We start from the raw sequence: 56,885 nt of genomic DNA, 5'->3' as shown, positions 1-56,885 counted from the left end.
TGCCGGTGTGCGAAAAAGAAGAGGCGCTGGCATGGCGATGCGTGCTGCTGCATGCGCTTCGACTGCCAACTGCCCACTGGGAGGTTGAATGCATCACCGAACGGCAGCGGCTGACGGCCGCCACCGCCGCTGCAGACCCGTTTCTGCAGCGACTGCGCGACGCGCTTTATCGCCCGATGCACGTCACACCCGGGCAGTGGCAGGCACTGCTGCTTGAACGTCGCCAGCAGGACGGGCAGGCAGACGCGCGCGCGGTGGCGCTGGATGTTCAGAAGGACCTTCTCGGTGGAAAGAATGACCACCTCCGCTGGGCCTGGGCCCTGACCCAGCTTCAGACGCTGGCACCGGAAGCTTCGCAGCGAACGCTGCAGCGGGCACTACGGCATGTGCGGCAGCAGCGCGATGCCGGACTGGTCGAGCCGCGCGCCGGCCTGCCCAAGGTGTTCGACTCGCTGGATGCGTCCGCGATCAAGGCTATTTACGCGCGCCTGGCGGCGCTTCATGGGGGTGCAACCGATGCAGGCCACGCATCGTCCGCTGGTGTCACACCCCACGCGCTGGCCCTCGAGCTCCTGGCGGTATCCCATCAATCCAGCCTCGACTGCCAGGCACAGGTAATGCCGCTGGGCCGCTATGACAGCGTCGCCCGCGCGTTGGTCAGCCTGTTGAGCGCGCCGTTGCAGTTGCCGCAGATGCTGGGCACCGGCGCCGGCGTGGCGTATGCCGTTGCGGTGGGTGCGCGCCTGCTGGGTCACACCGCGCGGGCAGCGGATGCGGTTGTCGATGCCGCGCGGACGCTGGACCTCGATGCCGCCTGGATGCTTCCGTTGCAGACCGTTGCCTGTACACCGGCGGCTGGCGCCGCCACGCCTGCATCGAACAGCGATGCGCTGCTCGGTCGGCAGCGCCCCGGCACCGCGCTCGCGCAACCGGGCCAGTGCTGGGAAGAGCGGCGCACCGTGCCGGGCCTGCTGCGCGCGCAGGCGGCGGCGATGGGTGCGCTGCTGGCACGCCAAGCACAACCTGCTGCAACTTCACAGCGGACGCCGATGCAGGCGATGGTACCCACTGCAGAGGCGCGCTCTGTGCATCATCCCGCTGTGCTGCCACTGGCACTGTCCGGTGCACTCACCGACATGGGCGTGCCGGCGTTCGTCCCGACTGGCACGCCGTCGCTGCTCGGCAGCGCAGTCGCCCAAGCCATGGTGCCGATGCAAGGTGCGCTGCCACTGGCGGTACTGGTCCCGCTGATGGACCGCATTCCGCCGCGCGACTGGTGGGGGGCGCTGGACTGGCAGGTGCCGCGCACGCCCGCTGGGCTGCATGACGCCGTGACCGATGCCTTCGCCGTGGCCGGGCTCGACCTGCAGCAGCGCACGCCGACGCCGGCGGCGTTGGCAGCCTTCTTCGATGCTGCTCCCGCGCGCGCATGGTACGCCGCGCTGCAGGATTTCGCGCTGCTGCCCGAAGGCGCCAAGCGCACGCTTGCAGGCGGCGACAGTGCTGCCGCCCGCGCCTATGCCTTTACCCGCATGCTGGACGTGCTGACCCACGGCCCGCACGAGGACGCTGATGCTGCCGCGCTGCACCGGCTGGCCCGCATCGGCAGCGCTGCCGTCGGCCATCTGCAGGCGCAGGAGGATGTCCCACTGGCGGCAGCGCACGCGTATTTCGATGCACTGGCCTGGCAGACCGATACCGTCGCCGGACGCCTGGCGATGCCGATGACCGCGCCCCAGCTGGACGCCCACCATGCTCGCATGCGCCAGGCGTACGGCATGCCGGTCCCGCATCCTGGGGATCCGGCGCAGACCCGGCGCTGGCTGGTCGAGGCAGAGCCTGCGCTGTTGGATGCCACCGGCTTCGAGGTGCTGGACGCCGCCGACGCGCTCCTGGCCGACCTGCTGGTCAGCCTGCGCGGGATGGTCGATCCGTTGCGGTTCGGCGAAGGATGGGAGTGGCGCGGCAGTGCCCCCGCGGTTGCCGACTGGCGGGATCATCTGGAACGCCGCGCGGCGATGGCGGGCACGCACTGGGCGACCGAACTGGGCGCGCTGTTCCATCACATTGCCGCGTCGTTGGCGCGCTACGACGACCTGGAACCGGCGCTGCAGTCGGTCATCGATCCGCGCCGCAGCGATCTGCGCGTGCTGACCCGTGAGCTGATCGCACCGGTGGTGCAGCTGTATGCCGGACTGGACATGCCGATGGATCGTGCCGATCCCTGGTACCCGGTGGCGTACGCCACCTGCGCAGCGTTCTTTGCATGGGTGGGCGATACCCGTTCGTCGCCGGCACTGGACCTGCTCGAACGCATGGATCTGCGCGGCAACCCAGTGCCGCTGCGCCGGCTGCTGCCGCCGATCAGCATCGGGCGGCCGCTGCCTGGTGCGGTGATCCGCCATCTACTGGGCAGCGAGCGCTACCCGGCCACGGCAGCGGAGCAGGAGCCCGCCCTGCTGCGGCTGATGCGTGGCGATGAAAGCCGCGAGCTGATCGCCTCGACGCTGGGCATTGCCAGGGAAGCGGTCACGCCGGAGCTTGCACATGGCTTCTTCCGCACCCTGGCGGCGTTGCCCGGTGGTGAAACGCTGGGCGGCTGGCGAACGGCATTCGAGCGCGGTTCGATCTGGCACCTGTCACCCGCCGAATGGCTGACGCTGCAACCGGCCAGTGCGCTGGCCGCGTTATGGCGCGCCCCGGACGGCTACGACAACCGGCGCGGCCTGGTGAACGTGGTGAACCGCGCCAGCGCCTCGCGCGTGCAGACGCGCCAGGCGCAGGGCGTGCCGGAATTGTGGACGCGGATCATGGAAGGACCCGCTGCGCTCGATGACTGGTGCGGCAGCGACGACGCGCGCCACACGGTGTGGCGCCATCTGCTGCGCCCGCTGCCGGGCGGCACCGCGCCGTCGCGACTGGACCATGCCGCTCCGCTGACGGCCGCCACCTGTACCGCGCTGCTGTCGGCCTCGGCGCAGGCCCAGCTCGCAGTGCCTCCGGAACCGGGCGGATGGGGCGAGCGCACGGCTGCCGACGACGGCGCACCGGTATTGTCGTTGGCGATCGCGCTGCGTGCACGTTACCCGGCATTGACCACCGACGAGGCCATAGCCTTCAGTACCGTGCTGCTGCCGCCCGGTGCGCGTGCAGCAAGCGGGCCGGACGCACCCCTGCAGTTCCCGCTGCTGGCGACGCGCCGCGACCTTCCCGCACCCGCCGATGCCACCGAGCGGGCGCTGCCGGAATACGCACTGCGCGAAATGCCAACGCCCGCACCGGCCAGGTCCGGCCTTGACCCATCCCGCCTGCCCGAACTGGATACCCTGCTCGACCGTTTCGGGCTTTCGCTGCTGCACCCACGCAGTGAGCGCGACAGCGATGCGGCGCCATTGGCGGCCGTGGACGCGTGGGCGCTGATGAGCCGCACCCGCCAGTTCGCCGACTTCTGCCGGCCGCTGCTGGCCGAGGCCGGCTGGCACGGCGGCAGCGCGGGAGAGACAACGTCGCCGCGCGGCGCGCAGTCGCTGCTGGCAACGTTGATGCTGGAACGCTATGTGGGCCTTGACCGGATCGACGCCCTGCGTGATCGATTCGCCTCGCCCAGCGTCGTCGATGCGCGCTTTACCGAGCTAGCCCGGGAACTGCGCGATGCGGTGCTGCAGACCAACCCCGGCGCATCGCCGGCGGCTCTGGAGATCGTGTACTGGATGCTCGCCAGCGAGCTGGAGCAGCCTGCGCTGCTGGTCAGCGGCATTCCGGAGTGGCTGGGCTACGCAGGCTCGCCCCTGAGCGTGTCGCTGCTGCATGCCGCGACGTTCGTGAATGCCATGCAGCCCGGTGCCTGCGGTCGACTCGACTTCGACACGGTCACCGCCCTGCCCGCGCAGCTGGCGAAGCCCGTGGATGCCGCAGGCGAGCACGATGCACTGCATGAGGCGTGGGCACGCACGCTGGTGCCGGCGGCGGTGGCCTGTGCGAGCGCGCACGGCGTGATTCCCCCCAACACCCGGCTCGATGCGGTAAGCGGGCAGCAGATCAGCGACGCACTCGCCTTTCTGCAGGCGCAGCAGGGCCAGCACGCGTTGCATGTGGAGCAGCTGGGCAGCCCCGCACCGCGACGCATGGACGTTGCGGCACAAACGCTGCGCGAGGCCGGCGTGCCGCCAGCGCTGTGGTCGCAGCGCCCGGCGGATATCGGCGAGGACTACCTGGCGCAGCATGGCATCGTGCCGTCGCGCCTGGTGGCATTCGAATCGCATCTCTACGCGTTGGGCAAACCCTCGGCCGCGGGCGGTGATCCGCCCGACGATCCGCAGCAGCGGATCCTGGTCACCAACGATGATTCGCTGCAGGCACTGCTGGTGGCGGATGCCTATCTGTCCACCTCCGGACCCACCACCGCAGACCGCTACGCTGCCGAATTCGATACCTACCAGCGGCGCGTGGAGTCTGGCCTGGCCGGCCTGATCACCACGACACTGGAGGGCCTGCCCGCGGAGGACCGCCAGCTGCTGCAGGAGGCGACGTGCAGCACGCTGCGGGTCAGCTGCGATGGCCGCCAGGCCGACCAGGGCCTGCTGTTACGCTGCGATCCGGCCGGTAGCGATGACGCACCGGTGTATTACGAAATCGTGCCGCAGGCCGGCATGGCACGCCGGGCATGGGCGGACCCGGTGCTCGGGCCGCTGATCGATTTTGAAGGACTGATCAGCGGCGCGGTGCGGCGCACCCGCGATGGCAACGGCCTCAACCCGCTGCCGGGTCTGTCGCTGGCGTCTTCCGGCGTGGCCATCCGCGGCAGCGATGCGCAGAAGCTGAGCGGCATCGCCAAACTGGCCGCCACGCATCTGTGGCAGCCGGTGCTGGACCGCGTCCGCAACGAGGAGCTGGCCCGCCTGACCGGGCTGGAACAACGGCGGAAGCGCGAGCTGCATGTACTGAACGAGCTGGCCGAATTCGCGGTGCCGGGGTACGGCTGCGCCGAGCAGCTGCAGGCCGGTGACCTGTCATTGGGCACGCTCGCCAAGTGTGCGATGGACGCACCCGTGCTGGAGGTGGGCAGGTTCGTCGCCTGCACCGTGCGCATCGCGGAAGCGGCCGGCGAGCGCACCATCCAGTCGATTGCCGCCGAGGCCGGCAGCGCGCTGGTGACGCTGGGCAAGGACGTCGCGCGCAAGGGCGGCCTGGGCACGATCGAAACGGTTGGCAAGGGCGCCTTGTGGGCAGGCAGCCATGCCTGGAACAGTGCGCTGGAGGGCGCAGGTTGGCTGCGCCGGGCGCTGCGCAGCGGCACCGCGCTGGACGGATCAGCGCTGGCCGTGGAGCGCGCTGTCTCGCAAGGTGCTGCGCCGGCAGGCGCGGTGCAGGCCCTGAAGACACGAACGCCATTGCTGGCCGAGGCGCGGCTGGCCGACGGCAGCGTGGCGCTGGTTGTCGCGCAGCGCACGTCCTGGCACCGCTTCGACCTGATCACAGGTCACGCCTATGGGCCGCCACTGGAGGAATTCACCTTCGAACACGAGCTGCCGTCCATGATTCCGGCACGACGCACGGAACAGGGCCTGCAGGTATCGGTGGGCGATACGCCCGTGCAGTTCCTCGCACACGGGGATGACGAGTGGGACGTGCTGCTGCAAGGCCAACGCTACCGCCTCAACGCCGATGGCGACGCACTGGAAGCCCTGCCTGCCAACGCGCGGCCCACCGGGCCCGGTTACTGGCAACCGCTGCCGGCCAGCTGCCGCCCGCGGCGTTCGCTGGAGATGCTGCCGTGTGCGCGGCAGTCGCGACTGCGCTTCGTCCCGGATGCGGCCAGCGACCTGGACGTCGGCACCCTTCCACCGGAGCGTATGGACGCCCTTGCCGCTGCCACCCGCGAGTTCACCCTGGACCTGGCCCACGTCTCCCCCGACACCGGTGAAACGCTGCGCCTGATGGTGCACAAGGGCGAGTTCTGCGCGTGGCCCCCGTCGGCGAAGGGCGCACCTCCGACGTTGCCCCCGCTGCCGGCGGCGCTGCGCGACGCGCTCGGCCTGCCCGCCAGCGTGAGCTATCCCGACACGCTGCGCGGCACGCTGGTGGATGCGCCGGACTTCGGCCTGGGTGCGTCGGTGCAGGCGGCAGATCTGACGCGCCTGCGGCAGACGCTGCCGGTGGTGGACCTCGGCGCACTGGTTCCCGGTATCGCCGATGCGCGCCGCCTGCGTGCGATCCGGGTGGAAACACCGTTCCTGCGCGGGTTGTGCATCGAGCCCGATGATGGGGTGTTCTACCAGGCCGCGCTGCCGGATGCCCTCGAGGCCGGCGCCGAAGTGCAGTTCACCCGCCTGCAGGACGAGCGCGACGCGGCAGCCATCCATGCCTACCTGCGCACGTCAGAAGGCTACCGGATGAACCTGCTGCGCCCGTACCTGGAACAGGACCGGGAGAACATCGCGCGACTGGCGTACAGCTTCATCCGCCCCGGCCTGAGCGAGGACCAGCTGGCACAGTTCCCCACCTACGACGCGTACGTCGACTACTTCGCCGCGCACGGGCGCCCGGATGTGCTCAAGCGCTACGCCGACAGTGTGTTGACCGGCGAGCGCGAACAGCTCGGCTTCGTCCAGATCGCGCGTCGCCGCATCCCGGACTGGAAGGCGATGGGCAGCGCCACGGAGGAAGAACGCGGCCAGGTTGCCGACGTCCTCAATGCGCTGCTGCCGGCGACCGGTGGCAAGGGCACCTGGCAGCCGGTGGACGCGGCCGCGCTGGCCCTGCCGGATACCGGCCGGTTGATCCAGGCGCACCTGAAGGGCGCCAACCTGGCGTTCGCCGAGATCATCGACGATGACGGCAAGCGGACCATCGAGTACGCGCTCTCCGGTGGAAAGCGGGGGCGCAACGTTCAATTGCGGCAAGACGCATCGCTGGGTGACGGCACCCGCTTCGTCGATGCCCGCAAGGCGATGCAGGGCGTAGCACCCTTGAAGACGATCACCAGCCTGCCGGTGGTGCGCAACCTCGACAATCTCGAAGGGCGCCCGTTCGGCCGCGAGGTGGATTCGGAGCGGCTGATCGCCAGCGCCATGCAGGGCCACCCGCGCGCGATCTCGTTCAGGCTGTGGACGCTGCAGGACACCTGCCGCTCATGCGGCGGGGTGGTGATGCAACAGCTCCGCAACCGGTTCCCGGACGCCGAACCCTTCTCGGTGCGTTACATGGTGGACTACGGAGCCCCCGCGCGCGTGCCCGAGCCACTGCCGCCCGCTGCGGAGCGGCTGGAGCCCGACGCAGGGCTGGTCACCTATTTCGACCAGTGGCGTCAGGACGCTGGCATGAGCTAGCGCCATGGGCCATGCTGGTACCGGCGGCGGCGCCTCCTGCGGCGTCGCGCCCTGCCCCGCGCCCGAGGCCTGCATGGATTTCCTCAAGCTGCTGCGTTCGCTCGAAGAGTTCCTGTACGAGCTCTGCACCTGGTTCCTGTTCTTCCCGCGCACGCTGTACCGGGTGGTGATGCATCCGCGGCGGATGGCGCAGTACGTGAACACCGAACTGACCCAGAAGCTGGAGCGCCAGTTCGACGATGCGATCAGCCCGCCGATGTTCCTGATGCTGGCGGTGCTGGTCGCGCACGGGGTGGAGCTGCTGATGCACCAGACCGTGGCCGGCACCAGCGAGCTGTCGCGCACGGTGATGGGCAACGAGGAAAGCCTGCTGCTGTACCGCTCCATCACCTTCGCGATCTGGCCGCTGATCGCCACCGTGCACCTGCTGCGCCGCAAGCGCGTGCCGATGACCCGCGAATCGCTGCGCCGCCCGTTCTTCATGCAGTGCTACCTGACCGCGCCGTTCGCGGTGGCGCTGTCCACCAGCATGGTGTTCGTGCGCCTGCCTGGCGAGCTCTCCACCACGCTCGGGATCGCCACCGGCGTGGTCTCGGCCGGCTGGTACCTGGTGGTCCAGGCCAGCTGGCTGAAGGTCGCCCTGCAGCGCTCCTGGCTGAACTCGGTACTGTCGGCGCTGTGGGTGTTCGCGCTGGGGACGGCGATCAACATGACGGTGGGGATCGTGCTGCTGGGCAGCTGAGCCGCTGCCCGCCGCTGCCGCCAACGTCCGCATAGTCGGGCCCGGTCATTCCATGGCACCCTCTGCAAACGATTTCACGGAATGGAGGGATTCCCATGCTGTCTGCTTTTCGTCGTCCAGCCCTGCTGGCCCTGATCGCGCTGGCGTTGCCGCTCGGCTCCGCCCTGGCCAAGGCACCCGAGCCGCTGCGGGTGATGTCATTCAATGTCCGCACCCCGGTGGACACCGAGCCGAACAAGCGCTGGGAGGACCGTCGCGATGCGATGGTGGCGCTGCTGCGCGAGCAGCACCCGGTGGTGTTCGGTACCCAGGAGCTCAAGACCAACCAGGCCGACTACCTGGTGCAGCACCTGCCCGGCTACCGGTGGTTCGGCGAGCCGCGTGGGCCCGGCGACAATGAAGAGCACATGGGCGTGTTCTACGACAGCGCCGCATTGAAGGTGGTCGAATCGGGCAATTTCTGGCTGTCCGATACTCCGGAGGTCGCCGGCAGCATCACCTGGGGCAACCTGATGCCGCGCATGGTGACCTGGGCGCTGTTCGAACGTGCCGCCGACGGCAAGCGCTTCTACCTGTACAACACCCACCTGCCCTACCGCGATGAAGACGAGCCGCGCCGCGTACTGGGCGCCAAGCTGATCACCCAGCGCCTGGCCGCGCTGCCGAAGGACATTCCGGTGGTGGTCACCGGCGATTTCAACAGCGAACCGGGCAGCACCACGTATGCGGCGTTCACCACTGGGCTGGCCGATGCCCGCAAGCTGGCACGCAAGGTCGAAGGCCCGCGCCTGACCTTCCAGAACTTCAGCGATACGCCCACCGCCGAGATCGACTGGATCCTGGTCCGCGGCTTTGGTGTGAACCGATTCGTCACGCTGGACCAGAAACCGGGCGGCGTGGTGCCGTCGGACCACTACCCGGTCCTGGCAGAACTGGTGTTCCCGGCCGCGTCCACGCCTTGACCGGTAACGCGTGACGCTCAACGGAGCACAAGCGGTTCCCGGAAACCCAACGGCAGTCGATCGGGATGCGAAGCTACCCCCGGCGCAGGCCCTCGAGCGCTTTGCACAGGGCCTGGTGCTGTTCGCGCGCCTGGCAGATCCGGGCGCTGATGGCCAGGAATACGCCAACGCCCACTACGCCGATGCCGAGCAGGCTGTCGGGCAAGCGCGCGAAGCCAAGGCTCACGGTGAGGGCGGCGACAACCAGCAACACAATCACGCCTGGGGACAGTCCAGAGGACGCCGATGCCTGTTCTTCCTTTCCCGCACGTGGCGGCTTCCAGCAATTCCGTTGCATTACACATATCCCCGGGCAGGGACTGTTTTTAGCACCGGGTCGGTTCTACCCGGCAGAGGCAAAGCCGTCAGCGCGGGGTTCTCCGGTACGCCTTTGCGGCGAACCATTACAAAGTGTGCAGGGGGCGACTCTTGCCGCCCCCTGCCCTCCATCACCGCATCGTGCCGGCCACCGCCGGCGGGGTTGCATCCTGCTGCTGGCCCCAACCGCCCAGCGCCTTGTACACACCGACCACGCTGACGTTCACCGTCGACTCGGCCGCCGCCAACGCGTCATCCGCCGCCAGCTGGGTGCGCTGTGCATCCAGCAGGGTCAGGAAATCTTCCGACCCTTCGCGGTAGCGGATCTGCGCCAGCTGTTCGGCACGCCGCGCGGCCTGCGCCTGCTCGGCGACGATGGCCAGGCGGGCCTGCTGCTTGGCATAACGGGTCAACGCGTTCTCGGTATCTTCCAGCGCCAGCAGCACCGCCTTCTCATACTCGGCCGCCGCGCCATCGGCCTGGGCCTTGCTGGCCCGCAGGCGCGCCTTCACGGTACCGAAGTCGAACGCGGCCCAGCTGATCGACGGGGTCACCGACCACGCCTTGTTGTTGCCGTTGACCAGCCCGCTGGCATCGCCGGAGAGGAAGCCGACAAACCCGCTCAGGCTGATCCGCGGGAACAGATCGGCGGTGGCCACGCCAACCCGCGCCGTGGCGGCAGCCAGGCGACGCTCGGCCACGCGCACGTCGGCACGCTGGCGCAGCAGGTCGGTGGTATCGCCGAGCGGCAACGCCTTGGCATACGGCGCGGCATCACGCGGTTCCAGCAGCGTGTCCAACGCGTCCGGGCGCTGCCCCAGCAGCACCGCCAGGCGATGCCGCGACTGCACTTCGGCCACTTCCAGCAGAGGAATGTCGGCCTCGATCGCCTTCAACCGCGCCCGGCTGCTCTGCACGTCCAGTTCGCTGCCCGCCCCCAGGTCCCACCGGGTTTCGGTGAGCTTCTGGGTGTCGCGCAGGTTCACCAGCGTGCGCTTGGCGACTTCGATGCGCTTCTGGGTGCCGCGCAGTTCGAAGTAGTTGCGCGCCACTTCGGCGGCCACCGTGACCTGGGCGTCGGCCAGGTTGTCCTGCTCGGCGCCCAGGTCGGCACGCGCCGCTTCGGCGGCACGGCGCTGGCGACCGAACAGATCCAGCTCCCAGCCGGCGTCAAAACCAAGCTGGTAGGTCTCGCTGAAGACACGCTCGCCACCGGCGGTCAGGTCCGGCTGCTTGCGGCGGTCGTAGCTGCCGCCGCTGGTCACGTGCGGCAGCTGGTCCAGGCGCTGCTCGACGAACACCGCACGGGCTTCGCGCACGCGCGCCATCGCAATACGCAGGTCCAGGTTGTCGCCCAGGGCGTCGTGCACCAGCTGTTCCAGCACCGGGTCATCGAACTGCGCCCACCAGCTGGCCACCGGCGAGGTGGTGCTGAACACCGGCGCGGCGGCGCCCTGCAGGACCACCGGCTGCGCCGGTGGTGCCTGGTAGTTGGGGCCGACGCTGACGCAGCCGGCCAGCAGCGCGCTGGCAACGGCGGCGGTCAACACACGGATCACCATGGCAGCACCTCGCCCAGGTAGGTGAAGCTGCCGTTGGGGCCATCGGCACCGATCAGCGCCATGCCCACGCTGGAGCGCGCGCCATCGGCGATCTCGATCTCGCCTTCGCCGCGGTTCATGTCGGTCTTCACGTAGCCCGGGTGCACGGTGTTGACCTTGGTGGTGCCCTCGCGCAGCTCATAGGCCAGCTGCACGGTCCAGGCGTTCACCGCGCTCTTGGACGCGTTGTAGGCCGGCACCGCGAAACCGTAGATCGGCGAACCCGGCTGGCTGTGCAGGGTCAGCGAGCCGAGGATGCTGGAGACGTTGACGATACGCCCGGCCGGCGATGCCTTGATCAGCGGCAGGAACGCCTGGGTGACCGCAATCACGGCGAACACGTTGGTGTCGAAGGTCTGGCGCCACGTGTCCAGGGTCTGCGCCGACGGCGCCAGCGCGGGATCGTCGAGCAGGATGCCGGCATTGTTGACCAGGATGTCCAGCCGGCCATGGCGGTCGGTGACCTCCTGTACGGCGGCGGCGATGCTGGCGGCATCACCGACATCCAGCTGGATCGCCTCCACCGGCAGGCCTTCGGCCTGCAGCTTCAGCGCTTCGGCCACGGCGGTGTCGCGCTTGCGCCCGGCCAGCAGCGTGTGCACGCCGGCCTGGGCCAGCTGGCGGACGGTTTCCAGGCCGATGCCACGGGTGGCACCGGTGACCAGGGCGATCTTGGAAGTAGCGGTATTCATGGGTGATTCCTCGTAGGGGTCGGGATCAGTGATGCAGGGTGGATTCGCCATGGGTGACCAGCTTGCCGCCGCCATTGCGGCTGACGAACTTGCGCAGCGCCACGTAGAACACCGGGGTCAGGAACAGGCCGAACAGGGTCACACCGAGCATGCCGGCGAACACGGTGATACCGGTCACCGAGCGCACCTCCGCACCGGCGCCGTGCGACACCACCAGCGGGATGGTGCCGGCGATGAACGCGATGGAGGTCATCACGATCGGACGCAGACGCAGGCGGCACGCTTCCAGCGCGGCTTCCACGATCCCCTTGCCGCCCATTTCCAGCTCGCGGGCGAATTCGACGATCAGGATCGCGTTCTTGCACGCCAGGCCCATCAGCACCACCAGGCCCACCTGCACGAACACGTTGTTGTCACCGCCGGTCAACCATACGCCGAACAGGGCCGACAGCAGCGTCATCGGCACGATCAGGATCACCGCCAGCGGCAGCGACCAGCTCTCGTACAGGGCGGCCAGCACCAGGAACGCCAGCAGGATCGCCACCGGGAACACGATGAAGGCGGCCTTGCCCTGGGTGGCCTGCTGGTAGCTCAGGTCGGTCCATTCGGTGGTCATGCCCACCGGCAGCACCTTGGCGGCGATCTCGGTCAGGTTGTTCATCGCTTCGGCCGACGACAGCAGGCGCGGGTCGGCTTCGCCGGCCAGGTCCGCGGCCGGGTAGCCGTTGAAGCGCAGCACCGGGTCGGGGCCGTAGGTTTCCTTGACGGTCACCATCGAACCGATCGGCACCATCTCGCCACGGTCGTTGCGGGTACGCAGCTTGCCGATGTCTTCCACGCTGTTGCGGAACTGGCCGTCGGCCTGGGCGATCACCTGCCAGGTACGACCGAACTCGTTGAAGTCGTTGACGTAGGACGAACCCAGGTAGGTCTGCAGGGTGTCGAACAGCTCGGTGAGCTGCACGCCCTGCGCCTTGGCCTTGACCCGGTCCACTTCGGCATCCAGCTGCGGCACGTTGGCCTGGTAGCTGGTGATCGGGAAGGCCATGCCCGGGGTCTGCGCCACCGCGCCCTGCATCTGGCTCACCGCCGTCTGCAACGCACCGTAGCCCAGGTTGCCGCGGTCTTCGATGAACATCTGGTAGCCGTTGCCGTTGCCCAGGCCCAGGATCGGCGGCGGCATCATTGCGAAGGCGAAGCCTTCCTGCAGCCCGGCGATCTTCTGGTTGATCTCGGCGTTGATCTCGGCAGCGGTGCGACCATGGCGCTCGTTGAACGGCTTGAGCGGAATGAACGCCACGCCGGTGTTGGGCGTGTTGGTGAACTGCAGCGCGTTCAGGCCCGGGAACGAAATGGTGTGCGCCACGCCCTCGGTTTCCTGGGCGATCCTGGCCACCTTGCGCAGCATTTCATCGGTACGGGCAATGGACGACCCTTCCGGCAGCTTCACACCGGCGATCAGGTACAGCTTGTCCTGGGTCGGGATGAAGCCCGGCGGCACCACCTTGAAGATGAAACCGGTGGCGACCAGCAGCACCGCATACACCAGGAACACCGCACCACGACGACCCAGGATCTTCGACACGCCGCGCTCGTACTTCTCCGAGCTGGACTTGAAGAAGCGGTTGAACGGACGGAATACCCAGCCGAACAGGCGGTCGATGATGCGGGTGGGGCCATCCTTGGGCGCGTCATGCGGCTTGAGCAGGCGCGCGGCCAGGGCCGGCGACAGGGTCAGCGAGTTGATCGCCGAGATCACCGTGGAGATGGCGATGGTGACGGCGAACTGCTTGTAGAACTGGCCGGTCACACCGGACAGGAACGCCATCGGCACGAACACCGCACACAGCACCAGCGCGATCGCGACGATCGGCCCGGACACTTCCTTCATGGCCTGGTGCGCAGCGGCAAGCGGGGTCAGGCCCTCTTCGATGTTGCGTTCGACGTTTTCCACCACCACGATCGCGTCATCGACCACGATGCCGATCGCCAGCACCAGCCCGAACAGGCTCAGCGTGTTGATCGAGAAGCCCAGCACGTACAGCGCGGCGAACGTACCCACGATGGACACCGGCACGGCGATCAACGGAATGATCGAGGCGCGCCAGGTCTGCAGGAACAGGATCACCACCAGCACCACCAGCGCGATGGCTTCCAGCAGCGTGGAGACCACCGCCTTGATCGAGTCGCGCACGAAGATGGTGGTGTCGTACACCGCTTCGTACTTGACGTCGTCCGGGAAGGTCTTCTGCATCTCGTCCATCGTGCCGATCACCGCATCGCGGATCTCCAGCGCGTTGGCACCCGGGGCCTGGAAGATACCGATGCCCACCGCGTTCTTGCCATCCAGCTGAGAGCGCAGGGTGTAATCGCCGGCACCCAGTTCCACCCGGGCGACGTCGGACAGCCGCACCACTTCGCCATCGGTACCGGCCTTGAGCACGATGTCACCGAACTCCTGCTCGCTGCGCAGGCGGCCCTGGGCATTGATCAGGGTCAGGAACTGGCTGTTGGGCATCGGCTCGGCGCCGAGCTGGCCGGCCGAGACCTGCACGTTCTGCTCGCGCATGGCGCGCACCACGTCGCTGGCGGTCAGGCCGCGCGCGGCCACCTTGTCCGGGTCCAGCCAGGCACGCATGGCGTAGTCGCCGCCACCGAAGATCTGCGCGTCGCCCACGCCCTGGATGCGCGCGAGCGCGTCCTTGACGTGCAGGCGGGCGTAGTTGCGCAGGTACAGGGTGTCGTACTTGCCCTTCGGCGAGGTCAGGTGCACCACCATCAGGAAGGTGGGCGACTGCTTCTGGGTGGTCACACCCTGCCGCCGCACATCTTCCGGCAGGCGTGCCTGCGCCTGGGCCACGCGGTTCTGCACCTTCACCGCCGCATCGTCCGGGTCGGTGCCCGGGCGGAAGGTGACGGTCATCTGCAGCACGCCGTCCGAACCGGCCACCGACTTGAGGTACATCATGCCCTCAACGCCGTTGATCGCCTCTTCCAGCGGGGTGGCCACGGTTTCGGCGATCACCTTCGGGTTCGCACCCGGGTACACGGTGCGCACCACCACCGAGGGCGGCACCACTTCGGGGTACTCGCCGATCGGCAGCATGGGTATGGAGATCAGGCCGGCGGCGAAGATCACGATCGACAGCACCGCCGCGAAAATCGGCCTGTCGATGAAGAAACGGGAAAAGTCCATTAGGGGATTCCTGGGTTTTCACCAACGCCGGCGTGCAGCACCCCTGCCGCTGTCGAAGACGACAGCGGGAGCGGTGCCCCACGGGGCGTTGAAAGACACGGTAGAGCCGACCGTTGGTCGGCTGCTCTTCAATTCAATGCAACAGGCGCAGCCGCCGCAGCCGGCTGCATCGCAACCGCCTTGGCCTGCACCGGCATCCCCGGCATGAACACCTTCTGCACGCCATCGATGATCACCCGGTCGCCGGCCGCCAGCCCCTGCTGCACGATGCGCAGGCCTTCGGCGGTGCGGCCCAGCTGGATGTCGCGGCGCTGCGCCTTGCCTTCCTTGTCGACCACGTACACGTACTTGCGGTCCTGGTCGGTGAGCACGGCCTTGTCGTCGATCAGCATGGCCTGGAACTCGCCGCTGCCGAGCAGCTGCACGCGGGCGAACAGCCCCGGGGTGAAGGCGCGGTCGGCGTTGTCCAGCAGCGCACGCACGCGGATGGTGCCGGTGCTCCGGGTGACCTGGTTGTCCAGGAAGTCGACCTTGCCCGCATGCGGGAAGCCCTCTTCACCGGACAGGCCCACCTTCACCGGCAGCTCGCTGTCGCGCTCGCTCGGGCGCTCGCCCTTGCGTGCCATCTGCGCGTACCGCAGGAAGGTGCCCTCGTCGGCATCGAAGTACACGAACACGGTATCCAGCGAGACCAGCGTGGTCAGCACGCTTGCGCTGTCGCCCGCGGTGACCAGGTTGCCGGCAGTGACCATCGCGCGGCCCGCGCGGCCGTTGATGGGCGCGCGCACCTTGGTGAATTCCAGGTTCAGTGCCGCTGCATCCAACGCGGCCTGCGCGGCCTGCACGTTGGCACCGGCCTGGTCGGCGGCGGCGCGGCGCTGCTCCCAGGATTCGGTGGAGATGGCCTGCTGTTCGGACAGCTTCTTGGCGCGCTCGGACTCGCTGCGGGCCAGGGTGGACTGGGTGCGGGCGCGGGTGAGTTCGGCGCGGGCGCGGTCGTACTCGGCCTGGTAGCTGCGCGCGTCGATGGTGAAGAGCACATCGCCCTTCTTCACTTCGTCACCTTCGACGTAGTTGACCTTGTCGATGTAGCCGGACACGCGCGGGCGCAGTTCGACGCTCTGCACCGCCTCGACGCGGCCGCTGAAGTCGTCCCACTGGCTGACCGGCTTGACCAGCACCGGCGCGGCGCTGACCTGCGGCGGCGGCGGCCCGGCGGTTTCGGCCTGGCTGCCGCTGCACGCGGTCAGCACCGCGGCGGCCAGGATCGACACGCCGGCCATGGCCAGCCGTCGGGAGAAGCGATGCGGAGTGGAATTGGAGGAAGTCATGGAATGCATCCGTACGTAGGGGTGGTCAAAGAAAAACAAAATCACGTGGTACTGCCGGGGGCGGTAGCCTGGGACCTGAACCTAGGTAAAGGTCAAGCGACACCGGCGATGTCGCGCCAGGCGGGAGGTCGGTCCAGTTGCAGCAGTCCACGCGGAAGTTCCGCATCGCGGGTGTCGCAGCGCACGATGGCGCGGTTGTCGACGCAGTTGTCGAGCAGGGAAACCACGCGGCGGCCGACCAGCAGCGCGCTCGGCCATTCGATGCACGCGTTGGCGGCGTTGCTCGGCGTGCACACCGGGTTGCACACTTCCAGCATCTGCGCGCGCACGCCCAGGGCCTGCGCTTCCTGGTGCAGCACCTGCGCGTACATGCGCGTGGCGGCGCCGGTGATGGAGCTTTCGCCGTAGCCGGCCCACGGCTTGAAGCCGGCCGGGCTGCCGACCAGCACATAGCGGCGCGGGTGGCCTTCACTCTGCAACAGCGGCAGCAGGCGGCGGCCGGCGTGCACGTGCGGCATCACGTCGGCCTGCAGCGCCTGCAGCAGCGCATCGCCGCTGCGGTCGATGACCCGGCCGCGGTTATAGGGGCCGCCCATTGCATCGATGACCGCAGCAAGCGTGCGCGGCCGCTGCGCGATGCGTTCGGCCAGGGCCAGCGCCGAGCCATCGTCGGCGAGCGAGCCCAACAGCGTTTCCAGCCCCGGCTCGTCGGCAAACTGCTCGCGCAGCGCTGCAAGCCGGCCCGGGTCGCGGCCAACCACCAGGACCGGGCTGCCGGCCTCCAGCAGCGCAGCCACGATGCCCTGCCCGACGCTGCCGGTGCCGCCAAGCACCAGCACTTCGGGGGCCAGTGTCCCGTTCATGGGACTTTAACTCCCGTCGCCGGGATAATCCCAATTCGGCCCAGTCGGCCGCCGCTGCGGGCACCCAGGCGCAGGCTGCCGCCGCGCTGCAGGTTGGCGGGTGGCGTGAACTCGCGGAAAGCCTTGCCGGAGAAGGCCGAGGGACGCTTTTCAACGGTCAGGGCCAGGTCCAGCGAGGGCGTGCGGCCGCCGATGACGCGGCCTAGAATGTTCTGCAACCACATGGTTGGCGTCCTCCAATTCGGGAATGGCGCCAGATTAGTCCTCGAACTCCCCCTTGATTAGTCCGAATTAAGGGGAATAATCGTCCCGTACCCGGCACAATCTTTCGGGCACCCTACCCATCCCCCGATATGGACTCCGTCATGGCCCACGATCTCAACGACACGCTGATCTTCGTCAAGGTGGTCGAGCAAGGCAGTTTCATTGCCGCTGCCAACGCGCTCGGCCTGCCCAAGACCACCGTCAGCCGCAAGGTGCAGGAACTGGAAACGCGCCTGGGCGCACGCCTGCTGCACCGGACCACGCGCCGGCTGGGCCTGACCGAGGCCGGCTCGGTGTACCACGAACATTGCCAGCGCATCGCGCGCGAGCTGGAAGAGGCCGAAGGCGCGGTCAACCAGCTGCAGTCCGGCCCACGCGGCTGGCTGCGCTTCACCGTGCCCTATTCGATCGGCATCACCTGGATCGCACCGCTGCTGGGGCAGTTCCACGCCCAGTACCCGGAGATCCAGCTGGACATGCACCTGGGCAATGAAAAGCTCGACCTCATCGCCGGTGAAGCGGACCTCGCGCTGCGCGTGGGCGCCCTGCCCGATTCGAACCTGGTGGCGCGCAAGCTGGGCAGCCTGCGCACGCAGGTGTTCGCCAGCCCCGCCTACATCGAACGCTACGGCGAGCCGCTGCACCCGGACGAACTGCAGTTCCACCGCATCCTGGCGATGCGCAAGGCCCGCAACCTCAACAACAACCGGTTCTTCTGGCAGCTGGGCGAGAACGGCGGCGACCTGCGCGATTTCCCGGTCAATCCGCTGCTGGTGGCCAATGACCCGTCGGCGTTGAACGGCGCGCTGGTCTGCGGTGAGGGGCTGCTGCTCACCGGCGATGTGATGGCCAAGCCGTTCATCGAATCGGGCATGGTGCGCCGTGTGCTGGCGGGCTGGACCGGCCCGGAAGTGGACTTCAACGCGGTGTTCGCCGGCGGCCGGCTGGTGTCGCCGAAGGTGCGCGCGTTCGTCGATTTCCTGGTGGAAAAGCTCAACTTCGACGCGAACTACATGCTGGCCCAGTGCCCGGCGGCGAAGCTGGCCAAGCAGCAGCAGAAGGAAGCCGAAGCGGAGCTGCAGGAGACCGGAAAGCGGATCCTGGAGACGGTGACCGCCTGATCGTCGCGGTGGTGCGGCAGGCCGAGCCGACTTGTAGAGCCGACTGTTAGTCGGCTACGCGCGCAGCGCGTCTTCCTGCATGCGGACGGTGCAGCCGACTAACAGTCGGCTCTACAGAAAATGCCGCCCGTTGGGGCGGCATTTTTGCGTTGCATCGTCATGGCCGATGCAACGCAGCAATAAAAGGCGCTTGCGCCTTTTATTGCTGCAACGGAATCACGCGGATTTCCACGCGGCGGTTCTTGGCGCGGCCGGCGTCGGTGCTGTTGTCGGCGATCGGGTACGCCTTGCCGGCACCCAGCGTCTCGATACGCACGCTCTGCACACGCTGCCCGATCAGGTACTGCGCCACCGAATCGGCACGCTCCTTGGACAGCTTGTTGTTGACCGCATCGCTGCCGATGCTGTCGGTATGACCGACCACTTCGATCATGGTCTGGTTGTACTCATTGAGGGTACTGGCCACGCCGTTGAGCGCTCCATAGAACTGCGGCTTCAAGTCGGACTTGCCGAAGTCGAAGGTCACGCCATCGGGCAGGTTGAGCACGATGTTGTCGCCCTGACGCTGCACGTCAATACCAGTGTTGGCGGTGCGCTCGCGCAGCTCACGTTCCTGCTTGTTCTGATACGCACCCACGCCGGCGCCGGCAAGCGCGCCAATACCCGCACCCACCATCGCGTGCTGGCGACGTTCGGTCGCGCTGTCACCGGTCAGCAGGCCGGCGGCCACGCCGATGGCGGTACCGATCAACGCGTTGCGGCCGGTGCGGCTCTGCTGCTCGACCGGGTTGCCGTACTGGTCGCTCTGCACGTAGGAACCACCGGTGGCGCAGGCCGACAGGGCGGCAGCGGTCATCAGGGCCAGGGCCACGTTGCGGGGTGCGGATCGGATCATGTGTTTTCTCCTGAAGTGCCGGCGGTCGGCGTGCGAACGGCCAGAAGCATAAACACGCCGACGCGATGCCGGCATGATGAACACGCACGGATTCGGCATTTCGTTCAGCTTTGGGGCATCAGCCGGTGTGCCGATACGCGGCCAATGCCGCCTCGCGGCCGGCCGCCAGATCCACCAGTGGCACCGCTGGATAGCCCGGCGCCAGCTCTGCCAGCAACGACGGCGACTGCCACGGTGCGAAGCGTGCCTTCACTGGCAACGGCGCCAGTTCGGGCACCCAGCGGGTGATGTAGCGTGCATGCGGATCGAACTTCTGCGACTGCGTGACCGGGTTGAAGATGCGGAAATACGGCGCCGCATCCGCACCGGTGCCGGCCACCCACTGCCAGCCCATGGTGTTGTTGGCCAGGTCCGCGTCCACCAGTGTGTCCCAGAACCAGCGGGCGCCGTGCAGCCAGTGCTGGCGCATGTGCTTGCACAGGAAGCTGGCCACGATCATGCGCACGCGGTTGTGCATGTAGCCGGTGGCCCACAGCTCGCGCAGGCCCGCATCGACGATCGGCACGCCGGTACGCCCCTGCTGCCACGCCTGCAGTTGTGTCGCGTTCGGCTGGGCCCAGCTGAAGTTCGCGAACCGCGGGTTGAGGTTCTGTTCGGGGGTCTGCGGGAAGTGGTGCAGCAGGTGGTAGGAAAACTCACGCCAGCCCAGCTCGCGGATATAGCCATCGATGTCGCCATCGCGGCTGGCGTTGCGCTCGGCTTCCAGCCGCCGCACGATCTGCCACGGTGAGATTTCGCCGAAGTGCAGGTGCGGCGACAGCAGTGAGGTACCCACGCGGTCGGGCAGATCGCGCTGCTGGCGGTAGCCGTTCAACGCACCGTCGATGAACACCGACAGCGCTTCCTGGGCGCCGGTTTCGCCGGGTTGCCAGTGCTCCCAGAACTGCTTGTCCCAGTCCAGCGTCGGCGCCAGTCCCAAGGTGTTCAGTGCCACGCCTTTTGCAGCGTGCGCCGGCAGGGTCTGCGGCAGCCGGGTGGCCGCCGGAACGTTCATGCGGGTGAGCGCGTTGCGCCAGAACGGAGTGAATACCTTGTAAGGCCCGCCCTGCAGCGTGGCGATATCCCACGGCTCGAACATCAGGCTGCCGTTGCAGCTGGTCGCCTCGATGCCCTGCTCGCGCAGTTCGCGCTTGATCCGGGCATCGCGCGGTTGCGTGGCCGGTTCGTACTTCCGGTTCCAATACACCGCCTCGGCGCCGGTTTCTTCGATCAGCGCCTGCAGCTGCGCCCGGCTGTCGCCCTGGCGCAGCACCAGCGCCGACCCGCGCGCACGCAGGTCCGCATCCAGCGCGGCCAGCGAGCGGTGCAGCCAGGCGTTCGACGCACCGCCCGGCGCCCATGCGCCCTCCTCGTCCGGTGCATGGATGTAAACCGGCACCGGGGTATGCCCGGCCTCAAGCGCGGCCTGCAGTGCCGGGTTGTCCTGAAGACGCAGATCACGGCGGAACCAGACCAGAGCTACCGACACAAGCACTGCCTACGCTGAAAGAGAGCCACATGATAGCCATCTGGAGTGAAGGCATTGCACGCGCCCTTCGCGCCACGGCGATGTCCCCTGCACCGCTCGTGCACGGCTCAAGCGGGAAGGTGGGCACATGCCCCAGCCGGTCCCTGCCAAGGCAACACCTCGTGGTCGCCGGCGCCTTCTCTCCACTTTCCGGAACCATGCCCATGACGCCGATCCAGCCTGCTGTTGCTTATTCCGCTGACGTGGAGCAGCGCGCGCCTGACGAAGACGCCACCATCGCCGAACTGGTGGAGGTATTCACCCGCATGGCCGGCGTGGTTGCCGAGCATGAAGGCCATGCGCACCGTGCGGTGCATGCCAAGGGGCACGCGCTGCTGCGCGGGCGCTTCCGCGTACTGGATGGGCTCTCGCCCGAACTGAGCCAGGGCCTGTTCGCCGCACCCGGTGAGTACGACGCCCTGGTGCGGTTGTCCTCGCCGCCGGCCGAGCAGCTGCCCGATACCGTCTCTACGCCGCGCGCGATGGCCGTCAAGATCATGGATGTGCCCGGTGCGCGCGTGGAGGGAGGCGATGAGCAACACAGTCAGGACTTCCTGATGGTCAATGGACCGGCGTTCAACACGCCCGGCATCAGCGGTTTCCTCCGCTCGGCCAAGCTGCTGGCGGCCACCACCGAGCGCATGCCGAGGACCAAGCAGGTGCTCTCGGCCACGCTGCGCGGTACCGAGGCGGCGCTGGAGGCAGTGGGTGGCCAGAGCGCATCACTGAAGGCGCTCGGTGGCGAACCGCAGCACCATCCGCTCGGCGAAACGTTCTTCACCCAGGTCCCGTTCCGCTACGGGCCGTACATGGCCAAGTTCTCGTGGGTGCCGGTGTCACCGGCACTGGTCGCGCTGACCGGCCAGAAGCTGCCTTCCGAAGCCGATACGCAGCGTGAGGCGGTGGCCGCGTTCTTCGCCCAGCCCGGCGCCGTGGCCGAGTGGGAGCTGCGCGTGCAGCTCTGCCGCGATCTTGAAAAGATGCCGATCGAAGACGCCTCGGTGGTCTGGCCAGAGGAACTCAGCCCGTTCCAGCCGGTAGGTCGGCTGGTGGTCGGTGAGCAGTCATCCTGGAACACCGACGCCGAGGCCAGCGAAGACCGCCTCGCCTTCGCTCCCTGGCACGCGCTGGCGGCCCATCAACCGCTGGGCAACATCAACCGCGCACGCCGGATCGTGATGGCCGCCTCGCGCGACTTCCGCGCCCGCTTCAACCGTTGTCCCATCCACGAGCCTTCGGCACCCAACGTTTAGTGCCACGCCCTGCGTGGCGGCTTCACACGCGCACGCCAGAGCGCACGAGCCGAAGCTCATCCAACCCCTGCTCGCGCGTGATCGCGTCGCGCAAGTGCAGCTCACGCCGCGCCTTGCGCGTATCCAGCGTCACTTCGACCGCCGAGGCAGCGAACTGCTGCCGGGTCAGCGGACCGCGTACCCGTCCACCACTCACTGCCGCCAGTGCATCGCCCAGCGATGCCAGTGCCCACAGCAACGCGCGCGGGACCGACTTTTCCGGCGCGGCGATCCCCTGCGTTTCCAGCAGCGCGGTGATGAAGGCACGGAACTGGACAGGCTGCTCGTCGGCGATGAAATAGACCTCGCCCGGTCGTGCATGGCGCAGCGCTGCCGAGACAGCCGCGCACAGGGTCGCGATGTGGGTGGTGGAGGTCAGGTAGTTGCCGCCCGAAATCCAGGCAAGTTGTCCGCTCCGCGCCGCGTCGCACAGCTGTGGCAGTGCGGTGGTGTCGTCGCGGCCCCACACGAACCGAGGGCGCAGCACGCTGACCGCAAGGTGTTCGCTGTTGGCCGCCAACGCAACCCGCTCCGCCTCGGCCTTGCTGCGCGAGTAGCCACCGATGGAGCGGCGTGGCAGTGGCGTGCGCTCGTCCACGCCTGGCAACGCGCGCCCGCTGGCCAGCACCGACTCGGTGCTGAGCAGGAGCACGCGGGCGACGCCCGCCTGTCCGGCGGCGTCAATCACCCGGCGCGTGCCATCGACGTTGACACGATGCTGGCGCCCCCCACCGGCCACATGGTCGGTATCGGCGGCCGCATGGACAACGGCGTGGCAGCCCTGCATGCCCGTGGCCAGGTCACCCGAGAGCAGGTCGGCGCGGAATGCCCGTGCGCCGCGCTGTTCGACTGCGCGCGCCGCTGCTTCGCTGCGCGCCAAGGCCACCACGGCGTGGCCCTGGGAGACCAGTGAGGTGATGAGGTTGCGACCGACATAGCCACTGCCGCCGGTAAGGAAAATCCGCTGGAGAGAAGACATGGGGGGTCCTGCAGCCGCTGCCGGGCCGCATTGATGAGTGGGAGAGAAGACAGGTGGGCGTAACGTCGCCCCAAACCGATGGATCAGTCAGGCGGTACCTGCTCCACCAGCCACGCGATGTCCCGCAGCAGCTGTTCCCGCTGTTGCACGGGCCAGCGGTGGTAGTCGAGCGCTTCGAGAAGTTTCAGTCCTTCCAGCGCCAGGTACGCCAGCATCGCGCCACGAGGCTGCTGCGAGGTGGTTTCGACCGCCTCGATCACCTCGCGCTGGTGTTGCTGGAACGGCCCGCGCAGGCTCGAGTCGCCGGCCATGGCCGCCACCAGGCTCAGGGCGACCGGTCGGAAGGCGTCCGGCAGCGGCTGTGCAGCGGCCGCCAGCCGACCCTTGATGACCGGACTGTCATGCGCGGGCACCGCGTCAACCGCGGCCTGGTTCTGGGCACGGTCCCGCTGCAGCGCGCGCACCAGTACGGCCTGCACCAGTGCGGTCTTGCTGCCATGGTCGTACAGCACGCTGGCCTTGCTGATCCCGGCGTCGGCTGCAACGGCCTCCAGGGTAAGCCCGGGAACGCCATGGCGGGCCACCACCCGTTCGGCGGCGTCCAGCAGGTGATTCGGGTCGATGGAGCGCGGTCGGGCCATGCGTTTACCAATTAATATCCGTCCGGATGGATATTAATGGGTCGCCAACCAGGGGTCAATCCACGGAAAGCGCGGACCCCTGCAGGCTTTCCCGCGCGGTTTGGCCGAAGCAGCGCTGGTACTCGCGGCTGAACTGCGACAGGCTCTCGTACCCGACGGCAAGCGCCGCCGAGGTCACGTTGACGGCCTGGGTTTCGAGCAGCCGCCGTGCTTCGAGCAGACGCAGCTGCTTCTGGAACTGTAGTGGCGAGACCCCGGTGACCGCGCGGAAGCGCCGGTAGAACAGTGACACGGACATGTTGCTGGCCGCCGCCAGCGACTCCACCTGCAGCGGCTGACGGAAATGCCGGCGCAGGTGCACCACCGCTTCGGCAATCCGGTGCAGCGTGCCTTCCGGGCGCGCCATTGCCGCAACCTCCGGGCCGGTTGGCCCGGTCAACAGCCAGTAGCTGAGTTCGCGCAACAAGGTGGGCACCAGCACCGCCGCCGCATCGTCGATACGCACCGCTTCAACGATGCGTGCCACGCAGTCCAGCAGCGGCGCTGGCAGGGTATGTACGCTGAGGCCGGAGGCTGCGGCGAGGGCTGACGGCCCCGGATCCAGCCCGGCCAGCACCTGCTGCAGCACTCCCGTGTCCAGCTCGATCGAGACGCCCATGAACGGCTGTGCCCTGCTGGCCGTCAGCACGCGCCCGGTTGCCGGCATCGCGATCCCGGTCACCAGTCCCTGTCCGGCGCGGTAATCGAGGCTGCGTCTTCCGGCCAGGACCTGCTTTGCCCCCTGCACGACCACACCCAACGCAGGCCGGTACAGCGCATGGGAGGGCATCCGGGCACGGCGGGTGGTCGAAACGATCACGCCTGGCAGCGGCGACAGTACACGGTCGCCCTCTCCGGCCGAACGGCTCAGCAGGCTCTCCACTGCGTCATGCAGACGCGTCAGCATGCCACCCCCGCGCGGAGGGGTGCAGGATCAGGCAAATGCCTGCGCGTAACCGGCAAGAGCGCGGCGCGGCACCCCGCGATCATGCCTTCTCGTTCCCCTCGTCTGGTTATCGCATGCACACTGGCTCTCCACTTCTCCCCGCCCGCGTGGCCCTGGTCACCGGCGGCAACAAGGGCATTGGCCGCAGCATCGCGCTGCAGTTGGCCACGCGCGGTTGGGACGTGATCTTAACGTACCGCAGCGACCCCGCCGCCGCCCGCAGCGTGGCCGCGGACATCGCACGTCAGGGCCGCGACGTGATGACCCTGGCGCTCGACGTCACCGACAGCGGGAGCTTCCCGGCATGCCTGGCCGAGATGACCGGTTGGCTGCAGTCCCGAGGCCAGGGCCGGAAGCTCGACGCGCTCATCAACAATGCCGGCGCGCACGCACCGGCATCGTTCGGTGCAATCACCGCCGATGACATCGACCTTCTGCATGCGCTGCATTTCAAGGGGCCGCTGCTGCTGACCCAGGCGCTGTCACCGCTGCTGGCCGACGGGGCGCGCATTGTGAACCTGTCCAGCAGCCTCACCCGCCACACCGCCGCCGGCAGCCTCGTCTACGCCGCCATGAAGGGCGCGCTGGAGGTGATGACCCGCTACCTGGCGCTGGAACTGGGTCCGCGCGGCATCACCGTCAATGCGGTGGCACCCGGCCCCACGCAGACGGATTTCTTCGGCGGCGCGGTGCGCGACAACCCCGACGTGCAGCGTTATGTCAGCGACCACACCGCACTCGGGCGCCCGGGCCACGCCGAGGATATCGGGGCGATGGTGGCCGCGCTGGTCGGGCCCGACAACCACTGGGTGACCGCGCAGCGGATCGAGGTGGGCGGCGGGATCCTGCTGTAGGCCCGGGCGGTGCTGAAGCTCAATCGCCCTTGGCGCGGCGCTGCTGCGCGTCGAAGCGCTGCATTGATTCGCGGATCAGCACCTTCGCTTCGGCCGCGTTGCCCCAGCCGCTGAGTTCCACCGGATTGCGGCCTTCGGGCAGGTCCTTGTAGACGCGGAAGAACGCTTCGATGCGCTGGCGTTCGATCAGCGGCAGGTCCTGCAGGTCGCGGATGTTGGCGTAGGTCGGGTCGATCTTGTCCGTGGGCACGCCGATCACCTTCTCGTCGTGCTCGCCCTTGTCGACCATCTTCAGGTAGCCGATCGGGCGGAAGCGCACGATCACGCCCGGATGCAGCGGCTCGCGGGTCAATACCAGTGCATCCAGCGGGTCGTTGTCGCCGGCCAGGGTGCGCGGCATCGAGCCGTAGTTGGCCGGGTACGCGACCGGCATCGACTGGAAGCGGTCGACATGGACCAGGCCGTCTTCCTTGATTTCGTACTTGGTGAAGCTGCCGGCCAGGATTTCCACGGCCAGGTTGGCTTCCTCCGGCGCTTCCTTCGGCTGGGCGGCCAGGAACGGGTGCAGCACCGCGTTGCTGGCGAGGCTGGCGCCGGTGAGCAGCAGCAGTGCGGCGGCCAGGGCGATCAGGGCAAGCTTGGGTTGCGGGTTCATGGCAGTCCTTATTCCCAGCAGCGGTCGGCGCGACCCTTCAGGGTCTGGGTGCGCGTGCAGTCGCGGGGGGCGATGCGGCCCTCGGTGAGTTCGGTCCTGCGCTTGCTGCCGTCGGCCTCGCGGTTGAGTTCGAAGCCGTCGTACAGGCGGCCGGTGACCGTGCGTGCTTCATAGCGCAGGTGCCGTGGATCGATCGTGAGCACCTGGTACAGCTGGGTGTCCTCACCGACCGGCGCCATGGTGGCGCGCGCTTCATCGGAGAGGCGGTACTGCTTGGGGCCGGCCACGGTCACGATGTACTGCGGCGTGGCGGCCTGGCCTTCGCCACGGCGGCCGTAGGTGTGGTCGTGTCCCTGCAGCACCAGGTCGACCTGATGGCGGCGCACCACCGGCAGCAGCACATCGCGCAGCTCGGCGTTCTCGCGTCCTTCGCGCGGCGAATAGAACGGCTGGTGCAGCAGCACGATGCTCCACGGGTGTGGGTTGTCGGCCAGGACCTTGTCCAGCCAGGCTGCCTGCGCCTGCGCGGTGCCCAGGTCGAGCGCGGAGGTGCCATCCAGGACCGCGATGCGCACGCCCTGGTAGTCGAACCAGTAGGTGCTGGTATCGGCGGCATCGACGCCATTGCGCGGCAACGCGAACGTTACCGGCCAGTGCAGGCCCAGCACGCGGCGTTCCTGCGGGGTGTCCTCGAACTCCTCGAAGTACTCGTGGTTGCCGATCGCCGGGGCCACTGCGGTTTCCTGCGGCAGCCAGCCGGCGGCGGCAAACCACTCGCCCCACTCGCTGTCGTCCACGCCGTCACCGCCACTTACGAGGTCACCGGCAAACAGGGTCAGGCGCACATCCGGTGCGGCCTTGATGCCGGCACGCAGCACGCGCGAGACGTGGCTGACGTTCTTGTTCTGGGTGTCGCCGAAGTACAGCAGGGTCAATGGCTGGTCGGCCCGCCCGGCGGTACGCAGCTGGTTCCAGGCGCTCCAGGTGCCATTGCCCTGCACCCGCCACAGGTACAGCGTATCCGGCGCCAGGCCAGCGACGTCGGCACGGTGATGGTGCGAAGGGCCCAGTTCGGTGTCCAGCGTCGCGGTCACGGCGGTGACGCGCGTTGGCGTGCCGACATCGGGCGAGTCGCCTGCAACGACCCATTCCAGCAGCGGCGTGCTGACGCTGGTATCGGTACGCCACGCCACGGCGAAGCCCCGCGATGCGTCCTGCGTCGGCGATGCCACGATGCGGTCCGGGAAGCCGGTCGCCGCGTAATGCCGGTTGCCGGCCGGCACCTGGGTGTTCGGTTCGGCCTTGCCCTCCGGCCTTGCCCAGCTGGCGGCGCTGCCCAGCAGCAGCACGACCGCGAGCGCGCGGGCGCATGCATGGATACCGCTCACTTTGCACACTCCAGCGGCAGCGACAGCTGTTTGGCCACGCTGGCCCAGTCGAACGCGACCACGCCCTGGTCGTCATGCACGGCATACAGCGCGCCATGCGGGAAGCGCGGCGAGGCGGCCTGGTCCAGCCAGATGCCGTCGGTATTGGCCACCGTGTTGCCCTGGAACGCGCCGACATGCTTCAGCGTGTGGCGGTCGAACAGGTGGAACACGCTGCGATCCTTGCCCTGTTCGGTGGTGATCCACCAGCCGTCCTTGCCGCAGGTGCGCAGCATCACGCCTTCGGCCTGCGCCTTGAACGCATCGCGGCCGAAGGTGGTGCCGCTGAATTTCCCTTGCAGCGAGTACACCTTGATTTCGCTGGCATAGGTTTCGTCTTCTTCGGCGATCAGCAGGCGGTCGTTGGCCGGATCGCCCCAGATCGATTCAACCACGCGCAGGGCGCCCTTCCCGCTGGTGTCGCCGATGCTGCCGACCAGGCTGGCCTGCGCCTTGCCGTCCGCCACCTGCAGTGCGTAACGACGCACGCGCTTGTCCAGTTCGGCCAGCGGCGGCAGCACGTCGTTGCCCTGCGCATCTTCGCCGGCATCGTAGGAATCGGTCACGTACACGTCGTAGCCGCTGGCCTGCTTGTTGACCCACAGTCCATACGGCTTGCGCAGGTCATCGGCCGCGAACGTCCCCAGCGGGGTGAATGACGGCAGCTGCAGCACCTGCACGCGGTGGTTGTCGCGCTCCACGATCAGCACCAGGTCGTCGACCACGGCGATGCCGTTGGGGCGGACGAATTGGCCCGGGGCGGTGCCAGTGCTGCCGACATCGCGCAGGTGCGCGCCGGTCTGGCCGTCATAGACCACCAGCTTGTCAGTGGCCTTGGCGGTGGCGATCAGCCACACCTGCCCTTCCGGCGAGGTCCAGCTGGCCGGTGAATCGATGTTGTCGGCCGGGGTCATCGGGGTGAGGAACGCTTCGGCCACGGTGGCCACCGAGCGCCCGGTGGTCGCCGCCGCCGGGTCTGCTGCGGGTGCGTTCGATGCCGCCGGTACCGGCGTGACGGCCGGTCTGCAGCCGGCCAGCAGCGCCAGCGCGAGCAGGCCCAGTGCGGGACCTGCGCGCATCACAGCGCCACCTTCAGGCCGAGCGCGTAGGTGCGGCCGTATTCTTCGTTCTGCAGGGTGCGCGAACGCACGCCCTGGTAGAGCTCCAGCGGCTTGTCGAGCAGGTTCTGCGCTTCCAGGTACACGCTTACGTTGTCGGTGATCTTGTAGTCCAGGCTGAAATCGAGCTGCGTGTTGGGTGCCACGAAGATGTCGTAAGCGCGGCTGTCGCCCAGCGTATCCAGGTACTCGCTGCGGTAGACGGCGGCAAGGCGGGTGCTGAAGCCGGCCTTCTCGTAACCCAGGTGTGCGCTGCACACGTGCTTGGAGGCACGTGGCAGGGTGAAGTCCTCGTCGGCACGGCCATCCAGGCCCGGGTCGAAATCGGTGTCCAACCAGGTGCCGCTGGCACCGACCAGCAGGCCATCCCAGCCGGCGGGCAGGAAGCTGAGCTGCTGCTGCCAGTTGAACTCGGCGCCGTAGACCTTGGCCTTGTCGCCGTTGATCACGCGGGTGACGTCGAAGCCGGGGTATTCGGGATCGCTGTCGCTGACGGTGTTGACGATGTAGCCGTCGATGGATTTATGGAACAGGCCCAGCGAGAGGATGCCGGTGCTGCCGATGTAACGCTCGAACGAGAGGTCCACGTTGCTGGATTCGTACGGATCCAGTTCCGGGTTGCCCAGCCGCACTTCCTCGTCGCCGCGGTTGTAGCCGATGCGCGGGGCGATGTCGCCGAACGACGGGCGCGACACGGTCTTGTTGGCGGCTGCGCGCAGCACCCAGTCGCTGCCGGCGTCGTAACGCAGGTGCACGCCGGGCAGCACGTTGGTGTAGCTGCGGTCGGCGGTGAGCGGGGTCACGGTGTAGCTGCGGCCGTTGGCGGCCACGTCCACCTGGTTGCCGGTGGCCTGGAACTGGGTGTTTTCCACCCGCACGCCGCCGATGATGCGCAGGTTGCCGACGTCCCAGGTGCCCATGGCATAGCTGGCGAAGATGTCTTCGCTGGCCGTGTAATCCTCTTCCAGCGAGGTCATCGCATTGGCGCCGACATCCTGCGGGCGGGCACTGTACTGGCTGCCGAACCGGGCCCAGTAGCGACGCATCGCATCCGAGCTCATGCCCTGGCCGAGGCTGCCGCCACGGTGGTCGGGCGTGGTGGTGGTCCAGTCGGACAACGCCACGTCCGGACCCACGCGCAGTTCGCGCTCGTCGGTATCCACGTCGCGGTCGCGCCAGCGGCCCAGCAGGCCGAACTTGTAACTGCTGTTGTCGCCGTCGAAGCGGATGTTGACCTGGGCGCTATGCTCCTTGTCGTCCACGCGCTTGGGCGAGACCACGAAACGGTCGAAGTCGTAGTTGCCGTTGTCCATCCAGCGGGCATCGCTGAGCGTGTAGCGCGGGATGCCGCTGTTCTGGTCCACGGTAGCGGCCAGGTCATCGCCGTTGTACTCGAAGCGCGCTTCCATCTCGTCGTTGACGCGTTCTTCGGTACGGGTGTAACCAACCTTGTAATCCAGCACGGCGTTGGTCAGGCGGTTCTCGCCGCCCAGGCTGGCGGCGAACGTGTTTTCCTTCTTGGTGCGGTAGCGCATGCGCTTCTGGATCGCATCGGCCGGCAGGTCGTCGACCCGGAACTGGTTGTTGCCCAGCGCGGTGACCTCGCCATCGCCGAAGTTGAAAATGGTGCGCTGGCGGGTTTCGGCGTCGTCGAACTGGCTGTACAGGGTGCGCAGGTAGTACTGGCTGTCTTCGCTGGGGCGCCAGTCGACGTTGAGGTTGGCGCCGATGCGCTTGCGCTCGATCTCGTACTTGCGGTGCTGCAGGCTGTTGGCGAACAGCTCGTCTTCGCTGCCGCCGTCGAATTCGCCGTACTCCACTTCGCTGTTGTCGGACTCGAACCTGCGGTTCTGGTAGTTCACGCCCAGCGCCACGCCGAAGGTATCGGCGAACACTTCGCTGTAGTTGAACGCGGCCTTGGGGCTGGTGTGCCCGGACAGCTCCTGGTGGCTGGCTTCGATCTTGCCGCGCAGGCTGCGCCCGTCGCGGTCGAACGCCGAGGCGGACTCGACCAGGATCGCGCCGCCGATGGCGTCGCCGGGCATGTCCGGGGTCGGCGACTTGACCACGCGCAGGCGTTCGGTCGAGTCGGAGGGGATCACGTCCAGCGGTGCGGCGCGGCTGGAATCTTCGGGCGTGCCCACGGCGATGCCGTCGATGCTGACGCTGTTGAGGTTGGCATCCAAGCCGCGCACCACCACGAAACGGCCCTCGCCCTGGTCACGGGTGACGCTGACGCCGGGCAGGCGCTGCAGCGATTCGGCCACGTTCTTGTCCGGGTAGACGCCCATGGCATCGGACGATACCGCGTCCTGGATGGCGTCGCTGCTGCGCTTGAGGTCGACCGCGCGGGTCTGCGATTCCAGCTGCGGGCGCACTTCCACCCGGTCCAGCTCGGTGGCTGCGGCGGCGCCGGCGAGCTCCCCGCTCGCGGCGGCCACGGCAGGCGCGGTGGACAGGACCAGCAACGACAGGCTGATGGCCAGCCCCAACGGCGATTTGTTCTGCACGGCTTCCCCAACGGTGTAAAGGTTGGGTCAGCACGGTATGTCCGGGAGGTTGCATGAACGTGACACCGGTGGCGATAGTGACGCTCGGGGGCGGGCTATGGCCGGCCATGGCACCGGTGCGGCAAAATGGCGTTCTCCCCGTTTTGTTGGCATTCCCATGAAAATCGTCGAAGTTCGCCACCCGCTGGTGCAGCACAAGATCGGCCTGATGCGCGATGCGTCCCTGAGCACCAAGGACTTCCGCGAGCTGGCCAACGAGCTGGGCGGCCTGCTGGCCTACGAGGCCACCGCCGACCTGGACACCGAAGCGCACACCCTTTCCGGCTGGGCCGGGCCGGTGACCGTGCAGCGCATTGCGGGCGCGAAAATCACCGTGGTGCCGATCCTGCGCGCCGGGCTGGGCATGCTCAGCGGCGTGCTGTCGCTGATTCCGGCGGCGCGGGTCAGCGTGGTCGGCCTGCAGCGTGATGAGGAAACCCTGCAGCCGGTGCCCTACTTCGAGCGCCTCACCGGCCGCCTGGAAGAGCGCGATGCGCTGATCCTGGACCCGATGCTGGCCACTGGCGGCACCCTGATCGCCACCATCGACATGCTCAAGCGCGCCGGGGCGCGGCGGATCAAGGGTATTTTCCTGGTGGCCGCGCCGGAAGGCATCGCGGCCGTGCAGGCGGCGCACCCCGATGTGGAGATCTTCACTGCCGCGATCGATGCGCGGCTCAACGAGAAGGGCTACATCCTGCCGGGCCTGGGCGATGCCGGTGACCGCATCTTCGGGACCCGCGTGGCCGGTTGATCCGCGCGCCGTCAGGCCAACGCGCGGGCCTTCAATTCACCCTGTTCGTGGGCGGTACCGAACCGCCCTTTCTCATCGCGGGTGACCTGGGCCAGCGCGCATTCGGGGTCGTGGGTAAAGAACAGGTGCACGTTGCGCGCCAGCTTGTCTTCCAGGAAGCTGCGTTTCTCGTCGATCAGCAGTTCGGCGTTGCGGTCGTAGCCCATGGTGATCGGCACGTGCACCCATGAACGCCCGGGAATCAGGTCCGCACAGAACACCACGCCACCGCGCGGCTCGCCCTGGACCTGCTCGGGGCCGACGATCTCGGCCAGCATCAGGCCGGGGGTGTGCCCATCGCTGAAGCTGAAACGCACGCTTGTGCCCAGCGTGCGCGAATACGGTCCCTGCACGATCTCCAGCCGCCCGCTGTCGCGCAGCAGCTGCGGCAGTTCGGGAATGAAGCTGGCGCGGTCGCGCGGGTGTGGGTCCAGCGCGCGTTCCCAGTGTTCGGCACCGACCAGGAAGGTCGCGTTGGGGAACAGCAGCTCCGGCGCGCGGCCTTCGCTCCACGGCGCCAGCAGGCCACCGGCGTGGTCGAAATGCAGGTGGCTGAGCACCACCACGTCGATGTCCTCATGCTCGAAGCCGGCTTCGCGCAACGATTCGATCAGCACGTGGCTGGGTTCCTGCACGCCGTAACGATCGCGCAGCTTCGGCTCGAAGAACGCGCCGATACCGGTTTCGAACAGCACGGTCCTGCCGGCCAGCGGGCTGGCCAGCAGCGCACGGCAGGCCAGTTCGATCCGGTTGAGATCGTCCGGTGCCGCCCATTTTTCCCAGACCGCACGCGGCGCATTGCCGAACATCGCGCCGCCATCGAGCTTCTGTGAGTTACCGCGGATGGACCATAGTTTCATCGGTAAATTATCCGGCGGGCTGCGTTAATAATTCGCTATCCGCCGGCATGAAAAACCCCGCCGTGGCGGGGTTTTTGGTTTACCGTGCCGCCGCAGGAGCGACCGCTCCCGAACCGACCGGGTTGCGCGGGTCGCTGCCCACGCTGAGCTGGTTGCTGCGGCGGTTCCACTCCACCGTCTGCAGGTTGCCCCACACATGGCTGGAGCCGCGCCCGCCTTCGGCGCTGTCGCCGGGCAGGTCGATCTTGTGGCCCATCGCCTGCAGCTGCTGGATGGTGCCCGCATCGAACGCACCGGTTTCAGCCTCGATCACGTCCGGCAGCCACTGGTGGTGGAAGCGCGGCAACGCCGCAACCTGCTGGGCGTCGAGGCCATCGTCGTAGCCCAGCACGCCCAGCAGCACCATGGTGATGATGCGGCTGCCGCCCGGGGTGCCGAGCACCACGACCTTGTCGGCCGATTCCATGAAGGTCGGGGTCATCGAGCTGAGCATGCGCTTGCCCGGCTTGGGCGCGTTGGCCGCATAGCCCATCACGCCGAACGCGTTGGGCGTGCCCGGCTTGAGCGCGAAGTCGTCCATCTCGTTGTTGAGCAGCACGCCGGTGCCCGACGGAATCAGGCCCGAGCCGTACAGCAGGTTCACGGTCTGGGTGGCGCCCACGCGGTTGCCCTGCTGGTCGATGATCGAGAAGTGGGTGGTCTCGTCGTCTTCCAGCGGGGTCGGGTTGCCCGACAGCAGGTCGCTGGGGGTGGCCTTTTCCGGGTGGATGGTGGCGCGCAGGCCCTGGGCGTAATCGCGGCTGGTCAGCACTTTCTGCGGAATCTGCACGAAGTCCGGATCGCCCAGGAAGAAGGTGCGGTCACGGAACGCGCGGCGCATCGATTCCACCACCAGGTGGGTGCGGTGGGCCGGATCCATCGCCTTCAGGTCCCAGCCTTCCAGGATCTGCAGCATCGAGGCCAGTGCGATGCCACCGGACGACGGCGGCGAGGCGGTGGTGATCTTCCAGTCGCGGTAATTGAACACGATCGGTTCGCGCTGCTTGACCCGGTAGCCGGCCAGCTCGTCGGCCGTCCACTTGCCACCGGCCTGCTTCACCCCGGCCAGCAGGAGCTTGCCGGTCTGGCCCTTGTAGAAGCCATCGAACCCGCCTGCGGCCAGCCGCTCCAGCGTCTGCGCCAGCTCCGGCTGCTTGAACACATCACCTTCGGCGATCGGCTTGCCATTGCGCAGGTACACCTCGCGCGTGCCGGGGTAGCGCTCCATCACTTCACGGCGCGAGGCATAGCCCTTGGCCATGCGCGCATACACCGGGAAACCCTCGCGGGCGATGCGGATCGCCGGGGCCAGCGACGCCTGCAGCGGCAGCTTGCCGTGCTTGGCCGACAGCTCCACCAGCGCCGCCGGCAGGCCGGGAATGCCGGCCGACCACGGGCCGTTCACCGACCGGTCGCGGTCCAGCTCGCCCTTCCCGTCCAGGAATGCTTCGGGGGTCGCGGCGGCCGGCGCGGTCTCGCGCGCATCCAGCATCACGTCCTTGCCGGTCTTCGCATCGTGCAGCAGGAAGAAGCCACCGCCGCCCAGGCCGGAGCTGATCGGTTCGACCACTGCCAGGGTGGACGACACCGCTACTGCGGCGTCAAACGCGTTGCCGCCCTTGGCCAGGATCTCCATGCCCGCTTCGGTGGCCAGGTGATGCCCACTGGCGATGGCGACGCCTTCAGGATGCGCGGCCAGCGTGGCCTGCGGCGCAGGCTCGGCGGCCCACAGGGCCGGGGTCCACAGCAGGAGCAGCAGCAACCAGCGACGGGAGGGGGTGTTCATTCGGGCGCAGACTCCACATAGAGTTCGGGATGATCGCGCTGGAGCCCATGCAGCTTGGCCAGCAGCGCTTCCTGGGTTTCGGGAATGTCCGGATCGGGATCGATGCATTCCACCGGGCAGACGACCACGCATTGCGGTTCGTCGAAATGCCCCACGCATTCGGTGCAGCGTGCAGGGTCGATCACGTAGATGGTTTCACCCATCGAGATGGCCTGGTTGGGACAGGCGGGCTCGCATACGTCACAGTTGACGCAGAGCTCATTGATTTTCAGCGACATGGCGTTACTCCACGCCAGTGCCGGCAGAGGAAAACCGGCCTGCGCAGCTGCGCGGGCCGGTCAACGGCGGCGTCCACGAAGGACGCCGCCCGGGCCGCGCACACGTGCGCGGCCGCCATGGCACGGCTTACTTGGCTTCGACGAAGATGTACTCGGCGCCGGTCGGCTGGACGATCGACTGGACGCGGGCGTTGTCGGCCGCCTGGCCGATGAACACCACGCGCACACCCTTCATCGAGTCGGCGGACACGTCCTTGAACACGGCCTGGATCATGTCGGCCATCTTGCCCGAGGCGGACGAACCGAAGGCCAGCATGTTGCCCGGCTGCACGCCACGGGCGACAGCAGCGGTGGCGCTCTCGACCTGGCGGTCGTACTTGGCCTGGAACTCCGGATCCGATTCCGGGGACAGGTAGTACAGGAACGGGCTGTTGGTGATGTTGCCCATGTTCTGCACGGCGACGGACTGCAGGTACTTCTTCCAGCCCGCATCGTCATCCTTGGCCGGGGCGACGAGCGCCTGCTGGGCATCGGCGACCGGTGCGGCTTCTTCCTTCTTGCAGGCGGTGAACGCCAGCGCGAACGACGCGATCAACATGGCACGCATGGTGTTGTTCATGGAGTCTCCCTCTTGGTGATGCTTGGTATGTGTGGGTCTTGGGGTTTACGTGGGGCCAGACTTCGCTTCGCGGACCTTGCGCAGCGCCTCGAGCACCGAGGCCGGCACGAAGCCGGACACGTCGCCGCCAAGACGGGCGATCTCGCGGACCAGCGAGGACGAAATGAAGCTGTGCTGCTCGGCGGGGGTCAGGAACAACGTCTCGACCTCCGGAATCAGGTGGCGGTTCATGCTGGCCATCTGGAATTCGTATTCAAAATCGGAGACCGCGCGCAGGCCGCGCAGCAGCACCCCGCCCTGCTCGGAGCGCACGAAATGTGCCAGCAGGGTGTCGAAACCGCGCACTTCCACGTTGCGGTGGTGGGCCAGCGCATCGCGCGCCAGCGACACCCGCAGCTCCAGCGGCAGCGAAGGACCCTTGGACGGGCTCTGCGCCACGCCGACCACCAGCTTCTCGAACAACGGCGCGGCCCGGTTCACCAGGTCGATGTGACCGTTGGTGATCGGATCGAAGGTGCCCGGGTATACGGCGATGCGGCGGTTGGCTGCGGTCATGCGGAAGCTACGCGTTCTGATCTGGTGAAAGTGTAGCAGTGGCGCGCCTGTACAGGGCAAAGCGGACCTCGCGGGTACCGCCCTCCCGGTGCAGCAGCCAGCCCGGCGGCAGGCGCAGGGTCTGCCCGGCCGGCGACTCCAGGTACAGCCAGGCATCGGTCGCCAGGTGCGGCCCCAGCCCCGCCAGCACGGCCTCCCACAGCCCGTCGGCGAATGGCGGGTCGATGAAGGCAATGTCGGCCAGCCCCGATGGCCGCTGGCCCAGCCAGTGCAGCGCATCGCCCTGGACCACCTCGATCTGGCCCTGGGCGCCCAGTCTGGCCACCGATTCGCGCAGCTGGCGGGCCAGCACGGCATCGCGCTCCACCAGCGTGGCCTGGGCCGCCCCGCGCGACACCGCTTCCAGTCCCAGCGCGCCGCTGCCGGCGAACAGGTCCAGCACCCGGGCCCCGCCCAGGCGCGGCATCAGCCAGTTGAACAGGGTCTCGCGGACCCGGTCGCTGCTGGGCCGCAGGCCCGGCGCCAGCGGCACCGGCAGCTTGGTATTGCGCCATTTGCCGCCAATGATGCGGACCTGGCCTACGGGGTGGGATGCGGGGGAACGTGAATTCATCCGCCAAGAATACCGTGACCCCATTGAAACGCTGCCATCTTGAAATCGGGACAATCCGTCCTTACCCCTTGTGCAGCCGCCGCGCCGGGCGCGGCACCGTCCAAGGAGCACTCCCCGATGACCGAGCAGACCCACAAAGAAACCCTGGGCTTCCAGACCGAAGTGAAGCAGCTGCTGCAGCTGATGATCCACTCGCTGTACTCCAACAAGGAAATCTTCCTTCGCGAGCTCATCTCCAACGCCGCCGATGCCTCGGACAAACTGCGCTTCGAAGCGCTGACCCAGCCGGGCCTGCTCGAAAGCGATGGTGAACTGCGCATCCAGGTCAGCGTCGACCCGCAGGCGCATACCCTGACCATCGACGACAACGGCATCGGCATGAGCCGCGACGAGGCCGTCGCCCACCTGGGCACCATCGCCAAGTCCGGCACCGGCGACTTCCTGCGCCAGCTGTCCGGCGACCAGAAGAAGGATTCGCAGCTGATCGGCCAGTTCGGCGTCGGCTTCTACAGCGCCTTCATCGTGGCCGACCAGGTCGACGTGTACTCGCGCCGCGCCGGCCTGCCGGCCAGCGAGGGCGTGCACTGGTCCTCGCGTGGCGAGGGCGAGTTCGACGTGGAAACCATCGACAAGCCCGAACGCGGCACCCGCATCGTGCTGCACCTCAAGGATGACCAGCAGGACTTCGCCGATGCCTGGCGCCTGCGCGGCATCATCAAGAAGTACTCCGACCACATCGGCCTGCCGATCCAGATGGCCAGGGAACACCACGGCGACGACGCCCCGGCCGAGGTCGAGTGGGAGACCGTCAACCGCGCCAGTGCGCTGTGGACCCGCCCGCGCACCGAGATCAGCGACGCCGAGTACCAGGAGTTCTACAAGCACGCCGCGCACGACCACCAGGACCCGCTGGCATGGAGCCACAACAAGGTCGAAGGCAAGCTCGAATACACCTCGCTGCTGTACGTACCCGGCCACGCGCCGTTCGACCTGTACCACCGCGACGCGCCCAAGGGCCTGAAACTGTACGTGCAGCGCGTGTTCGTGATGGACCAGGCCGAGCAGTTCCTGCCGCTGTACCTGCGTTTCATCAAGGGCGTGGTCGATTCCAACGACCTGTCGCTCAATGTGTCGCGCGAAATCCTGCAGTCCGGACCGGTCATCGATTCGATGAAGTCGGCGCTGACCAAGCGCTCGCTGGACATGCTGGAGAAGCTGGCCGCCGACAAGCCCGAGGTGTATGCCGGGTTCTGGAAGCAGTTCGGCCAGGTGCTGAAGGAAGGCCCCGCCGAAGACTTCAACAACCGCGAGAAGATCGCCGGCCTGCTGCGCTTCGCCTCCACCCATGACGCCAGCGGCGAGCAGAACGTGTCGCTGGCCGATTACATCGGCCGCATGATCGAAGGCCAGGACAAGATCTACTTCCTGACCGGCGACAGCCACACCCAGGTCAAGGACAGCCCGCACCTGGAAGTGTTCCGCAAGAAGGGCATCGAAGTGCTGCTGCTCACCGACCGCATCGACGAGTGGCTGATGGGCTACCTGACCGAGTTCGACGGCAAGTCGTTCGTGGATGTGGCGCGTGGCGACCTCGACCTGGGCGCGCTGGAAACGGCCGAAGACAAGCAGGCGCAGGAAGCGGCCGCCAAGGACAAGCAGGGCCTGGTCGAGCGGATCAAGGGCGCGCTGGGCGATGACGTGGCCGATGTACGCGTGTCGCACCGCCTGACCGATTCGCCGGCCATCCTCGCCATCGGCGAACAGGACCTGGGCCTGCAGATGCGCCAGATCCTGGAGGCCAGCGGCCAGAAGGTGCCCGACAGCAAGCCGGTGTTCGAGTTCAACCCGGCCCACCCGCTGATCGGCAAGCTGGACCAGGAAGCCGATGCCGCCCGCTTCGGCGACCTGAGCCGGGTGCTGTTCGACCAGGCCGCGCTGGCTGCGGGCGATACGCTGAAGGACCCGGCGGCTTATGTGCGACGGTTGAACAAGTTGTTGCTGGAATTGTCGGCTTAAGGCGGTACGTGGTGGCCGGCACCGCTTGGGCCGGCCAACGGCCGGCGCTACGAATTGCTGCGTGGCCTTTGGGATCGCGTTTAACCAACCCTGGGCTTCGGACGCGTCTGCCTGGGCCGGCCAACGGCCGGCGCTACGAATTGCTACGTGGCCTTTGGGATCGCGTTTAACCAACCCTGGGCTTCGGTGCGTCTCGGTAGCGCCGGCCGTTGGCCGGCCCAGGCGGTCCGTCACCGTGCGATCCGTCCGCCGCTCCACGCGGGCCTTACGGGCCCGGGTGGTAGCATATCCCCCTGATTTCAGCGCCGAATCCCATGCTCAGTTTCTTCCGTCGCAAAAAGCCCCAGGACGCTCCGCAGGACGCGCCCAAGACCCAGCACTACACCGCTGAGGAACTGGCCGCCGCGTTCCCGTCCGCCGCCACCGAGGCCGAGCCGGTCGTACCGGCTGCAGCGCCCGCCGTCGAGCCCACGCCCATCGCAGCACCGGTGGCGACGCCCGGCGTCGACGCAGCCGCTCCCGTGAGCACGCCAGCGGCCCAGGCCGATGCACCCCGCATCGAAGCCGTGCAGGCGGCACCTACCCCGCTCTATCCGCCCGCCCCGGTCGTGGTCGCCACCGATATCGTGCAGGAAGCGGTGCAGCCGCTGGCCGCCCCGACCGCCTTCGATGAAGCGGCACCCGCCGCGCCCGGCAAGACCGGCTGGCGCGACCGCCTGCGCAACAGCGTCATCGCACGCAGCTTCGGCGGCCTGTTCTCGCGTAACCCCAAGCTCGACGACGACCTGCTTGATGAGCTGGAAACCGCCCTGATCACCGCTGATGTCGGCGTGGGTGCCACCACCGCACTGGTGGAAGGCCTGCGCAAGCGCATGAAGGCGCGCGAATTCACCGACGCCAACGCGTTGTTGAAGGCGCTGCGCGCCGACCTGATCGCGATCCTGCAGCCGGTCTCCCGCCCCTTGGTGATCGACCGCAGCGCAAAGCCGTTCGTGATCCTCACCGTCGGCGTCAACGGCGTCGGCAAGACCACCACCATCGGCAAGCTGGCCAAGCGCTTCAAGGACGATGGCCACAGCCTGATGCTGGCCGCCGGCGATACCTTCCGCGCCGCCGCCGTGGCGCAGCTGCAGGCCTGGGGCGAGCGCAACGGCGTGGCCGTGGTCGCCCAGGGCCAGAACGCCGATGCCGCCTCGGTGGCATTCGATGCGCTGCAGGCCGGCAAGGCACGCGGCACCGAGGTGCTGATCGCCGATACCGCCGGCCGCCTGCATACCCAGGGCGGGCTGATGAACGAGCTGGGCAAGATCCGCCGCGTCCTGGGCAAGATCGATGAAAGCGCGCCGCACGAGGTGCTGATGGTCATTGATGGCACCACCGGCCAGAACGCGCTCTCGCAGCTGCGCCAGTTCCATGCCGCGGTCAATGTGACCGGCCTGGTGGTGACCAAGCTCGATGGCACCGCCAAGGGCGGCGTGGTGTTCGCGCTGGCGCGCGAATTCGGCATTCCGATCCGCTTCGCCGGCATCGGCGAGCGCCCCGAAGACCTGCGCGTGTTTGACCCGGAAGCGTTCGTGGATGCGTTGCTGCCGGAAGCGCTGGGCGGTTGATGTCGCCCGCCAGCGCCGACGCGTTCGTCGGCCGGCTGCTGCCGTGGTTCGACGGCCATGGCCGGCATGACCTGCCCTGGCAGCATCCGCGCACGCCGTACCGGGTGTGGTTGTCGGAAATCATGCTGCAGCAGACCCAGGTCGCCACGGTCATTCCGTACTTCCTGAAGTTTCTTGCCGTGTTCCCCACCCTGCCCGACCTCGCCGCCGCCAGCAACGACGCGGTGATGGCGCAGTGGGCCGGCTTGGGCTACTACGCCCGCGCGCGCAACCTGCATGCCGCCGCGCAGCGCTGTGTCGAACTGCACGGCGGCGAGCTGCCGCGCGACGTCGATGCACTGCATGCACTGCCGGGCATCGGCCGCAGCACCGCCGGTGCGATCCTCAGCCAGGCCTGGAACGACCGCTTCGCGATCCTCGATGGCAACGTCAAGCGCGTGCTCACCCGCTACCACGGCATCGAAGGATTCCCCGGCCTGCCGGCGGTGGAAAAGGTGTTGTGGGCGCTGGCAGAGCTGCACGTGGAGCATGTCCCTGGCGGCCGTTTGGCCGATTACACCCAGGCGCAGATGGACCTGGGCGCCACGGTCTGCACCCGCAGCCGGCCGGCCTGCGTGATCTGCCCGCTGCAGGACGACTGCGTGGCGCGCCGCGAAGGCCGCAGCGACCAGCTGCCCACCCCGAAGCCCAGCAAGGTCCTGCCCGAACGCGAGGCGGTGGCGCTGCTGCTGCGCGATGCACAGGGCCGCGTGCTGCTGCAGAAGCGCCCGGACACCGGCATCTGGGCGCAGCTGTGGACGCTGCCGCAGGCCGACAGCGGCACCGCGCTGCAGGACTGGTTCGATGCGCACGTGTTGGGCTCACTGGAAGATGCCGAAGAGCTGCCGGTGCTGCAGCACACCTTCAGCCACTATCGCCTGCACCTGCAGATCCTGTCGCGGCAGGTGGATGGCCTGCGCAATGACATTGCTGGCCTGCGCTGGGTCCCGGCGCAGGAGCTGCCCAGCCTGGGTCTGCCCGCGCCGATCCGCAAACTGCTGGAAAACGGAAGTGGCCGTAAACTACGCGCTGCAACGACTTTGAAGAGGATCGACTAGCCCATGGCCCGCACCGTTTTCTGCCAGTACGAACAACGCGACACCGAAGGGCTGGATTTCGTGCCCTATCCCGGCGAGCTGGGCCAGCGCATCTTCAACGGCATCGGCAAGACCGCCTGGGCCGCGTGGCTGGCGCACCAGACGATGCTGATCAACGAGAACCGGTTGTCGCCGCGCGATCCGAAGCATCGCGCGTTCCTGGAAGACGAGCTGGTCAAGTACCTCTTCAGCGGTGGCGCCGAGAAGCCGGCCGGGTTCGTTCCCGAGGCCTGACAGCAGCGACCGGCCTATTCCGCAGGCGGCGTTTGCCCTGCTTCGCGCTCCTGCACCTGCGCCTGGCGCATTTCCTGCTCCGAGGAGCGCAGCGCCTTGACGTCCAGTGGGCGGATCGCGCCGATGAAGCACGGAACGCTCGGGCCGTGGTTGGGATCGCGGACCAGCACACGGTCGAAGCGCGATGACACCTGCCCGGTCTGGCTGGTCAGCCCGATCGCGGTAGCGTAACTGAGCCCGTAACACGGGCCGCGCAGTTCAATGAGATAGGCCTCGCTGGGGCGGGTCCACACCGCCAGCGCGCTGTCGCCCAGTTCGGTCCAGCCATTGAGCGAGCCGAAGTAGCGCATGGACGGCTGCGGCGGGCCGGCGTGGGCGCGGTACAGCTCCAGGCGTTCGGCGCTGCTCAGGCGGCCGGTGGCACAACCGGCCAGCACCAGACCCATTGCAACGATGGCGACAAGCGTTTTCATGGCACCTCCGCAGTAGGGAACAAGGCGATCATGCACCCGCTGCCGCCGGCCCGCAGGTTCGGGCGGGCGGCTGTTCAGCTGCCAGCTCAGACCTCGGCGTGGGCCAGGGCGTGCAGCCGGCCTTCGCGCAGTTCCAGCACGCGGTCCAGCTTGCGCGCCAGGCTGCGGTCGTGGGTCACCAGCACCAGGCTGGTGTGGTGGGCGCGGTTGAGGTCCAGCATCAGCTCGAACACGGTTGCGGCGGTCTTGTCGTCCAGGTTGCCGGTCGGTTCGTCGCCCAGCACGCAGGCCGGGCGGTTGACCAGCGCACGGGCCACGGCGGCCCGCTGGCGCTCGCCACCGGACAGCTCGCCCGGCTTGTGCTCCAGGCGGTGGCCCAGGCCCACCGATTCCAGCAGTGCCTTTGCGCGTGACCGGGCATCGGCCACCTCCTCGCCGCCGAGCAGCACCGGCATCATCACGTTTTCCAGCGCGGTGAATTCAGGCAGCAGGTGGTGGAACTGGTACACGAAGCCCAGCGCGCGATTGCGCAGGCGGCCGCGCTGGCTGTCGGACAGCGACGACATCTGGTTGCCGGCCACGAACACTTCGCCGGCGGTCGGCGTGTCCAGCCCGCCCAGCAGGTGCAGCAGCGTGCTCTTGCCGGCGCCGGAGGCACCGATGATGGCCACCGTCTCGCCGGCGGCCACGCTCAGGTCCAGGCCGTTGAACACCGGGGTCTGCATGCGGCCTTCGGCGTAGGTCTTGGCCAGCCCCTGCGCGCGGATCACTTCGTCGCCGCGGTTGATCGGCTCATTCATAGCGCAGGGCCTCCGCCGGCTGGGTGCGGGCAGCGCGCCACGCGGGGTACAGGGTGGCCAGGAAGCTCATGACCAGCGCAATGACCGTGATGATGACGATGTCCGGGGTCTGCATGTCGGTCGGCAGGCCGGTGATGTAATAAACGTCTTCGGGCAGCAGCTTGACGTTGAACAGGGTCTCGATCGCACCAAGGATGCGCTCCAGGTTCAAGGTCAGGGTGATGCCGCCGACCACGCCGAGCACGGTGCCGAAGATGCCGATCAGCGAGCCCTGCACCATGAAGACCTGCATCACCCCGCCCGGGGTCAGGCCCAGGGTGCGCAGGATCGCGATGTCGGCCTGCTTGTCGGTGACCAGCATCACCTGCGAGGAGACCAGGTTGAACGCGCCCATGGCGATGATCAGCGAGAGCAGGATGCCCATCACCACTTTTTCCATGCGCAGCGAGTGGTACAGGTTGGCGTTCTGCTGGGTCCAGTCGCTGACCCGGTAGCCGCCGCGGAGGTTGTGGGCCAGGTCCACGCCCACGTCCAGCGCCTTGTCCATGTCATGCAGCTTCAGGCGCACGCCGGTGACCCCGTCCATGCGCAGCACGCGCTCGAGGTCGGCCATGTTGGCGTAGGCCACGCCGCGGTCGATTTCGTTGTAGCCGGCCTCGAAGATGCCGCTGACGGTGAAGCGCTTCAGCCGGGGCATCGCGCCCATCGGGGTGCCCTGCACTTCAGCCAGGGTCACCAGCACGGTGTCGCCGACATCCACGCCCAGCCAGATCGCCAGTTCCTGGCCGACCAGCAGGTTGTAGCTGCCTTCCTTCAGGCTGTCGAAGCTGCCCTTCTTGAGCTTGGTGTTGATCACCGACACCGCCGGCTCCAGCGCCGGGTCGATGCCCTGCACGATCGCACCCTGCACGCGGGCGCCGCTGAGCATGGCCTGGATCTCGATGTACGGCGCGGCACCGGCCACGCGCGGATCCTTGTGGGCCACCTCTACCGCATGCTGCCAGTCCGCCATGGGCGCGCCGTCGGCGGTGATCGTGGTATGTGCGGTCATCTGCAGCAGGCGGTCGCGGATTTCCTTCTGGAAACCGCTCATGACCGCCAGCGTGGTGATCAGCACGGTCACGCCCAGCGCGATGCCGAGGATCGAGGCCATGGAGATGAAGGAGATGAAGCCGTTGCGGCGCTTGGCCCGCAGGTAACGCAGGCCGATGGCTACTGGTATGGGTTTGAACATGCAGGTACGCCGGACAATTCAGCCTATGGTGCCATCACGGAGGTGAACGCGGAATGGGACGGGCCCGGATCGCCAGTCGCAGTTCACGTCGGCGCGGCGGCGGCAGGGTGTCGGGCCAGAACAGGCAGGCCTGCCGGCGGCCGTGCTGGCGCCAGCTGAGCTGCAGGAGCGGGCCGCGGTCATGCAGGGAGATCCCCTCCACCGGTTCGCCATCGACCTGGGCCGGGCTGTCGCCGGGCGGAATCACGAAGGCACGCGGCCGTCGGCGGGCATGGCGCCAGCCCTGCCAGGCGGTCCCCGCCCCGGCCGCCAGGCCCAGCGGCCACTGCGCGGCGGACGGCAGCGCGCTGGCCGTGGCTACCCAAGGCATCAGCAGCGCAAACAGAACGTGCGCGGCAACCTGCCAGCGCGAGGGGCGCCACTCAAGCCGGCAGGGCGCGGATCCGGGCGATGAGGTCGGTGAGCTCGGCATCCGGGCATACCTCGTAACCCATGAACCAGCGCCACAACTTATCGTCTTCGCAGTCGAGAAGCCGCAGGAAAACCTCGCGCTCTTCGGTGGGTGCAGTGGCCCATTCGCGGTCGAGGTAACGCTCGAAAAGCTGGTCGAGCTCGCGCATGCCGCGGCGGCAGCGCCAGCGGAGTTTCTTGAGGAGGGTGGCTTCGTCCATTTCGGTCATTCCAGACTGGAGCACGTCATCCGGGTGCGCGGCAGTACACGGGCGCGTGGCGACGCGCTGAAAACAAAGGCGCCCCCTATGTCAAGGGGGCGCGGCTCCGCCGTCATGCCTTGGCAGCCACGCAGGGCGTGGCTCTACGATCAGGCGCGGCGCGCCATCATGAGCTTCTTGATCTCGGCGATCGCCAGCGCCGGGTTCAAGCCCTTCGGGCAGGTCCGGGCGCAGTTCATGATGGTGTGGCAGCGATACAGCTTGAACGGGTCTTCCAGGTCGTCCAGGCGCGCACCGGTGTCTTCGTCGCGCGAGTCGACGATCCAACGGTAGGCCTGCAGCAGGATCGCCGGGCCCAGGTAACGCTCGCCGTTCCACCAGTAGCTCGGGCAGCTGGTCGAGCAGCACGCGCACAGGATGCACTCGTACAGGCCGTCCAGCTTCTTGCGGTCTTCCGGCGACTGCAGGCGCTCACGGTCCGGCGGCGGCGGGGTCTGGGTGCGGATCCACGGCTTGATCGAGGCGTACTGCGCGTAGAAGTGGGTCAGGTCCGGTACCAGGTCCTTGATCACGCTCATGTGCGGCAGCGGGTAGATCGGCACTTCGGCCTTGCCGCAGTCGGCGATGGCGCGGGTGCAGGCCAGCGTGTTGGTGCCGTCGATGTTCATCGCGCACGAACCGCAGATGCCCTCGCGGCACGAACGGCGGAAGGTCAGGGTCGGGTCGATCTCGTTCTTGATCTTGATCAGCGCGTCCAGGACCATCGGGCCGCAGGCGTCCAGATCGATCTCGTACGTATCGGTCCGCGGGTTGCTGTCGTCGTCGGGACTCCAGCGGTAGATCTTGAAGGTACGGGTATTCTTCGCACCGCTCTTGGCGGGGAAGTGCTTGCCCTTTCCGATCTTGGAATTCTTTGGGAGGGAAAACTCGGCCATGGCTGTTCTCGTTGGCTCAGGCGGCTCGCGCTGCAATGCAGGCGCGGCTGGCTCGGAAGGTGAGGAAGTCGATCCGCATGGCGCTTAGTAGACGCGCGGCTTGGGCGGGACCACGTCCACGTCCTTGCTCAGCGTGTACATGTGCACCGGGCGGTAATCGAAGCTGCACTTGCCGTTGTCGTCGACATTGACCAGCGTGTGCTTCTGCCAGTTGACGTCGTCGCGGTCCGGGAAGTCCTCGTGCGCGTGTGCGCCACGGCTTTCCTTGCGCTGTTCGGCCGAGTTGATCGTCGCCACCGCGTTGAGCAGCAGGTTGTTCAGCTCGTAGGTTTCGATCAGGTCCGAGTTCCACACCAGCGAACGGTCCGACACCTTGACGTCCTGGAAGGAGTCGAAGATCTCCGACATCTTGGCGCAGCCCTCTTCCAGCGTCTTGCTGGTACGGAACACCGCCGCGTCGTTCTGCATGGTGCGCTGCATGCGGTCGCGGATGACCGAGGTCGGGGTGTCGCCGTTGGCGTAACGCAGCTTGTCCAGCAGGCCCAGCGCCTTGTCGCACGCATCCGACGCCAGCGTCTTGTGCGGCTGGCCCGGCTTGATGGTGTCGGCGCAGCGGTTGGCCACCGCACGACCGAACACGACCAGGTCGAGCAGCGAGTTGGAGCCCAGGCGGTTGGCGCCGTGCACCGACACGCAGGCCGCTTCGCCGATGGCGTACAGGCCCGGCACCACGGCATCGGGGTTGTCGCCGACCTTGCGCACCACTTCACCGTGGTAGTTGGTCGGGATGCCACCCATGTTGTAGTGCACGGTCGGGATGACCGGGATCGGCTGCTTGTGCACGTCCACGCCGGCGAAGATCCGCGCGCTTTCGGCAATGCCCGGCAGCTTGTCGTCGATCACGCCCGGGCCGAGGTGGGTCAGGTCGAGCAGGATGTGGTCCTTGTGCTCGCCGACGCCGCGGCCTTCGCGGATTTCAATGGTCATCGAACGCGACACCACGTCGCGCGAGGCCAGGTCCTTGTAATGCGGTGCGTAGCGCTCCATGAAGCGCTCGCCGTTGCTGTTGCGCAGGATGCCGCCTTCGCCGCGCACGCCTTCGGTGATCAGGCAGCCCGCACCGTAGATGCCGGTGGGGTGGAACTGCACGAACTCCATGTCCTGCATCGGCAGGCCGGCACGCATGACCAGACCGCCGCCGTCGCCGGTGCAGGTGTGGGCCGAGGTGGCACTGAAGTAGGCGCGGCCGTAGCCGCCGGTGGCCAGCACCACGCCGTGGGCGCGGAACAGGTGCAGGGAGCCGTCGGCCATGTCCAGCGCGAGCACGCCGCGGCAGACGCCTTCCTCATCGAAGATCAGGTCGAGCGCGAAGTACTCGATCATGAAGCGCGCGTTGTGCGCCAGCGACTGCTGGTACAGCGTGTGCAGCATGGCGTGGCCGGTACGGTCGGCGGCGGCGCAGGTGCGCTGCGCGGACGGGCCTTCGCCGTACTTGGTGGTCATGCCACCGAACGGGCGCTGGTAGATCTTGCCGTCTTCGGTACGGCTGAACGGCACACCGTAGTGTTCGAGTTCGATGATGGCCGGAATCGCTTCGCGGCACATGTATTCGATCGCGTCCTGGTCGCCCAGCCAATCGGACCCCTTGATGGTGTCGAAGAAGTGGTAACGCCAGTCGTCTTCACCCATGTTGCCCAGCGCGGCGGAAATACCGCCCTGCGCGGCCACGGTGTGCGAACGGGTCGGGAAGACCTTGGTCAGGCAGACCGTCTGCAGGCCCTTGGCGGCCAGGCCGAACGTGGCACGCAGGCCGGCGCCGCCGGCGCCCACCACGACCATGTCGTATTTGTGTTCCGTAATCTTGTAAGCGGACATCTACTCTGGATTCCTGTCTTGGTGCCTGACTCAGGCAACGCCGAGCGCAATGCGGGCGACCGCAAAAACACTGACGATCGCGCCCAGCACGGCAATGAACTTCACCGTGGTCTGCAGCGCCAGGGCCAGCAACGAATTATGGATGTAGTCTTCCAGCACGACCTGCAGGCCCAGCTGGGCGTGCCAGAACATGGCCACCAGGAAGCCCACCAGCAGCACCGCGTTCCACGGCTTGGACACCGCGTCGGCGGCGGTCACGTAATCGGCGTTGACCAGGCTCAGCACGAAGATGAGGAACCAGATGGTCAGCGGGACCAGCGCGGTGGCGGTCAGGCGCTGCAGCACGAAGTGCTCGGTGCCGGTCTTGGCCGCGCCCAGGCCACGCACGTTCTTCAACGGGGTACGGAACTTGTTCATGCGGTCGCTCCGATGAAGACATAGGCCCAGACCAGCGCGGTGATCACCAGGCTGGCGATGACCGACATCCAGCTGCTGCGCACGAAGGCCGGAATGCTGAAGCCGATCGCGAAGTCCTGCACGATATGGCGGATGCCATTGCACAGGTGGTAGGCGAAGGACCAGGTCCAGGCGAACAGGAACAGCTTTCCGTACCAGCTGCCGGCGTGGCCGGTGAAGCAGTTCCAGGATTCAGGACCCATCATCAGGGCGAGCAGGCCGCCAGCGATGATCAGGGCTCCAACAGACAGAAAGATGCCGGTGGCTCGATGCAGGATCGAGGTGGCCATCTGAATCTGCCAGCGATACACCTGAAGGTGCGGGGAAAGGGGACGTTCTCTGGCGGCCATTCGCTGGGCTCGTTGTCTCGGCTGGGCGGCACAATTGCCGCGTTGGCTCAATGCTGATCAGAAATCGATGCAGCGTCCGTTTTTCTCCCAATCGCCATACCGCACCGGATCCAGTCCGCCGCGGCCACCGATCTCCACAGGCGCCACCGGCGTAACGGCGAGCGGCTGCTCCTCCGGTACCAGCGGGGCTTCAGGATCGATATCGGGAGTGGGGGTTGTTTGGCCTATCATGGGTGGTCTCGCAACGCACAAATTTTAGACCCCGTTCACGTGCCTGACAACCTGCCCTTCGATTTCAGTGGTTTTCCGCGCCTTTCCGGTCACGCGCTGCTCAGCCTGCGCGGTGTGGATGCGGCGGCGTTCGCCCATGCCCAGTTCGCCAGCGATGTCACCGCCCTGCCCGTCCAGCACTGGCAGTGGAGCGCCTGGCTGAGCGCCAAGGGCCGCACCCTTGCTGTGTTTCAGCTGTTGAAGCTGGACCAGGAGCACGTACTGCTGGTGCTGGCCGACGGCGACGCCGATGCGATTGCGTCGCAGTTACAGCGCTTCGTGTTCCGCCGCAAGGTCAAGATCGAGGTGCGTACCGATCTGACGGTGGCCGGCAGCTTCACCGCGCCGGAAGCGGCGTCTGGCGCGGCAATTGCGCTGGAGGCTGACGCGCTGGAGCTGGATGTGGGCAGCGATGCGTTGCCGCGCACCCTGAAGATCGCACCCGCGCCCGCGGATGCATCGCCGGCCGATGCCGCGTTCGAACTGGCCTGGCGCCAGTCCGACCTGCGCTACGGCGTGCCGCGCCTGGATGCCGGCCAGCGCGAAACCTGGACCCCGCAGCAGCTGGGGCTGGACCGCCTGAACGGCTACAGCGTCAAGAAGGGCTGCTACCCGGGCCAGGAAATCGTGGCCCGCACCCATTTCCTGGGCAAGGCCAAGCGCGCCCTGCAGCTGCTGCGCGTGGCCGATGGCACCGCCAGTGGCGCGAAGGTCGAGCAGAACGGCGCCACCGTTGGCACGGTGGCGAGCGTGGCCGGAGACCTGGCGCTGGCGGTGCTGCCGCTGGAGATGGCCGAGGGGGCATTGAGCGTTGGCGGCGTGGAAGCCCACGGCGTCCCATTGTTGGACGGCCTCGCCCGTTGACGGGCGACACGACCAACGGTCGTGTCCTACCGCACGCGACACGACCAACGGTCGTGTCCTACCAACTTTCCGTCTCCCGGTAGGTCACGACCGTTGGTCGTGACCGGATCCATCACGCGTCGTGGTTCAACCGCTCGCCGGACTCCGCATCGAAGAAATGCAGCCCCTGCGGCTGGATCGCCACGCGGATGGTGCCACCCACCGCCGGCAATGCCTGCGGCGCGACGCGCATCACCAGCGCCTGGTCGCCATGGGTCATGTTGACGAAGATCTCGTTGCCCACCGGCTCGATGCCGTCGATGGTCGCTTCAAACGCGTTGGCATCGCCCGGCACGGCCGGCTGCAGATGTTCCGGCCGGACCCCGACCGCCAACGTCCGCCCGATCCAGGATGGGTCGATGGTCGCAGCGCCCAGCGGCGCGCGCAGCGTGCCTTCCTGCACTACTACCCCGCCATCCACGCGCTGAAGCGTGCCGCGCAGCACGTTCATCGCCGGGCTGCCGAGGAAGCCGGCCACGAACAGGTTGGCCGGGCGGTCGTACAGCGCCATCGGCGTGTCGATCTGCTGGATCACCCCGTCCTTGAGCACCACGATCCGTTGGCCCAGGGTCATCGCTTCCACCTGGTCGTGGGTCACGTAGATCATCGTGGTGCCCAGCTTGCGGTGCAGCTGCGCGATCTCGGTGCGCACGCTGTGGCGCAGCTTGGCATCCAGGTTCGAGAGCGGCTCATCGAGCAGGAACACCGCCGGTTCGCGCACCAGCGCACGCCCCAGCGCCACGCGCTGGCGTTGGCCGCCGGACATCGCCTTGGGCAGCTTGTCGAGCATCTCGGTCAGGCCCAGCGTCTGCGCCGCTTCGTTCACGCGCTTGGCGATGGTCGCCTTGTCGTGGCCGCGCAGCTTCAGGCCGAAGGCCAGGTTCTCGGCCACGGTCATGTGCGGGTACAGCGCATAGCTCTGGAACACCATGGCGATATCACGGTCTTTCGGTGCCACGTCGTTGACCACGCGGTCGCCGATGCTCAGCGTGCCACCGCTGATTTCCTCAAGGCCGGCGACCATGCGCAGCAGGGTCGACTTGCCACACCCCGACGGCCCCACCAGGACCATCAATTCCCCATCGGCCACTTCAAAGGTCGCGCCCTGGACGGCCACCTGGCCGTTGTCATACACCTTGCGCACGCCCTGCAACTGCACTTTTGCCATATCACCCATTCCAGTCCGCCCGCTGCCGGGCTGTTGATGCGGAACTGCCTTCGGCCCTCCCGATGGCAGGTCGATGGCGTGGTGCCGCATGACGGCGACCACTGCAATCGAATACAGTCTGCTCATTCTGCCATGTAAACGTTTTCACGTGGCAGTATCCAATGGTCGGTCATGACCGCGTCGCCGTCAGGACGTGACATGCCCCATGATGGGCGGGCCCGCACCTGTTCATGTTGCGATTGCAGCAACCGGACACCGCGGCCAGCTTGACCCCCGAGAACATAGACGAGAAGCGATTGACAACGATGTCACCCGGATCTGAAACTCGAGCGATGCACGATACCCTCTTCCTGTTTGGCGCCACCGGCGACCTCGCCCAGCGCTACCTGTTCCCTTCGTTGCTGCGCCTGCTGGGTGACGGCCTGCTGCCGGAAGACTTCAAGGTCCGCGCCTTGGCACTGTCCCCGCACGACACCGACGCGTTCCGCCAGATCCTGCGCCCGCGCCTGCAGCAGGCGATGCCGGCGGCCAGCCTGGATGACATCCAGTCGCTGCTGGACCGCATCGACTACCGTTCGGTGGACCTGCGCGATCCGCAGTCGGTGGCCGACTCGGTCAGCGACCTGGTCGACCGCAAGTGCGTGAGCTACCTGGCCATTCCGCCGGGCCTGTACATCTCCACCTGCGAGGGCCTGGCCCTGGGGGGCGCGCTGGCCGCGCCGGCACGCCTGATGCTGGAAAAGCCGATCGGCAGCGACAGCGCCAGCGCCGAACAGATCCTGACCACCATCGGCCAGTGGATCGACGAAGACCGCGTGTTCCGCCTGGACCACTACCTGGGCAAGGCGGCGGTGCAGAACCTGATCGCCCTGCGCTTCGGCAACACGCTGCTTGAGGCGGTGTGGAACCGCAACTACATCGAATCGGTGCACATCCTGGTCGCCGAGAGCGAAGGCGTGGATGGCCGCGATGCCTACTACGCGCGTTCGGGCGCGCTGCGCGACATGGTCCAGAGCCACATCCTGCAGCTGTTGTGCCTGGTGGCGATGGAACCACCGGCGTCGCTCGAAGCCGACCGCATCCGCGATGAGAAGGTCAAGGTGCTGCGTGCGCTGCGACCGCTGGATGCCAAGCATGCCGCGCGCGACAGCGTGCGCGGCCGCTACACCGCCGGCACCATCAACGGCCAGCCCGCGCAGGCCTACCAGCCGCCGGAAGGCAGCGATGTGGAAACCTTCGCCGGGGTCACCGCGCATATCGACAACTGGCGCTGGTCCGGGGTGCCGTTCCACCTGGTCACCGGCAAGCGCCTGGCCGAGCGCACCACCCGCGTGGTGGTCAACCTCAAGCCGGTCACGCATTGGCTGTTCGAACGGCCCGACCGCGCAAACGCGACGCCCAACCGCATCACCTTCCAGCTGCAGCCGCAGGAAAACATCGAGCTCGGCCTGATGAGCAGCCTGGCCGGCCCGGAATGGGGCGCGCTGGAACTGCACCCGCTGGAACTGGAACTGTCCGTGCCGACCGGCCTGCACCGCCGCATCGCCTACGAGCGCCTGTTCCTGGATGCCTTCAACGGCAACCATGCGCTGTTCGTGCGCGACGATGAAGTGCGTGCCGCCTGGGCCTGGATCGACAGCGTCAGCGATGCCTGGAAGGAAGCGCAGCTGCCGCTGCAGCCCTACCCGGCCGGCGAATGGGGCCCGGAACAGGCGTTCGGCTTCCTGCCGGCCGATGTGGATGCCGAGGCCAACCGCAAGGAACGGGCATGACGGTGTCGACCCAACCGGCGCTGGTGGCCGATATCGGGGGCACCAACGCCCGCTTCGCGCTGGCCGACACCAGCCTGGCCGCGCCGCTGCTGAAGGACAGCATCCGCGAATTCGTGGTCGCTGATTTCCCGTCGCTGGGCGATGCCGCACGGCATTACCTGGAGCAGATCGGCGCCGAAGCACGCCGCGGCGTGTTCGCCGTGGCCGGCCGCGTCGATGGTGACGAGGCGCGCATCACCAACCACCCGTGGGTGATCTCGCGCATGCGCACCGCGCACATGCTCGGCTTCGATGGCCTGCACCTGATCAACGACTTCGCCGCGCAGGCGATGGCGATCTCGCTGCTGCAGCCGCAGGACGTGGTCCAGGTCGGCGGCGCGGCGTGGGTGCCGGGCCAGCCCGGCCAGCCGCGCAATTACGCGGTGATCGGCCCGGGCACCGGGCTGGGCGTGGGCGGGCTGATCCTGCGCCACGGCCGCTGCTACCCGCTGGAAACCGAAGGTGGCCACGTCAGCTTCCCGCCCGGCACGCCGGAGGAGATCCGCATCCTGGAGATCCTGTCCGAGCAGTTCGGCCGGGTCTCGAATGAACGCCTGATCTGCGGGCCGGGCCTGGTCAACATCCATCGCGCGGTGTGCGAGATGGCCGATGTCGACCCGGGCCAGCTGCAGCCGGTGGACGTCACCGCGCGCGCCCTGCATGGCGACCCGCAGGCGATGCGCACGGTGGACCTGTTCTGCGCGGTGTTCGGCGCCATTGCCGGCGACCTGGTGCTGATCCAGGGCGCGTGGGACGGCGTGTTCCTGACCGGCGGGCTGGTGCCGAAGATGCTCGATTCCCTTCAGCATTCCGGCTTCCGCCAGCGCTTCGAACACAAGGGCCGGTTCTCGTCGATCATGGCCCGGGTGCCGTCGCTGGCGGTGATGCACCCGCACGCGGGCCTGCTGGGCGCGGCCGCCTACGCAGCCGACCTCGAACGCGACCTGCCAGGAGGCGCCGCATGAACGCACTTGAAGATTCCAACCGCTTCACCCTGATCCGGCACACCGACGCCGATGCGTGGATCGAGACGATCGCAGCCGAAATGGCGCAGATCCTCAACCATGACATCGATGCTGCCGGCCGGGCCCGGATGCTGCTCTCCGGCGGCACCACGCCGGCACCGGTGTACCAGGCGCTGGCCGAACTGGACGTGCAGTGGGACCGGGTCGAAGTCAGCCTGGTCGACGAGCGCTGGCTGTCGCCGCAGGACCGCGACAGCAATGCCTGGCTGGTTCGCCAGAGCCTGCTCAACCGCGCCGAGGGCGCACACTTCGATCCGCTGGTGCGGGTGGGCAAGCCGTTGCCGGAATGTGTCTACACCGCCAACCTGCAGGCGCAGCACACCGAGGCACCGTCGTTGGCGGTGTTCGGCATGGGCAATGACGGGCATACGGCATCGCTGTTCCCCGGCTCGAAGGACCTGGCCCGTGCGCTGGAAAGCACCCTGCCCTACGCCGCGCTGGATGCCACCGGCTGCCCGGGCTCGAACCAGTGGCCGCTGCGCATCACGCTGACACCGCACGGCATGCGCCAGTGCCGCCAGCGGCTGCTGCTGCTGCGCGGCAAGCAGAAGCTGGAAGTGCTCAAGCAGGCGCTGGAAAGCAACAACGCAGCCCTGTATCCCATTCTCAACGCGATCGATCTCGATGGCCGCCCGACGCTGCGCATCCACTGGTGCGACTGATTCGATGCCGCTGTCACTCCGTTCGCCCTCTCATAGCCGGTAGCCAATGAGCCTGCACCCCAAACTCCATGCCATCACCGAGCGCATCGTCCAGCGCAGTGCCGCGTCGCGCGCTGCGTACCTGGCGGGCATCGACGCCGCGCTGCGCGACGGTCCGTTCCGTTCGCGCCTGAGCTGCGGCAACCTGGCCCACGGCTTTGCGGCCTGTGGCCCGACCGACAAGAGCCGCCTGCGCGGCGGGGTCACGCCGAACCTGGGCATCATCACTGCCTACAACGACATGCTGTCGGCGCACCAGCCGTTCGAGCATTACCCTGAAATCCTGCGCGAGACCGCACGTTCGGTAGGCGCGACGGCGCAGGTCGCCGGCGGCGTGCCGGCGATGTGCGACGGGGTCACGCAGGGCCGCGGCGGCATGGAGCTGTCGCTGTTCTCGCGCGATGTGATCGCGCAGTCCACGGCGATCGGGTTGAGCCATGACATGTTCGACAGCACGGTCTACCTGGGCGTGTGCGACAAGATCGTGCCGGGCCTGCTGATCGGCGCGCTGGCGTTCGGCCACCTGCCGGCGATCTTCCTGCCGGCCGGGCCGATGACGCCGGGCATTCCGAACAAGCAGAAGGCCGAGGTGCGCGAGCGCTACGCGGCGGGCCTGGCCACGCGCGAGGAGCTGCTGGAAGCCGAAGCGGCGTCGTACCACGGGGTGGGCACGTGCACGTTCTACGGCACGGCCAATTCGAACCAGACGCTGCTGGAGGCGATGGGCGTGCAGCTGCCGGGCGCGTCGTTCGTGAATCCGGAAACGCCGCTGCGCGATGCGCTGACGCGGCATGCGGCGGTGCGTGCGCTGGAAATCTGTGCGCTGGGCGATGATTTCCGGCCGCTGGGCCGGTTGATCGATGAGCGGGCGATCGTCAATGCGGTGGTCACGCTGATGGCCACGGGCGGTTCGACCAACCACACGATCCACTGGATCGCGGTGGCGCGGGCGGCGGGCATCGTGCTGACGTGGGACGACATGGACCAGCTGTCGCAGCTGGTGCCGCTGCTGGCGCGGGTGTACCCGAACGGCGAGGCGGACGTGAACCGCTTCGCGGCGGCAGGCGGCACGGCGTTCGTGTTCCGCGAGCTGATGGACGCGGGGCTGATGCACGCGGACCTGGTGACGGTGGCCGAAGGTGGCATGCGCCAGTACACGCAGGATCCGGCGCTGCGCGACGGTGCGCTGACGTGGATCGAGGGCATTGCCGAGAGCGCGGACCGTGAGGTGGTGCGTGGGGTGGCCGAGCCGTTCGAGGCACAGGGTGGGCTGCGGCTGCTGCGCGGCAACCTGGGCCGTTCGCTGATCAAGCTGTCGGCGGTGAAGCCGCAGTACCGGACGATCGAGGCGCCGGCGGTGGTGGTGGATGCGCCGCAGGTGCTGAACAAGCTGCATGCGGCGGGAATGTTGCCGCAGGATTTCGTGGCGGTGGTGCGTTACCAGGGGCCGCGTGCGAACGGGATGCCGGAACTGCATTCGCTGGCGCCATTGCTGGGGCTGCTGCAGAACCAGGGCCGGCGTGTTGCGCTGGTGACGGATGGTCGCTTGTCGGGCGCGTCGGGCAAGTTCCCGGCGGCAATCCACATGACGCCGGAAGCCTCGCGCGGTGGTCCGCTGGGGCGGGTGCGCGAGGGCGACATCATCCGGCTGGATGGTGAGGCGGGCACGCTGGAGGTGCTGGTGGACGCGGCCGAATGGGCAGCGCGCGAGCAGGCGCCGAACACGGCACCGGCGGCGAATGATCTGGGCCGCAACCTGTTTGCGATGAACCGCCGCCTGGTGGGTCCGGCCGACCAGGGCGCGATTTCGATTTCGTGCGGGCCGGCGGCTGACGACGGCGACATGTGGAATTACGACGCGGAGTATGAGCTCGGGAATGACGCTGCTGCTGCGCTTGCGCCGCACGAGTCGAAGGACGCCTGACGGTTCTACTGCGAAGAGCGGCGGTTGGGTCTGCGTGGGTGAGGCAGCGGCGGGGGTCCCCTACGGGACACGCCGTGAACCCATCCATGGGGGCTCGTAGAAAACATCCATGTTTTCTACGGTCCCTACGGGGACCCCCGCCGCTGCCTCACGACACATTGCGGCGCCTTCTTATCCCAGGAATCAAACGGCGCACCGCTCCCCCGGTAGCGCCGACCGTTGGTCGGCCCACGGGGTCTACGACAACACACCGGCAATCGGCAGGCGTTGAATCCTGCCATCCAATGCTTCGAACAACCGAAAGGCTTCCCTATGAACATCGCAGATCATC

The 56,885-nt window shown here is 67.7% G+C and carries 50 protein-coding genes (2 of these 50 running past the window's edge); 17 read left to right on the top strand and 33 right to left on the bottom strand.

Annotated features, from left to right (window positions below; translation table 11 throughout):
• The 3 genes from SOM39_RS12570 to SOM39_RS12560 form a co-directional block, all read left to right on the top strand.
• Positions 1 to 7,328 carry the 3' portion of a deaminase domain-containing protein gene (locus tag SOM39_RS12570; protein WP_320458517.1) on the top strand. The gene continues 217 nt to the left of window position 1, outside the view, so the window shows 7,328 of its 7,545 coding nt (coding positions 218-7,545); its start codon lies off the left edge, out of view; the stop codon is at positions 7,326 to 7,328.
• A 73-nt stretch (positions 7,329 to 7,401) separates the two neighbouring features.
• Complete coding sequence (locus SOM39_RS12565; RefSeq protein WP_320458516.1) at positions 7,402 to 8,070, top strand: hypothetical protein; 669 nt, start codon at positions 7,402 to 7,404, stop codon at positions 8,068 to 8,070.
• Between the two features lie 95 nt (positions 8,071 to 8,165).
• Positions 8,166 to 9,032 carry an endonuclease/exonuclease/phosphatase family protein gene (locus SOM39_RS12560; RefSeq protein ID WP_320458515.1) on the top strand — a complete coding sequence of 289 codons (867 nt, stop codon included), beginning with the start codon at positions 8,166 to 8,168 and terminating at the stop codon, positions 9,030 to 9,032.
• A gap of 73 nt (positions 9,033 to 9,105) precedes the next feature.
• Here SOM39_RS12560 and SOM39_RS12555 read toward each other — a convergent pair whose 3' ends face one another.
• From SOM39_RS12555 to SOM39_RS12525, 7 genes are all read right to left on the bottom strand, one after another.
• Positions 9,106 to 9,291 (bottom strand): hypothetical protein, encoded by a 186-nt coding sequence (locus SOM39_RS12555; protein ID WP_306298147.1) that lies wholly within the window; start codon positions 9,289 to 9,291, stop codon positions 9,106 to 9,108.
• Positions 9,292 to 9,520: 229 nt separating this feature from the next.
• Positions 9,521 to 10,951: an efflux transporter outer membrane subunit gene (locus SOM39_RS12550; RefSeq protein ID WP_068851111.1), complete on the bottom strand. Its 1,431-nt coding sequence runs from the start codon at positions 10,949 to 10,951 to the stop codon at positions 9,521 to 9,523.
• On the bottom strand, positions 10,945 to 11,682 hold the full coding sequence (locus tag SOM39_RS12545) for an SDR family oxidoreductase (RefSeq protein WP_068851108.1): 738 nt from the start codon (positions 11,680 to 11,682) through the stop codon (positions 10,945 to 10,947). Before SOM39_RS12545 ends, SOM39_RS12550 begins: the two co-directional genes overlap by 7 nt.
• Positions 11,683 to 11,707: 25 nt before the next feature.
• Entirely contained in the window at positions 11,708 to 14,878 is a 3,171-nt protein-coding gene (locus SOM39_RS12540) for an efflux RND transporter permease subunit (protein WP_068851105.1), read from the bottom strand.
• A gap of 128 nt (positions 14,879 to 15,006) precedes the next feature.
• Positions 15,007 to 16,209 (bottom strand): efflux RND transporter periplasmic adaptor subunit, encoded by a 1,203-nt coding sequence (locus SOM39_RS12535; RefSeq protein WP_068851102.1) that lies wholly within the window; start codon positions 16,207 to 16,209, stop codon positions 15,007 to 15,009.
• A gap of 92 nt (positions 16,210 to 16,301) precedes the next feature.
• Positions 16,302 to 17,072, bottom strand: coding sequence for an SDR family NAD(P)-dependent oxidoreductase (locus tag SOM39_RS12530; RefSeq protein ID WP_184124008.1), 771 nt, complete (start codon positions 17,070 to 17,072; stop codon positions 16,302 to 16,304).
• Positions 17,069 to 17,296, bottom strand: coding sequence for a hypothetical protein (locus SOM39_RS12525; RefSeq protein WP_068851096.1), 228 nt, complete (start codon positions 17,294 to 17,296; stop codon positions 17,069 to 17,071). Before SOM39_RS12525 ends, SOM39_RS12530 begins: the two co-directional genes overlap by 4 nt.
• Positions 17,297 to 17,437: 141 nt before the next feature.
• Between SOM39_RS12525 and SOM39_RS12520 the strand changes: the two genes are divergently transcribed.
• Positions 17,438 to 18,457: a LysR family transcriptional regulator gene (locus SOM39_RS12520; protein WP_068854629.1), complete on the top strand. Its 1,020-nt coding sequence runs from the start codon at positions 17,438 to 17,440 to the stop codon at positions 18,455 to 18,457.
• A 199-nt stretch (positions 18,458 to 18,656) separates the two neighbouring features.
• Here the strand turns inward: SOM39_RS12520 and SOM39_RS12515 are convergent, their stop codons facing one another.
• Both SOM39_RS12515 and SOM39_RS12510 read right to left on the bottom strand, forming a co-directional pair.
• A complete protein-coding gene (locus SOM39_RS12515; RefSeq protein WP_095364186.1) occupies positions 18,657 to 19,352 on the bottom strand; it encodes an OmpA family protein in 696 nt (231 codons plus the stop codon).
• Positions 19,353 to 19,470: 118 nt separating this feature from the next.
• Positions 19,471 to 20,880, bottom strand: a complete 1,410-nt coding sequence (locus SOM39_RS12510; protein WP_320458514.1) for a deoxyribodipyrimidine photo-lyase — start codon at positions 20,878 to 20,880, stop codon at positions 19,471 to 19,473.
• A 203-nt stretch (positions 20,881 to 21,083) separates the two neighbouring features.
• Between SOM39_RS12510 and SOM39_RS12505 the strand changes: the two genes are divergently transcribed.
• A complete protein-coding gene (locus SOM39_RS12505; protein WP_320458513.1) occupies positions 21,084 to 22,172 on the top strand; it encodes a catalase family protein in 1,089 nt (362 codons plus the stop codon).
• Between the two features lie 22 nt (positions 22,173 to 22,194).
• Here SOM39_RS12505 and SOM39_RS12500 read toward each other — a convergent pair whose 3' ends face one another.
• The 3 genes from SOM39_RS12500 to SOM39_RS12490 form a co-directional block, all read right to left on the bottom strand.
• The gene (locus SOM39_RS12500) at positions 22,195 to 23,190 is read right to left on the bottom strand and encodes an NAD-dependent epimerase/dehydratase family protein (protein WP_093534197.1); all 996 of its coding nucleotides are present in this window, start codon (positions 23,188 to 23,190) and stop codon (positions 22,195 to 22,197) included.
• 83 nt (positions 23,191 to 23,273) lie between these two features.
• Positions 23,274 to 23,831, bottom strand: a complete 558-nt coding sequence (locus SOM39_RS12495) for a TetR/AcrR family transcriptional regulator (RefSeq protein WP_320458512.1) — start codon at positions 23,829 to 23,831, stop codon at positions 23,274 to 23,276.
• A gap of 55 nt (positions 23,832 to 23,886) precedes the next feature.
• Positions 23,887 to 24,777, bottom strand: a complete 891-nt coding sequence (locus tag SOM39_RS12490; RefSeq protein WP_320458511.1) for an AraC family transcriptional regulator — start codon at positions 24,775 to 24,777, stop codon at positions 23,887 to 23,889.
• A gap of 113 nt (positions 24,778 to 24,890) precedes the next feature.
• Between SOM39_RS12490 and SOM39_RS12485 the strand changes: the two genes are divergently transcribed.
• Positions 24,891 to 25,670 carry an SDR family NAD(P)-dependent oxidoreductase gene (locus SOM39_RS12485; protein ID WP_320458510.1) on the top strand — a complete coding sequence of 260 codons (780 nt, stop codon included), beginning with the start codon at positions 24,891 to 24,893 and terminating at the stop codon, positions 25,668 to 25,670.
• Between the two features lie 19 nt (positions 25,671 to 25,689).
• Here SOM39_RS12485 and SOM39_RS12480 read toward each other — a convergent pair whose 3' ends face one another.
• From SOM39_RS12480 to SOM39_RS12465, 4 genes are read right to left on the bottom strand one after another with little or no spacing between them, the layout of a single operon-like run.
• Positions 25,690 to 26,325, bottom strand: a complete 636-nt coding sequence (locus tag SOM39_RS12480) for an inorganic diphosphatase (RefSeq protein WP_320458509.1) — start codon at positions 26,323 to 26,325, stop codon at positions 25,690 to 25,692.
• Between the two features lie 8 nt (positions 26,326 to 26,333).
• Positions 26,334 to 27,674 (bottom strand): metallophosphoesterase, encoded by a 1,341-nt coding sequence (locus SOM39_RS12475; RefSeq protein WP_414715876.1) that lies wholly within the window; start codon positions 27,672 to 27,674, stop codon positions 26,334 to 26,336.
• A gap of 35 nt (positions 27,675 to 27,709) precedes the next feature.
• Positions 27,710 to 28,831, bottom strand: coding sequence for a phytase (locus tag SOM39_RS12470; protein ID WP_320458508.1), 1,122 nt, complete (start codon positions 28,829 to 28,831; stop codon positions 27,710 to 27,712).
• On the bottom strand, positions 28,831 to 31,380 hold the full coding sequence (locus SOM39_RS12465) for a TonB-dependent receptor (RefSeq protein WP_320458507.1): 2,550 nt from the start codon (positions 31,378 to 31,380) through the stop codon (positions 28,831 to 28,833). The genes SOM39_RS12470 and SOM39_RS12465 overlap by 1 nt, the downstream gene beginning before the upstream one ends.
• Positions 31,381 to 31,537: 157 nt before the next feature.
• Here SOM39_RS12465 and upp point away from each other — a divergent pair, with 157 nt between their 5' ends.
• Positions 31,538 to 32,173, top strand: a complete 636-nt coding sequence (gene upp / locus SOM39_RS12460) for a uracil phosphoribosyltransferase (RefSeq protein WP_068851060.1) — start codon at positions 31,538 to 31,540, stop codon at positions 32,171 to 32,173.
• 11 nt (positions 32,174 to 32,184) lie between these two features.
• On the opposite strand, the gene SOM39_RS12455 is transcribed toward upp, so the two are convergent.
• From SOM39_RS12455 to rsmD, 6 genes are all read right to left on the bottom strand, one after another.
• On the bottom strand, positions 32,185 to 33,072 hold the full coding sequence (locus SOM39_RS12455) for an MBL fold metallo-hydrolase (RefSeq protein ID WP_068851057.1): 888 nt from the start codon (positions 33,070 to 33,072) through the stop codon (positions 32,185 to 32,187).
• Positions 33,073 to 33,151: 79 nt separating this feature from the next.
• On the bottom strand, positions 33,152 to 34,897 hold the full coding sequence (ggt, locus tag SOM39_RS12450) for a gamma-glutamyltransferase (protein WP_093534181.1): 1,746 nt from the start codon (positions 34,895 to 34,897) through the stop codon (positions 33,152 to 33,154).
• The gene (locus SOM39_RS12445; protein ID WP_068851051.1) at positions 34,894 to 35,175 is read right to left on the bottom strand and encodes a YfhL family 4Fe-4S dicluster ferredoxin; all 282 of its coding nucleotides are present in this window, start codon (positions 35,173 to 35,175) and stop codon (positions 34,894 to 34,896) included. The genes ggt and SOM39_RS12445 overlap by 4 nt, the downstream gene beginning before the upstream one ends.
• 127 nt (positions 35,176 to 35,302) lie before the next feature.
• Entirely contained in the window at positions 35,303 to 35,794 is a 492-nt protein-coding gene (locus SOM39_RS12440) for a hypothetical protein (protein WP_068851048.1), read from the bottom strand.
• 45 nt (positions 35,795 to 35,839) lie between these two features.
• On the bottom strand, positions 35,840 to 36,349 hold the full coding sequence (gene coaD / locus SOM39_RS12435; protein ID WP_093534179.1) for a pantetheine-phosphate adenylyltransferase: 510 nt from the start codon (positions 36,347 to 36,349) through the stop codon (positions 35,840 to 35,842).
• Positions 36,350 to 36,356: 7 nt separating this feature from the next.
• Entirely contained in the window at positions 36,357 to 36,962 is a 606-nt protein-coding gene (gene rsmD, locus SOM39_RS12430) for a 16S rRNA (guanine(966)-N(2))-methyltransferase RsmD (RefSeq protein WP_320458506.1), read from the bottom strand.
• A gap of 117 nt (positions 36,963 to 37,079) precedes the next feature.
• Between rsmD and htpG the strand changes: the two genes are divergently transcribed.
• The 4 genes from htpG to SOM39_RS12410 all read left to right on the top strand — a co-directional run bounded on the left by htpG (position 37,080) and on the right by SOM39_RS12410 (position 41,958).
• Positions 37,080 to 38,978 carry a molecular chaperone HtpG gene (htpG, locus tag SOM39_RS12425; protein ID WP_320458505.1) on the top strand — a complete coding sequence of 633 codons (1,899 nt, stop codon included), beginning with the start codon at positions 37,080 to 37,082 and terminating at the stop codon, positions 38,976 to 38,978.
• A 314-nt stretch (positions 38,979 to 39,292) separates the two neighbouring features.
• Positions 39,293 to 40,588, top strand: a complete 1,296-nt coding sequence (gene ftsY / locus SOM39_RS12420) for a signal recognition particle-docking protein FtsY (protein WP_320458504.1) — start codon at positions 39,293 to 39,295, stop codon at positions 40,586 to 40,588.
• Positions 40,588 to 41,685, top strand: coding sequence for an A/G-specific adenine glycosylase (gene mutY / locus SOM39_RS12415; protein ID WP_320458503.1), 1,098 nt, complete (start codon positions 40,588 to 40,590; stop codon positions 41,683 to 41,685). Before ftsY ends, mutY begins: the two co-directional genes overlap by 1 nt.
• A gap of 3 nt (positions 41,686 to 41,688) precedes the next feature.
• Complete coding sequence (locus SOM39_RS12410; RefSeq protein ID WP_184124042.1) at positions 41,689 to 41,958, top strand: oxidative damage protection protein; 270 nt, start codon at positions 41,689 to 41,691, stop codon at positions 41,956 to 41,958.
• Between the two features lie 14 nt (positions 41,959 to 41,972).
• Here SOM39_RS12410 and SOM39_RS12405 read toward each other — a convergent pair whose 3' ends face one another.
• The 10 genes from SOM39_RS12405 to SOM39_RS12360 all read right to left on the bottom strand — a co-directional run bounded on the left by SOM39_RS12405 (position 41,973) and on the right by SOM39_RS12360 (position 48,983).
• On the bottom strand, positions 41,973 to 42,431 hold the full coding sequence (locus tag SOM39_RS12405; RefSeq protein WP_093534169.1) for a DUF6491 family protein: 459 nt from the start codon (positions 42,429 to 42,431) through the stop codon (positions 41,973 to 41,975).
• 86 nt (positions 42,432 to 42,517) lie between these two features.
• The gene (gene lolD, locus SOM39_RS12400; protein ID WP_068851023.1) at positions 42,518 to 43,231 is read right to left on the bottom strand and encodes a lipoprotein-releasing ABC transporter ATP-binding protein LolD; all 714 of its coding nucleotides are present in this window, start codon (positions 43,229 to 43,231) and stop codon (positions 42,518 to 42,520) included.
• Positions 43,224 to 44,465 carry a lipoprotein-releasing ABC transporter permease subunit gene (locus SOM39_RS12395; protein WP_184124046.1) on the bottom strand — a complete coding sequence of 414 codons (1,242 nt, stop codon included), beginning with the start codon at positions 44,463 to 44,465 and terminating at the stop codon, positions 43,224 to 43,226. Before SOM39_RS12395 ends, lolD begins: the two co-directional genes overlap by 8 nt.
• A gap of 34 nt (positions 44,466 to 44,499) precedes the next feature.
• Positions 44,500 to 44,835 carry a hypothetical protein gene (locus SOM39_RS12390; protein WP_093534167.1) on the bottom strand — a complete coding sequence of 112 codons (336 nt, stop codon included), beginning with the start codon at positions 44,833 to 44,835 and terminating at the stop codon, positions 44,500 to 44,502.
• Positions 44,836 to 44,887: 52 nt separating this feature from the next.
• A complete protein-coding gene (locus SOM39_RS12385) occupies positions 44,888 to 45,136 on the bottom strand; it encodes a succinate dehydrogenase assembly factor 2 (protein WP_095364171.1) in 249 nt (82 codons plus the stop codon).
• A gap of 149 nt (positions 45,137 to 45,285) precedes the next feature.
• The gene (locus tag SOM39_RS12380) at positions 45,286 to 46,071 is read right to left on the bottom strand and encodes a succinate dehydrogenase iron-sulfur subunit (protein ID WP_093534163.1); all 786 of its coding nucleotides are present in this window, start codon (positions 46,069 to 46,071) and stop codon (positions 45,286 to 45,288) included.
• 84 nt (positions 46,072 to 46,155) lie between these two features.
• Positions 46,156 to 47,946 (bottom strand): succinate dehydrogenase flavoprotein subunit, encoded by a 1,791-nt coding sequence (gene sdhA / locus SOM39_RS12375; protein ID WP_068851008.1) that lies wholly within the window; start codon positions 47,944 to 47,946, stop codon positions 46,156 to 46,158.
• Between the two features lie 30 nt (positions 47,947 to 47,976).
• Complete coding sequence (sdhD, locus tag SOM39_RS12370; RefSeq protein WP_068851005.1) at positions 47,977 to 48,363, bottom strand: succinate dehydrogenase, hydrophobic membrane anchor protein; 387 nt, start codon at positions 48,361 to 48,363, stop codon at positions 47,977 to 47,979.
• Positions 48,360 to 48,752 (bottom strand): succinate dehydrogenase, cytochrome b556 subunit, encoded by a 393-nt coding sequence (gene sdhC / locus SOM39_RS12365; protein ID WP_320458693.1) that lies wholly within the window; start codon positions 48,750 to 48,752, stop codon positions 48,360 to 48,362. Before sdhC ends, sdhD begins: the two co-directional genes overlap by 4 nt.
• A gap of 57 nt (positions 48,753 to 48,809) precedes the next feature.
• On the bottom strand, positions 48,810 to 48,983 hold the full coding sequence (locus tag SOM39_RS12360; RefSeq protein WP_083214109.1) for a DUF1674 domain-containing protein: 174 nt from the start codon (positions 48,981 to 48,983) through the stop codon (positions 48,810 to 48,812).
• 39 nt (positions 48,984 to 49,022) lie between these two features.
• On the opposite strand from SOM39_RS12360, the gene SOM39_RS12355 reads away from it, so the two are divergent.
• Positions 49,023 to 49,886, top strand: coding sequence for a folate-binding protein (locus tag SOM39_RS12355; protein ID WP_320458502.1), 864 nt, complete (start codon positions 49,023 to 49,025; stop codon positions 49,884 to 49,886).
• 112 nt (positions 49,887 to 49,998) lie between these two features.
• Here the strand turns inward: SOM39_RS12355 and SOM39_RS12350 are convergent, their stop codons facing one another.
• Positions 49,999 to 51,093, bottom strand: a complete 1,095-nt coding sequence (locus SOM39_RS12350; RefSeq protein ID WP_320458501.1) for a sn-glycerol-3-phosphate ABC transporter ATP-binding protein UgpC — start codon at positions 51,091 to 51,093, stop codon at positions 49,999 to 50,001.
• Between the two features lie 332 nt (positions 51,094 to 51,425).
• Between SOM39_RS12350 and zwf the strand changes: the two genes are divergently transcribed.
• The 5 genes from zwf to SOM39_RS12325 all read left to right on the top strand — a co-directional run.
• Complete coding sequence (zwf, locus tag SOM39_RS12345; protein WP_217535919.1) at positions 51,426 to 52,865, top strand: glucose-6-phosphate dehydrogenase; 1,440 nt, start codon at positions 51,426 to 51,428, stop codon at positions 52,863 to 52,865.
• Positions 52,862 to 53,869, top strand: a complete 1,008-nt coding sequence (glk, locus tag SOM39_RS12340; RefSeq protein ID WP_068850993.1) for a glucokinase — start codon at positions 52,862 to 52,864, stop codon at positions 53,867 to 53,869. Before zwf ends, glk begins: the two co-directional genes overlap by 4 nt.
• Positions 53,866 to 54,591, top strand: coding sequence for a 6-phosphogluconolactonase (gene pgl, locus SOM39_RS12335; RefSeq protein ID WP_068850990.1), 726 nt, complete (start codon positions 53,866 to 53,868; stop codon positions 54,589 to 54,591). Before glk ends, pgl begins: the two co-directional genes overlap by 4 nt.
• Before the next feature lie 46 nt (positions 54,592 to 54,637).
• Positions 54,638 to 56,554 carry a phosphogluconate dehydratase gene (gene edd / locus SOM39_RS12330; protein WP_093534157.1) on the top strand — a complete coding sequence of 639 codons (1,917 nt, stop codon included), beginning with the start codon at positions 54,638 to 54,640 and terminating at the stop codon, positions 56,552 to 56,554.
• A 312-nt stretch (positions 56,555 to 56,866) separates the two neighbouring features.
• On the top strand, positions 56,867 to 56,885 hold the start of the coding sequence (locus SOM39_RS12325; protein WP_320458500.1) for a bifunctional 4-hydroxy-2-oxoglutarate aldolase/2-dehydro-3-deoxy-phosphogluconate aldolase. The gene runs 641 nt beyond the window's last position; the window shows 19 of its 660 coding nt (coding positions 1-19); the start codon lies at positions 56,867 to 56,869; the stop codon falls past the right edge of the window.

This window comes from Stenotrophomonas sp. CFBP8994 (genome assembly GCF_034044835.1).
GTDB classification, from domain to species: Bacteria; Pseudomonadota; Gammaproteobacteria; order Xanthomonadales; family Xanthomonadaceae; genus Stenotrophomonas; species Stenotrophomonas rhizophila_A.
This window is presented reverse-complemented; position numbering and strand designations above follow the sequence as displayed.

Coding starts and splice junctions, on each gene's coding strand:
- SOM39_RS12485 (WP_320458510.1), top strand. CDS start 24,891: ATGCACACTGGCTCTCCACTTCTCCCCGCCCGCGTGGCCCTGGTCACC.
- SOM39_RS12560 (WP_320458515.1), top strand. CDS start 8,166: ATGCTGTCTGCTTTTCGTCGTCCAGCCCTGCTGGCCCTGATCGCGCTG.
- SOM39_RS12530 (WP_184124008.1), bottom strand. CDS start 17,072: ATGAACGGGACACTGGCCCCCGAAGTGCTGGTGCTTGGCGGCACCGGC.
- glk (WP_068850993.1), top strand. CDS start 52,862: ATGACGGTGTCGACCCAACCGGCGCTGGTGGCCGATATCGGGGGCACC.
- sdhA (WP_068851008.1), bottom strand. CDS start 47,946: ATGTCCGCTTACAAGATTACGGAACACAAATACGACATGGTCGTGGTG.
- SOM39_RS12405 (WP_093534169.1), bottom strand. CDS start 42,431: ATGAAAACGCTTGTCGCCATCGTTGCAATGGGTCTGGTGCTGGCCGGT.
- SOM39_RS12535 (WP_068851102.1), bottom strand. CDS start 16,209: ATGACTTCCTCCAATTCCACTCCGCATCGCTTCTCCCGACGGCTGGCC.
- SOM39_RS12360 (WP_083214109.1), bottom strand. CDS start 48,983: ATGATAGGCCAAACAACCCCCACTCCCGATATCGATCCTGAAGCCCCG.
- htpG (WP_320458505.1), top strand. CDS start 37,080: ATGACCGAGCAGACCCACAAAGAAACCCTGGGCTTCCAGACCGAAGTG.
- SOM39_RS12565 (WP_320458516.1), top strand. CDS start 7,402: ATGGATTTCCTCAAGCTGCTGCGTTCGCTCGAAGAGTTCCTGTACGAG.
- SOM39_RS12440 (WP_068851048.1), bottom strand. CDS start 35,794: ATGAACAACACCATGCGTGCCATGTTGATCGCGTCGTTCGCGCTGGCG.
- SOM39_RS12520 (WP_068854629.1), top strand. CDS start 17,438: ATGGCCCACGATCTCAACGACACGCTGATCTTCGTCAAGGTGGTCGAG.
- SOM39_RS12470 (WP_320458508.1), bottom strand. CDS start 28,831: ATGCGCGCAGGTCCCGCACTGGGCCTGCTCGCGCTGGCGCTGCTGGCC.
- SOM39_RS12385 (WP_095364171.1), bottom strand. CDS start 45,136: ATGGACGAAGCCACCCTCCTCAAGAAACTCCGCTGGCGCTGCCGCCGC.
- ggt (WP_093534181.1), bottom strand. CDS start 34,897: ATGAACACCCCCTCCCGTCGCTGGTTGCTGCTGCTCCTGCTGTGGACC.
- SOM39_RS12540 (WP_068851105.1), bottom strand. CDS start 14,878: ATGGACTTTTCCCGTTTCTTCATCGACAGGCCGATTTTCGCGGCGGTG.
- SOM39_RS12455 (WP_068851057.1), bottom strand. CDS start 33,072: ATGAAACTATGGTCCATCCGCGGTAACTCACAGAAGCTCGATGGCGGC.
- SOM39_RS12500 (WP_093534197.1), bottom strand. CDS start 23,190: ATGTCTTCTCTCCAGCGGATTTTCCTTACCGGCGGCAGTGGCTATGTC.
- zwf (WP_217535919.1), top strand. CDS start 51,426: ATGCACGATACCCTCTTCCTGTTTGGCGCCACCGGCGACCTCGCCCAG.
- SOM39_RS12350 (WP_320458501.1), bottom strand. CDS start 51,093: ATGGCAAAAGTGCAGTTGCAGGGCGTGCGCAAGGTGTATGACAACGGC.
- SOM39_RS12390 (WP_093534167.1), bottom strand. CDS start 44,835: ATGCCTTGGGTAGCCACGGCCAGCGCGCTGCCGTCCGCCGCGCAGTGG.
- SOM39_RS12545 (WP_068851108.1), bottom strand. CDS start 11,682: ATGAATACCGCTACTTCCAAGATCGCCCTGGTCACCGGTGCCACCCGT.
- SOM39_RS12550 (WP_068851111.1), bottom strand. CDS start 10,951: ATGGTGATCCGTGTGTTGACCGCCGCCGTTGCCAGCGCGCTGCTGGCC.
- SOM39_RS12380 (WP_093534163.1), bottom strand. CDS start 46,071: ATGGCCGAGTTTTCCCTCCCAAAGAATTCCAAGATCGGAAAGGGCAAG.
- pgl (WP_068850990.1), top strand. CDS start 53,866: ATGAACGCACTTGAAGATTCCAACCGCTTCACCCTGATCCGGCACACC.
- rsmD (WP_320458506.1), bottom strand. CDS start 36,962: ATGAATTCACGTTCCCCCGCATCCCACCCCGTAGGCCAGGTCCGCATC.
- SOM39_RS12490 (WP_320458511.1), bottom strand. CDS start 24,777: ATGCTGACGCGTCTGCATGACGCAGTGGAGAGCCTGCTGAGCCGTTCG.
- sdhC (WP_320458693.1), bottom strand. CDS start 48,752: ATGGCCGCCAGAGAACGTCCCCTTTCCCCGCACCTTCAGGTGTATCGC.
- lolD (WP_068851023.1), bottom strand. CDS start 43,231: ATGAATGAGCCGATCAACCGCGGCGACGAAGTGATCCGCGCGCAGGGG.
- SOM39_RS12395 (WP_184124046.1), bottom strand. CDS start 44,465: ATGTTCAAACCCATACCAGTAGCCATCGGCCTGCGTTACCTGCGGGCC.
- SOM39_RS12495 (WP_320458512.1), bottom strand. CDS start 23,831: ATGGCCCGACCGCGCTCCATCGACCCGAATCACCTGCTGGACGCCGCC.
- mutY (WP_320458503.1), top strand. CDS start 40,588: ATGTCGCCCGCCAGCGCCGACGCGTTCGTCGGCCGGCTGCTGCCGTGG.
- SOM39_RS12410 (WP_184124042.1), top strand. CDS start 41,689: ATGGCCCGCACCGTTTTCTGCCAGTACGAACAACGCGACACCGAAGGG.
- SOM39_RS12505 (WP_320458513.1), top strand. CDS start 21,084: ATGACGCCGATCCAGCCTGCTGTTGCTTATTCCGCTGACGTGGAGCAG.
- SOM39_RS12515 (WP_095364186.1), bottom strand. CDS start 19,352: ATGATCCGATCCGCACCCCGCAACGTGGCCCTGGCCCTGATGACCGCT.
- SOM39_RS12525 (WP_068851096.1), bottom strand. CDS start 17,296: ATGTGGTTGCAGAACATTCTAGGCCGCGTCATCGGCGGCCGCACGCCC.
- SOM39_RS12480 (WP_320458509.1), bottom strand. CDS start 26,325: ATGAACCCGCAACCCAAGCTTGCCCTGATCGCCCTGGCCGCCGCACTG.
- SOM39_RS12445 (WP_068851051.1), bottom strand. CDS start 35,175: ATGTCGCTGAAAATCAATGAGCTCTGCGTCAACTGTGACGTATGCGAG.
- upp (WP_068851060.1), top strand. CDS start 31,538: ATGAAAATCGTCGAAGTTCGCCACCCGCTGGTGCAGCACAAGATCGGC.
- coaD (WP_093534179.1), bottom strand. CDS start 36,349: ATGACCGCAGCCAACCGCCGCATCGCCGTATACCCGGGCACCTTCGAT.
- edd (WP_093534157.1), top strand. CDS start 54,638: ATGAGCCTGCACCCCAAACTCCATGCCATCACCGAGCGCATCGTCCAG.
- sdhD (WP_068851005.1), bottom strand. CDS start 48,363: ATGAACAAGTTCCGTACCCCGTTGAAGAACGTGCGTGGCCTGGGCGCG.
- ftsY (WP_320458504.1), top strand. CDS start 39,293: ATGCTCAGTTTCTTCCGTCGCAAAAAGCCCCAGGACGCTCCGCAGGAC.